Origin of the sequence: Streptomyces sp. 3330, assembly GCF_031456635.1 — a bacterium.
Lineage (GTDB): Bacteria > Actinomycetota > Actinomycetes > Streptomycetales > Streptomycetaceae > Streptomyces.
This window is the reverse complement of sequence record NZ_JAVDVA010000033.1, coordinates 1-55,215: the sequence shown is the minus strand read 5'-3', so window position 1 is coordinate 55,215 and position 55,215 is coordinate 1. Positions and strand designations below refer to the sequence as shown.

At 72.1% G+C, this 55,215-nt stretch carries 56 protein-coding genes (1 of these 56 only partly in view); 19 read left to right on the top strand and 37 right to left on the bottom strand.

The features are described from left to right. From J2X68_RS35580 to J2X68_RS35545, 8 genes are all read right to left on the bottom strand, one after another. A protein-coding gene (locus J2X68_RS35580; RefSeq protein ID WP_310436739.1) for a Gfo/Idh/MocA family oxidoreductase crosses the window boundary here: on the bottom strand, positions 1-1,051 show its 5' portion. It extends 128 nt beyond the left edge of the window; only the first 1,051 of its 1,179 coding nucleotides appear in the window; the start codon lies at positions 1,049-1,051; the stop codon falls past the left edge of the window. 109 nt (positions 1,052-1,160) lie between these two features. Continuing rightward, positions 1,161-2,060 (bottom strand): carbohydrate ABC transporter permease, encoded by a 900-nt coding sequence (locus J2X68_RS35575; protein ID WP_399041620.1) that lies wholly within the window; start codon positions 2,058-2,060, stop codon positions 1,161-1,163. Further along, positions 2,057-2,992 carry a sugar ABC transporter permease gene (locus tag J2X68_RS35570; RefSeq protein ID WP_310436738.1) on the bottom strand — a complete coding sequence of 312 codons (936 nt, stop codon included), beginning with the start codon at positions 2,990-2,992 and terminating at the stop codon, positions 2,057-2,059. Before J2X68_RS35570 ends, J2X68_RS35575 begins: the two co-directional genes overlap by 4 nt. A 150-nt stretch (positions 2,993-3,142) precedes the next feature. After that, positions 3,143-4,888, bottom strand: a complete 1,746-nt coding sequence (gene araD, locus J2X68_RS35565; RefSeq protein ID WP_310436751.1) for an L-arabinonate dehydratase — start codon at positions 4,886-4,888, stop codon at positions 3,143-3,145. Continuing rightward, positions 4,885-5,796 (bottom strand): dihydrodipicolinate synthase family protein, encoded by a 912-nt coding sequence (locus J2X68_RS35560; protein ID WP_310436737.1) that lies wholly within the window; start codon positions 5,794-5,796, stop codon positions 4,885-4,887. The genes araD and J2X68_RS35560 overlap by 4 nt, the downstream gene beginning before the upstream one ends. Further along, entirely contained in the window at positions 5,793-6,473 is a 681-nt protein-coding gene (locus tag J2X68_RS35555; RefSeq protein ID WP_310436736.1) for a GntR family transcriptional regulator, read from the bottom strand. Before J2X68_RS35555 ends, J2X68_RS35560 begins: the two co-directional genes overlap by 4 nt. A gap of 164 nt (positions 6,474-6,637) precedes the next feature. Then, positions 6,638-7,399, bottom strand: coding sequence for an MBL fold metallo-hydrolase (locus J2X68_RS35550; protein ID WP_310436735.1), 762 nt, complete (start codon positions 7,397-7,399; stop codon positions 6,638-6,640). A 105-nt stretch (positions 7,400-7,504) separates the two neighbouring features. Next, entirely contained in the window at positions 7,505-8,101 is a 597-nt protein-coding gene (locus J2X68_RS35545; protein WP_310436734.1) for a TIGR03086 family metal-binding protein, read from the bottom strand. Between the two features lie 335 nt (positions 8,102-8,436). Here J2X68_RS35545 and J2X68_RS35540 point away from each other — a divergent pair, with 335 nt between their 5' ends. Beyond that, positions 8,437-9,711 carry an MFS transporter gene (locus J2X68_RS35540; RefSeq protein WP_310436733.1) on the top strand — a complete coding sequence of 425 codons (1,275 nt, stop codon included), beginning with the start codon at positions 8,437-8,439 and terminating at the stop codon, positions 9,709-9,711. On the opposite strand, the gene J2X68_RS35535 is transcribed toward J2X68_RS35540, so the two are convergent. Together J2X68_RS35535 and J2X68_RS35530 are read right to left on the bottom strand one after the other, a co-directional pair. Beyond that, a complete protein-coding gene (locus tag J2X68_RS35535) occupies positions 9,648-10,823 on the bottom strand; it encodes a hypothetical protein (protein ID WP_310436732.1) in 1,176 nt (391 codons plus the stop codon). The genes J2X68_RS35540 and J2X68_RS35535 overlap by 64 nt on opposite strands. Then, positions 10,824-11,783 (bottom strand): 5-dehydro-4-deoxyglucarate dehydratase, encoded by a 960-nt coding sequence (locus J2X68_RS35530; RefSeq protein ID WP_310436731.1) that lies wholly within the window; start codon positions 11,781-11,783, stop codon positions 10,824-10,826. A 219-nt stretch (positions 11,784-12,002) separates the two neighbouring features. Between J2X68_RS35530 and J2X68_RS35525 the strand changes: the two genes are divergently transcribed. The 3 genes from J2X68_RS35525 to J2X68_RS35515 all read left to right on the top strand — a co-directional run bounded on the left by J2X68_RS35525 (position 12,003) and on the right by J2X68_RS35515 (position 15,200). Beyond that, positions 12,003-12,827, top strand: a complete 825-nt coding sequence (locus tag J2X68_RS35525; protein ID WP_310436730.1) for an NAD(P)-dependent oxidoreductase — start codon at positions 12,003-12,005, stop codon at positions 12,825-12,827. 342 nt (positions 12,828-13,169) lie between these two features. Beyond that, positions 13,170-13,940: a DeoR/GlpR family DNA-binding transcription regulator gene (locus J2X68_RS35520; protein ID WP_310436729.1), complete on the top strand. Its 771-nt coding sequence runs from the start codon at positions 13,170-13,172 to the stop codon at positions 13,938-13,940. A gap of 72 nt (positions 13,941-14,012) precedes the next feature. Continuing rightward, complete coding sequence (locus J2X68_RS35515; RefSeq protein ID WP_310436750.1) at positions 14,013-15,200, top strand: TerD family protein; 1,188 nt, start codon at positions 14,013-14,015, stop codon at positions 15,198-15,200. 132 nt (positions 15,201-15,332) lie between these two features. Here the strand turns inward: J2X68_RS35515 and J2X68_RS35510 are convergent, their stop codons facing one another. The 4 genes from J2X68_RS35510 to J2X68_RS35495 all read right to left on the bottom strand — a co-directional run bounded on the left by J2X68_RS35510 (position 15,333) and on the right by J2X68_RS35495 (position 18,549). Continuing rightward, a complete protein-coding gene (locus J2X68_RS35510) occupies positions 15,333-15,905 on the bottom strand; it encodes a helix-turn-helix domain-containing protein (protein ID WP_310436728.1) in 573 nt (190 codons plus the stop codon). A 241-nt stretch (positions 15,906-16,146) separates the two neighbouring features. Continuing rightward, positions 16,147-16,545 (bottom strand): hypothetical protein, encoded by a 399-nt coding sequence (locus tag J2X68_RS35505; RefSeq protein ID WP_310436727.1) that lies wholly within the window; start codon positions 16,543-16,545, stop codon positions 16,147-16,149. A gap of 234 nt (positions 16,546-16,779) precedes the next feature. Then, complete coding sequence (locus tag J2X68_RS35500) at positions 16,780-17,796, bottom strand: 1-aminocyclopropane-1-carboxylate deaminase (protein ID WP_310436726.1); 1,017 nt, start codon at positions 17,794-17,796, stop codon at positions 16,780-16,782. Between the two features lie 78 nt (positions 17,797-17,874). Beyond that, positions 17,875-18,549 (bottom strand): GntR family transcriptional regulator, encoded by a 675-nt coding sequence (locus J2X68_RS35495; protein WP_310436725.1) that lies wholly within the window; start codon positions 18,547-18,549, stop codon positions 17,875-17,877. 87 nt (positions 18,550-18,636) lie between these two features. Here J2X68_RS35495 and J2X68_RS35490 point away from each other — a divergent pair, with 87 nt between their 5' ends. After that, positions 18,637-19,257, top strand: coding sequence for a TetR/AcrR family transcriptional regulator (locus J2X68_RS35490; protein ID WP_310436724.1), 621 nt, complete (start codon positions 18,637-18,639; stop codon positions 19,255-19,257). A 27-nt stretch (positions 19,258-19,284) separates the two neighbouring features. Here the strand turns inward: J2X68_RS35490 and J2X68_RS35485 are convergent, their stop codons facing one another. Further along, positions 19,285-19,593 carry a muconolactone Delta-isomerase family protein gene (locus J2X68_RS35485; protein WP_310436723.1) on the bottom strand — a complete coding sequence of 103 codons (309 nt, stop codon included), beginning with the start codon at positions 19,591-19,593 and terminating at the stop codon, positions 19,285-19,287. Between the two features lie 161 nt (positions 19,594-19,754). On the opposite strand from J2X68_RS35485, the gene J2X68_RS35480 reads away from it, so the two are divergent. The 3 genes from J2X68_RS35480 to J2X68_RS35470 all read left to right on the top strand — a co-directional run bounded on the left by J2X68_RS35480 (position 19,755) and on the right by J2X68_RS35470 (position 21,977). Beyond that, positions 19,755-20,708, top strand: a complete 954-nt coding sequence (locus J2X68_RS35480; RefSeq protein WP_310436722.1) for a LysR family transcriptional regulator — start codon at positions 19,755-19,757, stop codon at positions 20,706-20,708. A gap of 153 nt (positions 20,709-20,861) precedes the next feature. Beyond that, on the top strand, positions 20,862-21,575 hold the full coding sequence (locus J2X68_RS35475) for an SDR family oxidoreductase (protein ID WP_310436721.1): 714 nt from the start codon (positions 20,862-20,864) through the stop codon (positions 21,573-21,575). Positions 21,576-21,596: 21 nt separating this feature from the next. Further along, complete coding sequence (locus tag J2X68_RS35470) at positions 21,597-21,977, top strand: SgcJ/EcaC family oxidoreductase (protein ID WP_310436720.1); 381 nt, start codon at positions 21,597-21,599, stop codon at positions 21,975-21,977. 18 nt (positions 21,978-21,995) lie between these two features. Here J2X68_RS35470 and J2X68_RS35465 read toward each other — a convergent pair whose 3' ends face one another. From J2X68_RS35465 to J2X68_RS35455, 3 genes are all read right to left on the bottom strand, one after another. Continuing rightward, positions 21,996-23,579, bottom strand: a complete 1,584-nt coding sequence (locus J2X68_RS35465; RefSeq protein ID WP_310436719.1) for a TROVE domain-containing protein — start codon at positions 23,577-23,579, stop codon at positions 21,996-21,998. Between the two features lie 504 nt (positions 23,580-24,083). Then, entirely contained in the window at positions 24,084-25,547 is a 1,464-nt protein-coding gene (locus tag J2X68_RS35460) for an alkaline phosphatase PhoX (RefSeq protein WP_310436718.1), read from the bottom strand. A gap of 175 nt (positions 25,548-25,722) precedes the next feature. Continuing rightward, positions 25,723-27,150: a hypothetical protein gene (locus J2X68_RS35455; RefSeq protein WP_310436717.1), complete on the bottom strand. Its 1,428-nt coding sequence runs from the start codon at positions 27,148-27,150 to the stop codon at positions 25,723-25,725. Between the two features lie 345 nt (positions 27,151-27,495). Here J2X68_RS35455 and J2X68_RS35450 point away from each other — a divergent pair, with 345 nt between their 5' ends. After that, positions 27,496-29,322 (top strand): endonuclease/exonuclease/phosphatase family protein, encoded by a 1,827-nt coding sequence (locus J2X68_RS35450; protein ID WP_310436716.1) that lies wholly within the window; start codon positions 27,496-27,498, stop codon positions 29,320-29,322. A gap of 15 nt (positions 29,323-29,337) precedes the next feature. Here the strand turns inward: J2X68_RS35450 and J2X68_RS35445 are convergent, their stop codons facing one another. From J2X68_RS35445 to J2X68_RS35430, 4 genes are all read right to left on the bottom strand, one after another. After that, complete coding sequence (locus J2X68_RS35445) at positions 29,338-30,081, bottom strand: SRPBCC domain-containing protein (protein WP_310436715.1); 744 nt, start codon at positions 30,079-30,081, stop codon at positions 29,338-29,340. 13 nt (positions 30,082-30,094) lie between these two features. After that, on the bottom strand, positions 30,095-30,751 hold the full coding sequence (locus J2X68_RS35440; protein ID WP_310436714.1) for a helix-turn-helix domain-containing protein: 657 nt from the start codon (positions 30,749-30,751) through the stop codon (positions 30,095-30,097). Between the two features lie 354 nt (positions 30,752-31,105). After that, positions 31,106-31,729: a DUF3618 domain-containing protein gene (locus tag J2X68_RS35435; protein ID WP_310436713.1), complete on the bottom strand. Its 624-nt coding sequence runs from the start codon at positions 31,727-31,729 to the stop codon at positions 31,106-31,108. Continuing rightward, a complete protein-coding gene (locus J2X68_RS35430; protein ID WP_310436712.1) occupies positions 31,726-32,190 on the bottom strand; it encodes a phage holin family protein in 465 nt (154 codons plus the stop codon). Before J2X68_RS35430 ends, J2X68_RS35435 begins: the two co-directional genes overlap by 4 nt. 164 nt (positions 32,191-32,354) lie before the next feature. Here J2X68_RS35430 and dapA point away from each other — a divergent pair, with 164 nt between their 5' ends. Both dapA and J2X68_RS35420 read left to right on the top strand, forming a co-directional pair. Continuing rightward, entirely contained in the window at positions 32,355-33,320 is a 966-nt protein-coding gene (gene dapA, locus J2X68_RS35425) for a 4-hydroxy-tetrahydrodipicolinate synthase (RefSeq protein WP_310436711.1), read from the top strand. Positions 33,321-33,582: 262 nt separating this feature from the next. Further along, positions 33,583-34,089 carry a hypothetical protein gene (locus tag J2X68_RS35420; RefSeq protein WP_310436710.1) on the top strand — a complete coding sequence of 169 codons (507 nt, stop codon included), beginning with the start codon at positions 33,583-33,585 and terminating at the stop codon, positions 34,087-34,089. 327 nt (positions 34,090-34,416) lie between these two features. Here J2X68_RS35420 and dapD read toward each other — a convergent pair whose 3' ends face one another. Continuing rightward, positions 34,417-35,406 carry a 2,3,4,5-tetrahydropyridine-2,6-dicarboxylate N-succinyltransferase gene (gene dapD / locus J2X68_RS35415; RefSeq protein WP_310436709.1) on the bottom strand — a complete coding sequence of 330 codons (990 nt, stop codon included), beginning with the start codon at positions 35,404-35,406 and terminating at the stop codon, positions 34,417-34,419. A 145-nt stretch (positions 35,407-35,551) separates the two neighbouring features. On the opposite strand from dapD, the gene J2X68_RS35410 reads away from it, so the two are divergent. After that, complete coding sequence (locus J2X68_RS35410) at positions 35,552-36,460, top strand: winged helix-turn-helix transcriptional regulator (protein WP_310436708.1); 909 nt, start codon at positions 35,552-35,554, stop codon at positions 36,458-36,460. On the opposite strand, the gene J2X68_RS35405 is transcribed toward J2X68_RS35410, so the two are convergent. Both J2X68_RS35405 and J2X68_RS35400 read right to left on the bottom strand, forming a co-directional pair. Beyond that, entirely contained in the window at positions 36,405-37,052 is a 648-nt protein-coding gene (locus J2X68_RS35405; RefSeq protein WP_310436707.1) for a TetR family transcriptional regulator, read from the bottom strand. The genes J2X68_RS35410 and J2X68_RS35405 overlap by 56 nt on opposite strands. Beyond that, positions 37,052-37,372 carry a multidrug efflux SMR transporter gene (locus J2X68_RS35400; RefSeq protein ID WP_310436706.1) on the bottom strand — a complete coding sequence of 107 codons (321 nt, stop codon included), beginning with the start codon at positions 37,370-37,372 and terminating at the stop codon, positions 37,052-37,054. The genes J2X68_RS35405 and J2X68_RS35400 overlap by 1 nt, the downstream gene beginning before the upstream one ends. A gap of 372 nt (positions 37,373-37,744) precedes the next feature. Between J2X68_RS35400 and J2X68_RS35395 the strand changes: the two genes are divergently transcribed. After that, entirely contained in the window at positions 37,745-38,584 is an 840-nt protein-coding gene (locus J2X68_RS35395) for an AbfB domain-containing protein (protein WP_310436705.1), read from the top strand. 72 nt (positions 38,585-38,656) lie between these two features. On the opposite strand, the gene J2X68_RS35390 is transcribed toward J2X68_RS35395, so the two are convergent. From J2X68_RS35390 to J2X68_RS35355, 8 genes are read right to left on the bottom strand one after another with little or no spacing between them, the layout of a single operon-like run. Further along, positions 38,657-38,989: a metal-sulfur cluster assembly factor gene (locus tag J2X68_RS35390; RefSeq protein ID WP_062649699.1), complete on the bottom strand. Its 333-nt coding sequence runs from the start codon at positions 38,987-38,989 to the stop codon at positions 38,657-38,659. Further along, on the bottom strand, positions 38,986-39,453 hold the full coding sequence (gene sufU / locus J2X68_RS35385; RefSeq protein WP_310436704.1) for a Fe-S cluster assembly sulfur transfer protein SufU: 468 nt from the start codon (positions 39,451-39,453) through the stop codon (positions 38,986-38,988). Before sufU ends, J2X68_RS35390 begins: the two co-directional genes overlap by 4 nt. Positions 39,454-39,471: 18 nt before the next feature. After that, positions 39,472-40,728, bottom strand: a complete 1,257-nt coding sequence (locus J2X68_RS35380) for a cysteine desulfurase (protein WP_310436703.1) — start codon at positions 40,726-40,728, stop codon at positions 39,472-39,474. After that, positions 40,725-41,489 (bottom strand): Fe-S cluster assembly ATPase SufC, encoded by a 765-nt coding sequence (gene sufC / locus J2X68_RS35375; RefSeq protein WP_062649693.1) that lies wholly within the window; start codon positions 41,487-41,489, stop codon positions 40,725-40,727. Before sufC ends, J2X68_RS35380 begins: the two co-directional genes overlap by 4 nt. 7 nt (positions 41,490-41,496) lie before the next feature. After that, positions 41,497-41,814 (bottom strand): non-heme iron oxygenase ferredoxin subunit, encoded by a 318-nt coding sequence (locus tag J2X68_RS35370; protein WP_020130534.1) that lies wholly within the window; start codon positions 41,812-41,814, stop codon positions 41,497-41,499. Beyond that, positions 41,814-43,031 (bottom strand): Fe-S cluster assembly protein SufD, encoded by a 1,218-nt coding sequence (gene sufD, locus J2X68_RS35365; RefSeq protein ID WP_310436702.1) that lies wholly within the window; start codon positions 43,029-43,031, stop codon positions 41,814-41,816. The genes J2X68_RS35370 and sufD overlap by 1 nt, the downstream gene beginning before the upstream one ends. A gap of 55 nt (positions 43,032-43,086) precedes the next feature. Beyond that, positions 43,087-44,508: a Fe-S cluster assembly protein SufB gene (gene sufB, locus J2X68_RS35360; protein WP_031057584.1), complete on the bottom strand. Its 1,422-nt coding sequence runs from the start codon at positions 44,506-44,508 to the stop codon at positions 43,087-43,089. Beyond that, entirely contained in the window at positions 44,505-45,248 is a 744-nt protein-coding gene (locus J2X68_RS35355) for a metalloregulator ArsR/SmtB family transcription factor (protein WP_310436701.1), read from the bottom strand. Before J2X68_RS35355 ends, sufB begins: the two co-directional genes overlap by 4 nt. A 183-nt stretch (positions 45,249-45,431) precedes the next feature. Between J2X68_RS35355 and J2X68_RS35350 the strand changes: the two genes are divergently transcribed. From J2X68_RS35350 to J2X68_RS35335, 4 genes are all read left to right on the top strand, one after another. Beyond that, positions 45,432-46,232, top strand: coding sequence for an AAC(3) family N-acetyltransferase (locus J2X68_RS35350; protein WP_310436700.1), 801 nt, complete (start codon positions 45,432-45,434; stop codon positions 46,230-46,232). A gap of 87 nt (positions 46,233-46,319) precedes the next feature. Then, positions 46,320-47,240, top strand: a complete 921-nt coding sequence (locus J2X68_RS35345; protein WP_310436699.1) for an ABC transporter ATP-binding protein — start codon at positions 46,320-46,322, stop codon at positions 47,238-47,240. Beyond that, positions 47,240-48,010, top strand: a complete 771-nt coding sequence (locus J2X68_RS35340) for an ABC transporter permease (protein WP_310436698.1) — start codon at positions 47,240-47,242, stop codon at positions 48,008-48,010. The genes J2X68_RS35345 and J2X68_RS35340 overlap by 1 nt, the downstream gene beginning before the upstream one ends. Positions 48,011-48,063: 53 nt before the next feature. Then, on the top strand, positions 48,064-49,074 hold the full coding sequence (locus J2X68_RS35335; RefSeq protein ID WP_310436697.1) for a COX15/CtaA family protein: 1,011 nt from the start codon (positions 48,064-48,066) through the stop codon (positions 49,072-49,074). Between the two features lie 12 nt (positions 49,075-49,086). Here J2X68_RS35335 and J2X68_RS35330 read toward each other — a convergent pair whose 3' ends face one another. The 4 genes from J2X68_RS35330 to J2X68_RS35315 all read right to left on the bottom strand — a co-directional run bounded on the left by J2X68_RS35330 (position 49,087) and on the right by J2X68_RS35315 (position 52,395). Then, entirely contained in the window at positions 49,087-49,833 is a 747-nt protein-coding gene (locus tag J2X68_RS35330; RefSeq protein WP_310436696.1) for a nucleotidyltransferase, read from the bottom strand. Positions 49,834-49,851: 18 nt separating this feature from the next. Continuing rightward, on the bottom strand, positions 49,852-50,958 hold the full coding sequence (locus J2X68_RS35325) for an amidohydrolase family protein (RefSeq protein ID WP_310436695.1): 1,107 nt from the start codon (positions 50,956-50,958) through the stop codon (positions 49,852-49,854). 75 nt (positions 50,959-51,033) lie between these two features. Then, positions 51,034-51,390 (bottom strand): hypothetical protein, encoded by a 357-nt coding sequence (locus J2X68_RS35320; protein ID WP_310436694.1) that lies wholly within the window; start codon positions 51,388-51,390, stop codon positions 51,034-51,036. An 87-nt stretch (positions 51,391-51,477) separates the two neighbouring features. Continuing rightward, entirely contained in the window at positions 51,478-52,395 is a 918-nt protein-coding gene (locus tag J2X68_RS35315) for a heme o synthase (RefSeq protein ID WP_310436693.1), read from the bottom strand. Positions 52,396-52,786: 391 nt separating this feature from the next. Between J2X68_RS35315 and tkt the strand changes: the two genes are divergently transcribed. Both tkt and J2X68_RS35305 read left to right on the top strand, forming a co-directional pair. After that, positions 52,787-54,874, top strand: coding sequence for a transketolase (tkt, locus tag J2X68_RS35310; RefSeq protein WP_310436692.1), 2,088 nt, complete (start codon positions 52,787-52,789; stop codon positions 54,872-54,874). Between the two features lie 33 nt (positions 54,875-54,907). Further along, a partial coding sequence (locus J2X68_RS35305) for a transaldolase family protein (protein ID WP_310436691.1) occupies positions 54,908-55,215 on the top strand: 308 nt, incomplete at its 3' end.

Here is a 55,215-nt window from a genome sequence, read left to right as displayed (position 1 = left end):
CGCCGGGCAGCAGGCGCCAGGCGTCGTCCGGCACCGGCACCGGGTCCGGGGCGACCCGGATCGCCTCGACGACCCGCATGAACGACTCGGTCGCGGCGGGCGGGACCAGCAGTTCCGTCCCGTCGGTGAGGTGCTCGACGAGGTTCTCCAGCAGGTCGGTGCGGCCGTACTCGAACTCCTCCGGGCCGTGCCCGGCCCGCTGGAGCAGCACGCGGTCCTGCTTGTACCAGTACGTGATCCGGCCGCGGTCGCCGTGCACGACGACGTACGGGTCGTCCGGGTCCTCGGCGCACAGCGTGGCCGCGACGACGATCTCGCGGCCGTCGGCCGTGCGGACGCGGACGCAGGAGGTGTCGTCGGACTCGATGGCGTTGGCGTGCGCCAGCTCGGTCTCGATGCCGGTCACGTCGGTGGCGCGGGTGGCGCCGGCGAGCGCGAGGGCGGTGGCGACGGCGTGCGCGAGCGGGTTGGTGAGCGCCCCGTCGATCACGTCGACGCCGTGCAGCCGTCGCCTGCCCGCCCAGGGAGCGCGCCGGTAGTACGACTCGGGCCGGGCCCAGGCGCCGGCGCCGCCGACCCCGGCGATCTCGCCGATCACCCCGTCGTCGATCATGCCGCGGATCGCGGGCACGGCGTGCGAGCCCAGCGACTGGAAGCCGATCTGGCAGACCACGCCCGCCTCGGCGACCCCGTCCGCCATCCGGCGGAACTCGGCGTAGGAGGGCGCGGGCGGCTTCTCCAGGAGCAGGTGCACCCCCTTGCGCGCCGCGATCAGGGCCAGGTCGGTGTGGGTGGGGATCGGGGTGCAGACGACGGCGATCCGGGCGCCGGTCGTGTCCAGCAGCGCGCCGAAGTCGGCGGACTGCTCGGGCGTGCCGAGGCCCTCGGGGATCTCCGCCGGAGTCAGCGGGGTCAGTTCGCAGACGCCGGCCAGGCGGACGATGCCCTTGTCCTGGAGCCGGCGGATGTTGTCCAGGTGCCAGCGTCCGTGGCCGCGCGCGCCCGCGAGGACGATCGGGACCGGGCTGCTCATCGGTTCGGCGGTGCTCATGGGATCCTCCCTGCGCCCGCGCCGCGTGCCGCCTCGCGGTCGGCCCCCGCGGCACTGTCGATCTTTCCGTGCAGGGTAGGCGTCCGGCCGACGGCCGCCTGGCGGGTCCTCATCCCTTCACCGCCCCCGCGCTGAAGCCGGTGATCAGCCACTTCTGGATGAAGGCGAAGACGAGCACCACGGGGACGGCGGCGATGATGCCACCCGCGGCCAGTGCGCCCAGGTCGACGCTGTCCGCGCTCATCAGGGTGTTGAGGCCGACGGGGATCGTCTGCTTGGTCTGGTCGGACAGGAACATCAGGGCGAACAGGAAGTGGTTCCAGGCGTGCACGAAGGCGAAGGAGCCGACGGCGATCAGCCCGGGCCGCAGCAGGGGGAGGACGACGATCCGGAAGGCGGTGAGCCGGTTGCACCCGTCGACCCAGGCGGCCTCCTCCAGGGAGTACGGCACGTTCCGGATGAAGCCGCTGATCAGGATCATCGACAGGGGCAGCTGGAAGACCGTCTCGGCGATGATGACGCTGCCGAGCGAGTTGATCATCTGCAGCTCGGCGAAGATCTGGAAGAGCGGCACGAGGAGCAGCGCGCCCGGCACGAACTGGGTGCACAGCAGGGCGAGCATGAAGCCGCGCTTGATCCTGAAGTCGAAGCGGGCGAGGGCGTAGCCGCCGGCCAGGGCGACGCCGGTGGTGAGCAGCAGGGTCGCCACGCCGGTGAGCACGCTGTTCTGGAAGTAGACGGCGAAGTCCCGCTCGTTCCAGACCTTCTCGAAGTGGTCGAAGGTCATCGGCCAGGGCACGAGCGAGGTCGAGCCGGCCGGGCGCAGCGCGAACAGGAGGATCCAGTAGAAGGGGACCAGGGTGAAGACCAGGTAGATCGACAGCGGGAGGTAGATCTGCCAGCGGGGGGCCTCGTCCCAGGCGCGCTTCTGCCGGGACGGGCGCCGGTCGGGCGCGTCGGTCACGCGCACGGGGACGGGTGTGACCTCGGTGGCCTCCTTGGTGATCACTTGTCGCCTCCTCCGAACTTGCTCAGCCGCAGATAGACCATCGAGCAGAAGAGCAGGATCACGAACGCGACCGTGGTGAGGGCGGACGCGTAGCCGAAGTTGTGTGCGTCGACGCTGGTGTTGGCGATGTAGAGCGGGAGGGTGGTGGTCTCCCCTGCCGGGCCGCCGCCGGTGAGCGTGTAGAGCAGGTCGACGTTGTTGAACTCCCACACCGCGCGCAGCAGCGTGGACAGGACGATGGCGTCCTTCAGATGGGGCAGGGTGATGTGCCAGAACTGCTTGATCCGGCTCGCCCCGTCGACCTCGGCGGCCTCGTACAGGTCCTTGGAGACGGACTGGAGGTCGGCGAGGATGAGGATCGCGAAGAACGGGACGCCCCGCCACAGGTCGGCGACGATCGCCGCCGGGAAGACGGTGGAGGTGTCCGAGAGCCAGCTGGTGCCGTACTCGCCGAACCCCATGTCCGCGAGGTAACGGGTGATGCCGGTCTGGGAGTTGTAGAGCAGCACCCAGATCGCGGAGGTCAGCACCCCGGAGACGGCCCACGGCGAGAAGACCAGCGCCCGGCCGAGCGAGCGCCCCACGAAGGTCTGGTTGACGATCAGCGCGAGCGCCAGGCCGAACAGCAGCTGGAGTCCCACCTCGACGAGGACCCACTGGGCGCTGAAGGTCAGCGTGTCCCAGAACTGCGGGTCTTCGGTGAAGGCGTGGACGAAGTTGTCGAGGCCCGCGAAGCCGTTGCGCCACGGTTTGGTGGGGTTGTAGTTCTGGAGGCTGTAGTAGAAGACGCTGATGACCGGGTAGGCGATGAAGCCCAGCATCAGCAGGGCCGCCGGCGCGATCAGCAGGTACGGCAGTCTGCGGGGCGTGGCGGAGGCACGGCGCCGCCGGGGTGGCGCGGGCGGTTTCGCCACGGCTGCGGCTTGGGCCATGACTGTTCTCCGTTCTCAGTACGTCTCTCGGTGCGGCGTGCTTTCGGGTGCGGCGTGCTGTCGGGTGCGACGGGGGTTCGTGTGCGGTGCGTCGTGCGGGTGAAGCGCTTTCTCCGTGCACAGGGGTGAGCCCGGTCGTGCGGGTGCGGTTCAGCCCGCGTACGGGTCCGCGACCTTGCCCGGACGGGCCAGGAACTCGAAGTCGCAGCCGGTGTCGGCCTGGGTGATCTGCTCGTTGTAGAGCGCGCCGTAGCCGCGCTCGTACCGGACGGGCGGCGGCGTCCACTCCGCCCGGCGCCGCTCCAGCTCCTCGTCGTCCACGTCGAGCCGCAGGGAGCGGGCCTCGACGTCGAGGGTGATCGAGTCCCCGGTGCGCACCAGCGCGAGCGGCCCGCCGACGTGCGACTCGGGCGCCACGTGCAGGACGCACGCGCCGTAACTCGTGCCGCTCATCCGGGCGTCGGAGATCCGCACCATGTCCCGCACCCCCTGCTTGAGCAGATGGTCGGGGATGGGCAGCATGCCGTACTCGGGCATGCCCGGGCCGCCCTTGGGACCGGAGCCCCGCAGCACCAGGACGGTGTCGGCGGTGATCCCCAGTCCGGGGTCGTTGATGGTGCGCTGCATGGTCCGGTAGTCGTCGAAGACGACGGCGGGACCGGTGTGCTTGAGCAGGTGGCGCTCGGCGGAGATGTGCTTGATGACGGCGCCGTCCGGGCAGAGGTTGCCGCGCAGGACGGCGACCCCGCCCTCGCTCGCGACCGGGTCGTCCCGGCGGCGGATGACGTCGTCGTCGTGCACCCGGGCGCCGGCCAGCTGCTCGCGCAGCGTGTCGTGCGAGACGGTCGGGCGGTCGAGGTGGAGCAGGTCGGTGATCCGGGAGAGGAATCCGGGGAGCCCGCCCGCGAAGTGGAAGTCCTCCATGAGGTACTTCCGGCCGCCGGGCCGCACGTTGGCGAGCACGGGCACGGTCCGGGCGACACGGTCGAAGTCGTCGAGGGTGAGCGTGACGCCCGCGCGGCCCGCCATGGCGATGAGGTGGATCACGGCGTTCGTCGAACCGCCCAGCCCGAGCACGGTCGTCACCGCGTCCTCGAACGCGTCCCGGGTCAGGATCTCGCTCAACCTGCGGTCCCGGTGGACCAGTTCGACGATGCGCAGGCCCGCGGCGGCCGCCATCCGGTCGTGCCCGGAGTCGACGGCCGGGATGCTCGACGCGCCCGGAACCGTCACGCCCAGCGCCTCCGCGGCGGCCGTCAGCGTGGACGCGGTGCCCATCGTCATGCAGTGGCCCGGCGAGCGCGCGAGGCCGCTCTCCAGCTCGGCCAGCTCGCAGTCGCCGATGAGGCCGGCCCGCTTGTCGTCCCAGTACTTCCACATGTCGGTGCCCGAGCCGAGGACCTCGTTGCGCCAGTGCCCCGGCAGCATGGGCCCGGCCGGGACGAAGACCGTCGGCAGGTCGACGCTGGCCGCGCCCATGAGCAGCGCGGGCGTCGTCTTGTCGCAGCCGCCCATCAGCACGGCCCCGTCGACGGGATAGGAGCGCAGCAGCTCCTCGGTCTCCATCGCGAGCAGGTTGCGGTAGAGCATCGGGGTCGGCTTCTGGAAGGTCTCACTGAGCGTGGAGACCGGGAACTCCAGCGGGAAGCCGCCCGCCTGCCACACGCCCCGCTTCACGGCCTGCGCGCGGTCGCGCAGGTGGACGTGGCAGGGGTTGATGTCCGACCAGGTGTTGAGGACGGCGATGACCGGCTTGCCGAGGTGCTCCTCGGGGAGGTAGCCGAGCTGGCGGGTGCGGGCGCGATGGCTGAAGGAGCGCAGGCCATCGGCGCCGTACCACTGGTGGCTTCTGAGGTCCTCCGGGCGTTTGCGAGCTTGATCGTCGAAGCGCTTCATATGGACCATCCGGCGGCTATGGCGGCGACCTCGGCCCGCTCGTCCTCGGGCAGCGTCCGGCTCGGCGGACGGACCTCACGGCGGCACAGGCCAAGGGAGAAAAGGGCTTCCTTGACGACGGTGACATTGTTGGCGGAACCGTTGGCGGCGCGGAGTTCCTCGAAGCGTCTGATCTGTTCCCACACCTTCATCGCGGCCGGATAGTCACCTGATCGAAGCGCTTCGATCATGTTCAGCGAAACGGCCGGGGCGACGTTCACCAACCCCGAGGTGAAGCCGGTGGCCCCCGCGGAGAAGTAGGAGGGGGCGTACGGCTCGGCGAGGCCGGCCACCCAGACGAAGCGCTCCAGGCCCGCGTCCCGCGCGAAGGCGGCGAAGCGCGAGGCGTCCGGGACGGCGTACTTGACGCCGATGACGTTCGGACAGGCGTCGGCGAGTTCGGCGAGCCGGTCGCCGCGCAGCTGCGCGTTGCGGATGTACGGGACGACGCCCAGCTCGGGCACCGCCGCCGCGATCTCCCGGTGGTAGTCGACCCAGCCGCGCTGCGACACATAGGGGTGGACGGGCTGATGGACCATCACCATCTGCGCGCCCAGCTCACGGGCGTGCCGGGCGGAGGCGACCGCGGTCGGCACGTCGTGTCCGACGCCGACCAGGATCGCCGCCCGTCCGCCCGCCACCTCGACGGTCGCCTCCGTGACCAGACGGCGCTCCTCGGGGGTCAGGGCGTAGAACTCTCCGGTGTTGCCGTTCGGGGTGAGGGTGGTGATCCCGCCGTCGAGGAGCCGGCGCAGCAGGGCCCGGTGGGCTTCGTCGTCGACGGAGCCGTCCTCGGCGAACGGGGTCACCGGGATGGCCACCACGTCGGCCAGGGCCGCACGCTGGGTCTCGAACGCCACGCTGCTCATTCCTGACCTTTCTCTGCCCGGGGCCCGTCCGGGGCCTCCTGGGCGGTCTCGGGGAACGCCCGGTGCACGAACGACGCGATATGGGCGTGCAGGGCGCGGGCCGCTCCGTCGGAGTCGCCGTCCAGGGCGAGCCGCAGGATCTCGCGGTGCTCGCCGGCCTCCCGTTCCCAGGAGGGCGAGGCGGCCCAGGCGACGGCCGACACCAGGGCGGCCTGGTCGCGCACCTCGTCGAGCATCCGGCCGAGCAGCGGGTTGCCGCACGGCAGGTACAGGGCGCGGTGGAACTCGCGGTTGGCGAGCGACCGTTCGGCCGTGTCGGCCGCCTGGTCGGCCCTGGTCAGCGCCTCGCGGGCGGCCTCCAGGGAGGCGCCCCGCCGTACGGCCCGCCGGAGCGCCTCGGGTTCGAGGAGCAGGCGGACGTCGTAGACCTCGCGCGCCATGTCCGCGTCCACCATGCGCACCGTGACGCCCTTGTACTGGCTCATGACGACCAGTCCGGTGCCGGCCAGGGTCTTGAGCGCCTCGCGCACCGGGGTCTTGGAGACCCCGAACTGTGCGGCGAGCTCCGTCTCGACCAGGGCTTGGCCGGGCGTCAGCCGTCCGGTGAGGATGCGGCGTTTGATCTCCTCCAGCACGTACTGCGTGCGGGACGGGATCGGCGTGGGCACAGAGGTCATGCGCGCCTCTCGGATGTCGCGTGTCTGATCTCGGATCTCGCGTATCGCGTCTCATATATGACGTACGAAGTACGACGCGTTGAAGGTAGGAGCGGCCCTGTGTTTCGTCAATGCTTCTGACAGAGGAAGTTGAGGTTGCCGAGGTGGGAGCGCCCCGAGCGGCGTCAGAAGGGGAGGGTCTCGCCCTCGCGGGCGGTCCGGGCGGGTCCCCCGAAGGCGACGGCGGCCCGGGCGGTCGCCGCCTCCCGGGTCAGCGTGGGCCCCACGTGGGTGATGTAGAGCTCGCGCACCCCGGCCCTGCGGGCGGCGTCACCGGCGTCCTCGGGCGTGAGATGCACCTGCGGCTCCCGTTCGCCTTCGCGATGCCGGTCGATGTCCGCCTCGCACAGGAACAGATCGGCGCCGGAGGCGAGTTCGGTCAGGGCGTCGCACGGCCCGGTGTCGCCCGAGTACGCGAGGACGCTCCCCTGGCACTCGGCCCGCAGCCCGTACGCCTCGGTGTCGTGCGCCATCGCGCGCGAGCCGAGGCGCAGGTTCCAGTGCCGCACGGTGTGCCCGTCGAACAGCGCCCTGAAGTCGAAGACCCCGCTCAGGAACCGCACGTCCGGCCGGCCGAAGAAGCCCGCGAGGCGGCGCGCGCAGTCGAGCGGCGCGTAGACCGGGATGGGGGCCGGCGGGGTCATCCCTCCGTGGGCGAGGGCGTAGGCGGCGGCGAGGAGGTCGGCGCTGTGGTCGGCGTGCAGGTGCGAGATCCAGATCGCCGTGAGCCGCTCCGGATCCGTGTGCCGCTGCAACTCGGCGAACGTCCCGGGTCCCGCGTCCACCCACACCTCCGCCCCCGCTCCGCGCAGCAGATAGCCGGAGCAGGGGCGGCCCGGCCCCGGGTGCGGGGAGGCGGTACCGAGGACGGTGAGGCTGAGGGGCATGGTGGGGAGCGTACGTTTCGGGACCGCGGGACGTGCCGTGATTGCGTGGGTCCACGGCGGCCGCGGGGGCGCTGTGCCCGCCCGGATCGCCGGGCCGGCCGGGGCTCAGCCGCGGGTCCACCCCGGGTCGCGGCCGCTCAGTCCGACCGCACGGTCGAGCAGGGGGGCGTCCGCCGGCACGGGCACGACGGGGCCGAAGATGCCGTCCCCGCGGTCCGACTCCTCGGCGGCCGCCCGCAGGAAGTCGTGCGAGACCCGCAGCGCGGCCGGGTCGGGTGTGTACTCCTGGCCCGTGGCCCGGGCCAGGTCCCAGCCGTGGATCACCAGTTCGTCGGCGACGACGGCGCCCGCGACCGCGCCGGGCAGGTCCACGCCGCCCGCGCGGGTCATGCCGGTCCAGGCGGCCGGGTCGCGCCAGGCGTCGGCGAGCGCGTCGAGGGCCTTGGCGAGGTCCTCGCGCCAGCCGGGGCCGATCTCCGGCGCGGCGGCGTCCGGAGGGGTGTCGGTCGTGGCGCCCAGGTCCTTGCGGGCGGCGTCCCGGAAGGCGACGGCGAGGCCGGTCAGGTGCCCGAGCATGTTGCGTACGGCGCAGCCCGGGCAGGGCGTCCCGTCCGCGAGCTGCTCTTCGCGGACGCCCTCCGCGAGGCGCGCCACGATCAGGGTCTGCGGGCCGAGGTCGAGTGTGCTGGTCGTGTCGGTCATGAAGGGTGGACCGGCCGCACCGCGCGAACTCATCGGTGGCCCGGCCCGAGAACCCCGCACCACGCGAACGCATGAGGATTCCGCCCTCCGGAGCCCGCCCCCGGTGACGGTGACGGCCTCGCGCGACGGCCTCGCCCGAGGGCCCGGGCCGGGTCCCCGACCGGCACGACGGGTGCCCGGGGGACAGGGCGGGTGCCTCAGGTGATCCCCGGGTCTCCCCTACGGGCGCACCGCATCTCCCCTAGGTCCGCACCGCATTCCCGCCGGGCCGTCGGTCGCGCACCGGGCGGTTGCCCGATGCCCGGGAGGCCGCCTCAGAACCACGATGACCGGGTATGACGAAGAACTGGTCCGTGGCACGCGTCCTGCGGGACCGCGACACGGCGCTCTATCTGGCCGCGTCGTCGGTCTCCGGTTTCGGCACCTCGGCGCTGTGGCTGGCGTCCGGGGTGTGGGTCAAGGACCTCACCGGCTCGAACGGGCTCGCGGCGCTGTGCATGCTCGCCCTGTGGGCCCCCACCCTGCTCGGCCCGCTCCTCGGCACCGTCGCCGACCTCCCCCTGACCCGGCTCCGCCCGACCGGGCGCCCCCGAAGCCGCAAGTCCCTGCTGATCGCGCTCGATCTGCTCGCGGCGGCCCTGCTGCCCGTCCTGCTCGCCGTGGACTCCCCCGGCGGGGTGTGGCTCCTGCTCGCGGTGCTGTTCGGGTACGGGACGGTCGCGGTCGTGCAGGACGCGGCCGAGTCCGCGCTCGTCGCCGCCGCCGTCGCGCCCGGCCTGCTCGGCGACTTCAACGGGCTGCGCATCACCACGGCCGAGGGCATGAAGCTGGTGGCCCCCCTGGCGGGCGCCGGCCTGTACGCCGCCTACGGGGGACCCGCCGTGGCGCTCCTGGACGCGGCCACCTTCCTGTGCTCGGCGGGGCTGTACGCGTGCGTGCGGGTCCGCGAGGAGCGACCGCCGCCGACCGCCTCCCCCTGGCGGGCGCAGACCGCCGAGGGCGCCCGCTTCCTGTGGGGCCACCCCGGGCTGCGCCCGCTGGTCCTGGCGGGCGGTGCGGCGATGCTCTGCTCGGGCCTCGGCGGCCCGCTGGTCTACGCCGTCGTCGAGGGCCTCGGCCGCTCCCCCGCGTACGCGGGCACGTTCTACGCCGCCCAGGGCGTCGGTTCGATCGTGGTGGGGCTGCTGTCGGGGCCCGCGCTGCGGCGGCTGGGGGAACGCCGGTTCGCCGCGTCCGGGATCGCGCTCACCGCCGTCGCGGTCGCCGCGCAGGCCGTCGCCCCGGACCCGCTGATCCTGCTGTGCGGCGCGGCGGTCGGGGCGGGGCTGCCCTGTGTGCTGATCGCCGCGCTGACCGCCGTGCAGCGGGAGACGCCGGACGCGCTGCTCGGCCGGGTCACCGCGACGGCCGGCACCCTGATGTACGCGCCGACCGCCGTCGGCCTCGCGGCGGGCGCGGCCCTGGTCGAACTCGTGCCGTACCGGCCGCTGCTGGTGCTGCTGGCCCTGGCCCGGCTGACGGTCCTGCCGCTGCTGCTGTGCGGCGCTCAGCGGGCGGCCAGCGCCTCCCGTACCGCCGCCAGGTCCCCGTCCGACGCCAATCCCGCGTGATACAGCCGCAGTTCGGTCGCGCCGAGTGCGCGCGCCCGCGCCAGGTCGGCGGTGAGCGTCCCCGGGCTGCCGCCCATGCCGGAGACGACGCCGAAGTTGGCGGCGAGGACCGCGCCCGCCCGGCCCTGCGCGGCGAAGGGGGCCAGCAGGCCGGGCCCGCCCGCGCAGGGCACGACGACCCCGTCCGCGACGGACAGGATGTGCGCGGGGTCGACGCCCGGGTTCGCGCCCACGTGGTACGACACGGGATCGGCGTGCAGCAGGACCTGGAAGCCGTCGGGCGCGGCGTCCCGCACCGCCCGCACGGCCGTCTCCTGGAGCGTGCGGGCGCTCTCGTCGCGCCACGCGCGCGTGGCCGCCGCCGTCTCCTCCCCGAGCAGCTTCTCGACGCCGGTCCAGCCTCCCTCGTCGTCCGGCGCCCCCTGCCAGAGCGGTTCCAGGGCCTGCCGTACGGCGGCGGCGAGCGCGTCGGCGTCCAGGCCCCGCCCGTCGTAGCCGGCCCGGCAGGCGGGGCAGAAGCAGAGCGCCATCAGGTAGTGGCCGGCCTCCCCGAGGCCGACGCCGGCGGTCTTGTCGTGGGCGTGCAGGTGCTGGAGCCCGTACCAGCCGAGGGACTCCAGTTCGGCGCCGCCCGCGCCGGGGCGCACGGCGGCCTCGGCGGCGAGGTCGACGAGGTACGCGCGTGTGGCGGGCTGGGCGATGCAGGGGGCCCACGGGTAGCGGTCGCCGTAGGCGTTGACGACCGAGGTGTCCGGATGCTCGGCGCCCAGCCGGGAGTTGTGCGCCAGGACCACCCAGGAGTGCACGTCCAGGCCGGCCCGCGCGAGGGCTTCGGCGGCCTCGCCGTAGGCGTCGCCCGGGGCCCAGTCGCCGGCCGGGTACGGGCGCAGGGCGCGGCCCTTCCAGCGGTCGCCGGCCGGATCCGTCGGGTACAGCACGGCCGCGTGCTCGGCGGTGACGATGCGGTGCCCCGGGTGGCGGGGGGTGAGGGCGCGGGTGGAGTGGTAGGCGGCCGCGAGGGTCACCTGTTCCACGCCGAGCGCGGCGATCCGGTCCGGCGCCGCGGGATCGCCGATGACGTCCCAGGGATAGACGAATGTCGACGCCTTCACTTACCTGTCCTCCTCCAGCAGCGCGTAGCCGCGCTCGATCACCTGGGCGAGCTGCTTGACATGATCCTCGCTCGGTTCGTGCAGCGGCGGGCGCACTTCGCCCACGTCGAGGCCGCGCAGCCGGACCCCGGCCTTGACGAGGGAGACGGCGTAACCGCGGCCCTGGGACCGCAGTTCGACGAACGGCCGGTAGAAGCCGTCGAGCAGGCGGTGGACGGTGGTGTCGTCGCCCTCGCCGAGGGCCCGGTGGAAGGCGAGGGCGATCTCGGGGGCGAAGCAGAACACGGCCGAGGAGTAGAGGGTGACGCCGAGCGCCCGGTAGGCGAGCTGGGTCTGTTCGGCGGTGGGCAGGCCGTTGAAGTAGAGGAAGTCGCCGGGGACCTCGGTGCGCACGGCGCTGACGGTCCGCTGCATCAGGTCGAGGTCGCCGAGGCCGTCCTTGAGGCCGATGATCCCCTCGGTACGGGCGAGCCCGACGACGGTCGCGGGGGTGAAGACGGCGTTGTCGCGCTGGTAGACGACGACCGGAAGGGCGGTCGCGGCGGCCACCTCCCGATAGTGGCGCAGCAGGCCCTCCTGCGCGGCGACGACGAGGTAGGGCGGCATGGCGAGCAGGCCGTCCGCCCCGGCCGACTCGGCGAACCCCGCGTAGCGCACGGCGAGCGCGGTCCCGTAGCCGGCGCCCGCGACGACCGGCACCCGTCCGGCCGTCTCGGTCACGGCCGCGCGCACGCAGGCCTCGAACTCCTCCGGGGCGAGCGCGTGGAACTCCCCGGTCCCGCAGGCCGCGAAGACGGCGGCGGCGCCCGCCTCGACGCCGCGGCGCACATGCGCGCGGTAGGTGTCGAGGTCGAGGGAGCCGTCGGGGCCGTAGGCGGTGACGGGGAAGAACAGCGGTCCGCTGGGGACGCGGAGGCGATCGGCGAGCGGGGCTGACGTCACGGGCTCTCCCGGGTCCATAACGGGTCCATATGCATGAGCGGCGTCCATATTCCTGAACAAGCTCACGCTAGGGTGCCCGATCGAGCCGGGTCAAGCGCGCCATCCCAGGAGACACCAGCAGTTTTGCCACTGCTGCAGGACACTTGACGGGCACCGCCACCGCTCCTTAGCGTGTCCATGCATGTGAACTGTGGCCACACATGCGTCCACCCCTCCCGTGATCCAAGGAGACCGAGGATGCCCGCTCCGCGCACCGTCCTGCTCACCGGCGCCGCCGGCGGCCTCGGCACCCTGATGCGGGGCCTGCTGCCCGCCCACGGCTACGAGCTGCGCCTGCTCGATGCGCGCCCGATCGAGGACGAGCCGGACGCGATCGTCGCGGACCTGGCCGACAAGGACGCGGTGCGGGAGGCCGTGCGGGGCGTCGACGCGATCATCCACCTCGCCGGCATCTCGCTGGAAGCCCCCTTCGAGAAGATCCTCGCCGCGAACATCGCGGGCACGTACCACCTGTACGAGGCGGCCCGCGAGGAGGGCGTGCAGCGCGTCGTCTTCGCCTCCTCCAACCACGCGGTCGGTTTCACCCCCCGGCCCCGGGACGGCGCGTCGCCCGACGAGGGCGAGCTGATCCCGATCGACACCCCGCGCCGACCGGACACCTTCTACGGCCTGTCCAAGTCCTTCGGCGAGGACCTCGCCCAGCTCTACTGGGACAAGCACGGCCTGGAGAGCGTGTCGGTGCGGATCGGCTCCTGCTTCGCCGAACCCACCAGCGTGCGCATGCTGTCGCTGTGGATGAGCCCGGCCGACGGCGCCCGCCTCCTCCACGCGGCCCTGACCGCCGAGAACGTCGGCCACACCGTCGTCTACGGCTCCTCCGCCAACACCCGGCTGTGGTGGGACCTCGGCACCGCGCGGGCGCTCGGATACGAGCCGCAGGACGACTCCGAGCCGTGGGCCGAGAAGCTGATCGCCGAGCAGGGCGAGCTGGACCCGGAGAACATCGCCCACGCCTACCTGGGCGGCCACTTCGTCAGCGACCCGCCGATCTGGCCGTACTGACCGGCCGTACTGACCGGCCGTACTGGGCGGCCGTACTGGGCGGACGTACTGACCGGCCGTACTGACCGGCCGTACTGGGCGGACGACATACCTCACGAACGGCGGGCGGGCACCGAACGGGCCCGCCCGCCGCCGTATGCGGGCACGCGCCCTGCCCGATCCCGCCCGTCGCCGGACTGCCCCGCAGGTCCGAGCCCGCAGGCCACGACGCGGAACGGACCCGCCCGGGCGGCATTCGGACCCGCAACAGGCCTGGTCAGTGCCGCGCACCCGCTGTAGAACTTCCCCCATGGGCCGCACCGGGCCCGAACGGGCAGGACAGCGGGACAGCGAGGTGACGACATGGCCCTGAGAACGGCGGAGGAACGCCAACGCGAGATCGTGCGCGCCGCGCGCGCCACCGGAGCGGTCGACGTCGCCACGCTCGCCACCGAGCTGGGCGTCGCCAGGGAGACCGTACGGCGCGACCTGCGCGCCCTGGAGGACCACGGCCTGGTGCGCCGTACGCACGGGGGCGCCTATCCCGTGGAGAGCGCCGGCTTCGAGACGACGCTGGCCTTCCGCGCCACCAGCCATGTGCCCGAGAAGCGCCGGATCGCCGCCGCGGCGGCCGGGCTGCTCGGGGACGCCGAGACCGTCTTCGTCGACGAGGGGTTCACCCCGCAGCTCATCGCCGAGGCGCTGCCCAGGGACCGGCCGCTGACCGTGGTCACCGCCTCCCTGCCGGTCGCGGGCGCGCTCGCCGAGACCGAGAACATGTCCGTGCTGCTGCTCGGCGGCCGGGTCCGCTCCGGCACCCTGGCCACCGTCGACCACTGGACGACGAGGATGCTGGCCGGCTTCGTCGTCGACCTCGCCTACATCGGCGCCAACGGCATCTCCCGCGAGCACGGTCTGACCACCCCGGACCCGGCCGTCGGCGAGGTCAAGGCGCAGGCCGTGCGGGCGGCCCGGCGGGTGGTCTTCACCGGCGTGCACTCCAAGTTCGGGGCGGCCGGCTTCTGCCGGTTCGCCGAGGTGGGCGCGCTGGAGGCGATCGTGACGAGCACCCTCCTGCCGACGGCCGAGGCGCACCGGTACGCACTGCTGGGGCCTCAAGTGATCCGGGTCTGAACCCCCGGGGCCGTTCGGGTCCGGGTAAGGGAACGGCAAAGTGGTCTCGCTCGTTCACCCGGCATGACAGCTATGACCCCCGGCTCGAACATCCCTCTCCCCACCGCCCGCGTGACGGTGGACGTCGCCGCCCCGGTGCGGCTCGACGTTTCGGGCCTGCTGCTCACCGCCGACGGCAAGGTGCGCTCCGACGACGACTTCATCTTCTACAACCAGCCGAGCGGCCCCGGCGTGACCTACCGCTCCGGGGGCGGCGCCGCCCCCGACGCGATCATCGTCGACACGGCCGCCGTCCCGCCCGGCATCGAGAAGATCGTCGTCACCGCCAGCCCGGACGCCGCGGGGCAGACGTTCCAGGGCGTCGAACCGACGGCGACGATCCGCAGCGCGGACGACAACGCCGTGCTGGCCACGTTCACTCCCCCGCAGCTCGGTGCGGAGACGGCCCTGGTCGTCGTGGAGATCTATCTCCGCAACGGCGCCTGGAAGGCCCGCGCGGTCGGCCAGGGGTACGCCAACGGCCTGGCCGGCATCGCCACCGACTTCGGGGTGACGGTCGAGGAACCGGCGCCGGCCGCCCCGCCGCGGCAGGTCGCCGCGCCGCCCGTGCCGCAGTCCCCGGTGACCCCCGCCGCCCCGCCGATGCCCCCGGCGCCGCCCGCCGCGCCGCCCGCCGCCCCGGGGAAGATCAACCTGGACAAGGGCCGGGTCAGCCTCCAGAAGAACCAGACCGTCTCCCTCGTCAAGGGCGGCCGCCCGCTCCTCTCGCAGGTCAAGATGGGCCTGGGCTGGGAGCCCGCGTTCCGCGGCAAGGACATCGACCTGGACGCCTCGGTCATCGCCTACGGCCCCCAGCGCAACCACATCGACAGCTGCTACTTCGGCAAGCTCTCCATCGTGAACGGCGCGATCAAGCACTCCGGCGACAACCTCACCGGCGAGGGCGGCGGGGACGACGAGGTGATCGTCGTCGACCTCGGCCGTCTCCCGCAGGAGGTCACCGGACTGGTCTTCACGGTGAACTCCTTCTCGGGCCAGAAGTTCACGGAGGTCGCCAAGGCCTACTGCCGTCTGCTGGACGCCTCCACCGGCGAGGAGCTCGTGCGCTTCGACCTCACCGGCGCCGAAGCGCAGACGGGCGTGCTGATGGCCAAGTTGATCAAGCAGTTCTCCGGCGAGTGGGAGATGACCGCCATGGGCGACTTCGTGAAGGCCCGCACCGTACGGAACATGGTGAAGCCGGGCGCCCAGGCCCTGTAACCGGGCCCGGCCGGACCGGTCGGAACCGGCCCGGCCCACAGTCACCAGGTCACGGGCGCCCGCCACCCCGGGGGCGCCCGCCGCCATCACCGAGGCCGTCATCACTGGGGCCGTCCTCACCGACGCCCGTCGTCACCGCGCGGGCCGCAGCCCCTCCGTCAGCAGCGACACATAGCGGCGGATGGCCGTGCGGTCCCCCCGCGCCAGCTCCGACGCCGTCGCCACCCCGTGCGCGAGGCGCAGTACGTCGATCGGCTCGACGTCCGCCCGCAGGGTGCCCTCCCGCTGCGCCGCCCCCACCAGCCGGGCCGCCGCCTCCTTCATGTTCGTGCCGCAGGGGGTGACCGCGGCCGCGCTGCCGTCCGCGACGGCGGAGCCCAGCAGGGACTTCATGCCGCGGACCTGGATCGTGCCGACGCACAGCTCGTTGAGCCACTCCACCAGCGCCTCGCCCGGCGGCAGTTCGGCGCCGAGTTCGTCGGCCCGCGCGGCGAGCGCCTCGATCCGGTCGACGTAGGCCGCCTCCAGCAGCGCCCTGCGGGTCGGGAAGTGCCGGTACAGGGTGCCGGATCCGACGCCCGCCCGCTTGGCGATGTCGTCGAGGGAGGCGCCCTCCCCATGCTCGGCGAAGGCCTCCGCCGCCACCTTCAGCAAGCGCTCGTAGTTGCGGCGAGCGTCCGCGCGCATGGGCCTGACCTGCGTCATCCAGTTACTCCTTGCAAACCGGGGACTCTCTCCATATTTTGCCGGAAACCGAACGGAGACGGCCCCCGCCTCCTGCGCTCGTCCTGCGGGTCCACGACCTGGGTCTTTTCGTGCTGCCCGCATGTTCCATCACTTCACGCGGGGACACCAGAAGCACTTCCCGCGGGACACCGGACAGGGAGCACCCTGTGTCCCCGCCGTCCCCGCCGTCCCCATCCCGGGCCGGGGCGGCTGACGTGGCTCACCTGAGGTGGTGCAGCCAGCGCTGGAGCGCGGCGTTGACGCTGCCGGACAGGGCGCTGAGCTGGTCGATGGCGTCTCGGTCCTCGGGGTAGGGCGGGATCCCGGCGGCGGTGAGCGCCGCGTGCAGGTCGATGCGTCGCCGGTCACGCGGGGCGACGGAGAGGCTGAGGCGCTCGGCGGGATTCGGCGGCGGCAGGTGGTCGACGCCCTGGTGCTGGTGCTGGTGCTGGTCCGTGCCCCAGCCCGTGCCCCCGTGCCGGTCCATGGCCATGGGCCGGTCGATGTCCTGGTCCTGGTCCCAGCCGGCCGGGGACGGCCAGCGGACTTCGGCCGCATCGACGGCATAGGGGTCGACGAAGGCGCGGGGGTCGCTGTGTTCGGGGGCGGTGGTCGTCACGTTGCTCTCCTCACCGGCTTCCTACGGTTCTGCCGGACAGGAAGCGTGCCGAGCCCTCGCCGGTTGCGGTATCCGCCGCACATCACGCTGACGGCGTCATCGGCGGCTCATCGTCTGGTCCGACCGACGCCACTCCCCGCGGGGAACCGAGAGGGGCCCAGGCTACCGACGGGGCGCCCGACGACACCTCGCCGCCGTCGGACGCCTGCCCACCGCCGGGCGTCTCCTCCGTCCTCAGAACAGCGCGCTGTACGCGTTCAGCGCCGGCTGCCCGCCCAGGTGCGCGTACAGCACGGTGGAGTCGCGGCCGATCTCGCCGCGCGCGACCAGGTCGACGAGCCCGGCCATCGACTTCCCCTCGTAGACGGGATCGGTGACCATGCCCTCGGTGCGCGCGGCGAGCCGCATCGCCTCCAGGGTCGCCTCGTCCGGGACGCCGTAGACACCGGCGTGGTACCGCTCGTCCAACTCGACGTCCTCGACGGTCATCTCGCGCCCGAGTCCGATGAGCTGCCCGGTGCGGTGGGCGATGCGGGCGATCTGCTCGCGGGTCTCGGCGGGCCTGGCCGAGGCGTCGATCCCGATGACGCGCCGGGACCGCCCGCCCGCCTCCTCCAGCGCGGCGAACCCGGCGACCATGCCCGCCTGGGTCGACCCGGTCACCGAACAGACGATCACGGTGTCGAAGAAGACGCCCGACTCCCGCTCCTGTGCGGCCACTTCGTACGCCCACCCGGCGAAGCCCAGGCCGCCGAGCGGATGGTCGGAGGCCCCGGCGGGGATGGCGTACGGCTTCCCGCCCGACTCCACGACCTCCCTGAGCGCCAGTTCCCAGCTCTCCTTGAAGCCGATCCCGAACCCGGCCCGCACCAGGCGCACATCGGCCCCGGCCAGCCGGCTGATCAGGATGTTGCCGACCTTGTCGTACACGGAGTCGGGCCAGTCCACCCAGCTCTCCTGCACCAGCACGCACTTCAGTCCCGCGCGGGCGGCGACGGCCGCGACCTGGCGGGTGTGGTTGGACTGCACCCCGCCGATCGACACGAGCGTGTCGCAGCCCTGCGCGAGGGCGTCGGCGACGAGGTACTCCAGCTTGCGGGTCTTGTTCCCGCCGTACGCGATGCCGGAGTTGCAGTCCTCCCGCTTCGCCCAGAGGGCGGCTCCGCCGAGGTGGGCGGTGAGCCGTTCCATCGGATGCACGGGGGACGGGCCGAAGAGGAGGGGGTAACGCGCGTACGAGGAGAGGGACATGGGGCCTCCTGGAGCAGTGGGTCACCTGGAGCAGTGGGTCACCTGGAGCGGCGGGTCACGCGGTCACCTGGCCGTCGGTCACCCGGGGGCGCGGTCACGTCGGTCGGCCGCCCGGTCGTCGGGGTCGGCGAGGTCCGCGAGGGTGTGCCAGATCTCCGCCGTGACGCGGACCGCCTCGGCCGCGTCGCCGTCGGCGCAGGCCTCGATCAGACGGCCGTGGAGTCCGGCCGAACGGCAGGTGCCGCCCTCGCCGAAGCGCCGTCGCTCCAGCCGCCGGATGAGGGGGGTGTAGCGGGCGATGGTGGCGGCCGCCGCGCGGTTGGCCGCCACCCGGACCAGGACGTCGTGCAACGCGTCGTCGGCGCGCAGGGCGGCGTCCACGTCCCCGGCCCGTACGGCGGTGGCGAACCGCTCGTTGGCCGCGCGCATCCCCTCGACGTCCGCCGGGGACAGCCGGGGCACCGCCACCCGGGTGGCCAGTTCGTGCATCGCGCCGACCACGGCCGCCGCGTCCCGTACGTCGGCCGCCACCACCGGGGTCACCCGGGTGTAGCTCTGCGGCTTGCTCTCCAGCAGCCCCTCGTCGACGAGCCGGGCGAACGCCTCCCGCACCGGCGCCCGCGACAGCCCGAGCCGCCCGGCGAGATCGGCGTCGCGCACGACCGCGCCGGGGGCGATGTCCCCGGCCACGATGGCGTCCCGGATCGCCGCGCAGGCGCGGTCCCTGAGCAGAGTGCGCGGCACGGTCTCCATGAACTGAAATGTTAGATATCAGTTGCCCGGGCACGCAAGGCTCCGGTGCGGCCAGGCGAGTAGACGACCGGTCGTACACTCGGCCTCATGGGACGGACCAGCGATGCCCGCGAGAAGATCCTCAGCTCCGCGCGGTCACTGATCGAGCTGCGCGGCTACTCGGCGCTGGGCGTGGCCGAGATCTGCAAGGCGGCCGGGGTGCCCAAGGGCAGCTTCTACTACTTCTTCGAGTCCAAGGAAACTCTCGCGCTGACCGTCGTCGACGAGCAGTGGGCCGAGCAGCGGCGCGCGTGGGAGCGGGTGCTGCGCGGCGAGGCGGCGCCGCTGGCCCGGCTGCGTCTGCTGTTCGAGGAGACCGAGGCCGGGCAGCGCGCGGGACAGCGGAACTGCGGCACCGTGGCGGGGTGCCTGTTCGGGAACCTCACCCTGGAGCTGAGCAACCGGACCGAGGCCGTCCGCGACCGCCTCCAGGAGATCTTCGAGGCGCAGGTCGAGATGGTCGAGTCGGTCGTCGCCGAGGCCCTCGGGCGCGGCGAGGTCGCGGTGACCGACACCCGGGCGGCCGCGCGGGCCGTCGTCGCGCAGCTCGAGGGGCAGGTCATGTTCGCCAAGCTCTACAACGACACCGACCGGCTCGGCCTCCTGTGGACGAACTGCCTGGCCCTGCTGGGAGCCCCCGCGCCGCGGGTCGGCACGGCCGGCGCCTGACCCGACCGGCCCCGGCCGCGCGAGCCGTCAGGGCGTGTCGGCGGCGTGGTGCGGGCCGGGGTCGTTGGGGTGGGGCTGGAGGGCGGTGACGGTGAGGGTCATCCACGGGCGCAGGGGCAGCGTCCCGAGCACCTTCTCGTGCAGCTCCGCCTCGTCGGCGGCGCGCCAGACGCCGATGCTGCGCAGTTCGCCGACCGGCCGCCACAGCCGGGCCAGGTGACCGGAGGCCGCCAGTTCGCGGGCCCGGACGGCTTCGGCGGCGCGCCGTGCGTCGACCACGTCCTGCCCGGTGCCCTCGGGGACGGTGGTGGTGATCTCGACGAGGAACTCTCGCATGGTCCTTCTCCGCTCGACGGGGACGACGGCGGCGGATCGCGGCGGCCGGACGCCGTCGCGCTCGCCCACCCCCATCGTCCGCCCGCCGCCGCGCGGGCGACCACGTCCGCCTTCCTCCCTGCTGGGAGGAGCAGCCTCCTACCGGCCCGCCCCGACGTAGCATGGCGGGCGTGGAGCTGCGCCAGCTGCGGTATTTCGTCGCGGTCGCCGAGGAACTGAACTTCGGACGGGCCGCCGCGCGGCTCCTGATCGCCGGTCCGTCCCTGTCCCAGCAGATCAAGGCGCTGGAACGCGACCTCGGCGTACGCCTCTTCGACCGCGACCGCCGGTCGGTCTCGCTCACCCCGGCCGGCGCCGACCTGCTGCCGCACACGCGCGCCCTGCTGGAGCGGGCCGACGACCTGCGCGGCCGCGCCCGTCGGCTGTCCGGCTCGCAGGCGGTACGCCTCGGGTACGTCAACTGGCTCCCGGCGGACCTGGCCCGGCGCACCGCCCCCGTGGCGCGGGTCCACGTCGACGCGTGGGTCGCGCCCTCGCACACGCAGGCCGCCCGGGTGGCCGACGGCAGCCTCGACCTCGCCGTGTGCTGGGTACGCGACGACGACCTGAAGCGGCTCGGGCTGCGGGCCCGGCTCCTGGGCGCCGACCGGCTGTACGCCGTCGCCAGGAGCACCGACGCCGGCGGATCGTCCGCCGCGCCCCCCGTGGCCGCCGGGGACACCGACGTCCTGATCGACGACGACGTCACCTCCTGGGCGTCCTGGAACGAGTACGCCGAGGAGCTGACCCGGGCCACCGGGGCCCGGGCGGTGCGCATCTCCGACGGGGCCGTGACCGGTCCCGCCTTCTTCGACCACGTACGGCGCTGCCGCCGTCCCGTCCTCAACTCGCCCAAGGGGCAGACGACCCCGCTGCCGTCCGACCTGGTGCGCCGCGAGGTGGTCACGCCGGCGGTGTACTGGACCTGGTCCCTGGTGCGGCGGGAGAGCGAGGAGCGGGCCGGGGTCCTGGGCGTCGTCGACGCGCTCTGCGACGGCGTCGGCGCGGACGACCTCGGCATCCATGCCCCGGACGCCTGGCTGCCCGCCGACGATCCGTACACGCTCCCCTGCTGACCTGCGCTGGGAGCCTGCTCCTCCCAGGCCGGAGGAAACAGGTCCCGGGCAGGGCCCTCCCGGGCTTTGACGCCGCCCGGCGACCGGCCTACGTTCAAATAGTCGACCGGTCGGCTAGTGACCGGTCATCGCGTTCCCTCGGAGGAGATCACCATGAGCGTTCAGCAGCAGAAGGTCGCCGTCGTCACCGGCGCGTCGCAGGGCATCGGCGCCGCGCTGGTCGACGCCTACCGCAAGCTCGGCTACGCCGTCGTCGCCACCTCACGCACCATCGCGCCCGCCGACGACGTCGACCTCGTCACCGTCCGGGGCGACATCGCCGACCCGGCCACCGCCGTGCGCGTCGTCGCGACGGCCGTGGAACGGTTCGGCCGGATCGACACGCTGGTCAACAACGCGGGCGTGTTCGTCGCGAAGCCCTTCACCGACTACACCGCGGACGACTACGCCACCGTGACCGGCGTGAACCTGACCGGGTTCTTCCACCTCACCCGGCTCGCCGTCGAACGGATGCTGGCCCAGGGCGGCGGGCACATCGTCACCGTCACCACCAGCCTGGTCGACAACGCCGACGCCAGGGTCCCCTCCGTCCTGGCCTCGCTGACCAAGGGCGGTCTCCAGTCCGCCACCAAGTCCCTCGCCGTCGAGTACGCCACCCGGGGCATCCGGGCCAACGCCGTCTCGCCGGGCACCATCAAGACGCCGATGCACGCCGAGGAGACGCACGACTTCCTCGCCGCCCTGCACCCGGTCGGCCGGATGGGCGAGCAGAGCGACATCGTCGACGCGGTCGTCTACTTGGAGAACGCCCCGTTCGTCACCGGCGAGATCCTCCACGTCGACGGCGGCATGAGCGCCGGCCACTGACCGGCGGACAGGAGCACAGCGATGAGCAGCGGTACGACGGACGGCGCAGCGGTCCTGCGCGACGTCCTGGACCGGTGGAAGGCCGCGGTGGACGCGCACGAACCCGGGCGGGTCGCCGACCTCTTCACCGAGGACGCGATCTTCCAGGGCCTGCGCCCCTACAGCACGGGAAGGCCGGGAGTCGCGGCCTACTACGACTCCCAGCCCCTCGGCATGACGGCCGACCACCGGCTCGTCGAGACCCGGCGCCTCGCCGACGACGTGGTCCTCGGCTACGCGCACGTGGAGTTCTCGTTCACCGACCGGCCCGCGATCGCCGTGCACCTCGGCGTTCTGCTGAGGCGCGAGGACGGCGACTGGCGCATCGCCCATTACCAGGTCTCGCGGCTCGGCCCGGGCTGAGCCGGACCCGGCCGCCGCTCAGGCCGCCCACGGCCACCGGGTGTCGTCGGCGGCCTCGAGCAGCGGCACCATCCGGAAGGCGGCGTCCGACAGTCCGCCGAAGGTGTGGCGGTTCCCCTTGCCGGACGGGCCGTGGCCCGCCCGGTGGCCGGCCAGGTTCCAGGTGTAGACCGGCACGTGCGCCGGGACCTGGTCGGTCGGCTCGCCGTGACGGCTCGCCGCGTACTGCTCGTCGGTGACGATCAGCACCCGGTCGTGGCCGCGGTAGTGCCGGCGCACGGCCTCGGTGGTGTCCGTGCCACCGAGGTCTCCGAAGCGCTCCAGAATCTTCAGCATCGACTCCTCCTCACGGAACGTGATCTTGTTGCTGGTGGTGCCGAACTCGACGAGGTCGGCGTCGGCCGCCCGCAGCGCGAGCGCCGTGCCGAAGATCGCCGCCGCGTCGGCCCGGTTGAGCTCGGAACGGTCCGACAGCCGCGCGTAGAACATCGACCCGGACCGGTCGACGAGCACCAGCGTCCGGCCGGGCAGCGCGGGCACATTGGCCAGCGAGTGGCCGAGCGCCCGCTCCAGCGGGTAGGCCCAGCGCAGCGACGGCGCGTGCTGGTACGCGGCGAGGTACCGGAAGGGGAACTGCCGCGAGCGCGCGACCTCCGCCGGGTCGCTGATCTTCGCCGCCACCCGCGCCGCGACCTCGTCGGAGACTCCCGCCTCGTCGAAGTTGCGCAGGTTCCGCGTCAGGGCCATCGCCCCCATCGTCGGAATGACCGCCTCCCAGGCCGCCTTGTCCATCGGCCCCTGGAGCCAGCCCGCCAGCGCCTCCCAGGTCATGCCCGCCTCGGCCAGGCGCCGCGCGCCGCCCGCTCCGGTCACGACCCTGCGCCGCTTGGCGGGCCGCAGCGCCATCAGGTCGCGGTGCGCCGCGAGCGCGGGCAGCGACCTGGGCACCACGGCCGTGTCGGGGTGGTGCCGGCGGTCGAGGGCGTACCGGAACAGATCGCCCTGCCACGGCTTGGCCGGGTCCGGCGCGGCGTGCACCAGGTTGAGGATGTCGCCGAAGCGGTAGCCCTTCGAGGCCGTGTCGTACTTCAGCAGCGACTTGCCGTGGTAGAGCCGCCGCACGGCGTCGGCGACACCGCGCTTGACGGGCTTGGGGAGGGCGCGGCCGTACGTCGCCGTCCAGTACGCCAGCAGCTCGCCGGGCTCGTCCGGACGCTGGAGCACGGAGTCCACGACCCGCCGGTTCGAGGGTCCGTCGGTGACGCCCGCCGCCAGCCGCGCGTGCACGTACTCGGCGGCGCCCACGATCGCGGCGGTGCGGAGGTTGCCCTCGCCACGCAGCCAGCCGAGCAGGCCGGCCGTCCAGGACGGGTCGTCGACGGCGAGCTCGCGCACCAGCTTCGTGAAGCGGTCGTCGCGGGCCACGCCGGTCTCGTAGAAGGTCTGCTGGGAGACGAAGTGGGCGACGGCCAGCAGGAAAAGCTCGGAGCGGGCGTCCCGCTCGTGGCCCCGGCCGCCCTGATGGGTGCGGAGCATCCGGCCCGTGGTGGTCACGGGCGATACGGGCTGCGGCTTACGGGCACGGACATTGAAGCGCGCCATGGTGAATTCCCCCGAATTCATTGTTCATTCAGTCGTGCATCGGGAGAGGCGCAGCAAAAGGAAGGTGCCCGAGATCAGGGGTCGGCGACGGACTTAGCCAGATGCTCTGCCGACTGAGCTACACCGACCTGAAGCCGATGACGGGACTCGAACCCGCGACCGTCCGATCCAATGAAGTAACCGTTGCCTGCGCACCGGGCACCCACCACATGCTGCGCCTCCCGAGATAAATTCGGCGGCGGCCTGGATTTCTATGGCAAAGAAGGAGCCGCAGCCCGCGCACCGGGAGGTGCTGTGAAATTGTGGTGTCCAGAGATCGAAGCCGGCGGAACCGACAAGGTGCTCTAACCCCTGAGCTACACCGGCGCGTTGTACCGGTGGCGGGACTCGAACCCGCGGCCGCCCCATTATCAGTGGAAGTAGGTCCTGCCTTCGCACCTGGACGTGCACCACTTTAGGAGGGCGGCCGCGGATCGAGCGAGTGAATTAACTACCGTGCGGTGTTCAGCGCTTCTGGCGCTTCCACGGCCCCGTGATCGCGAGCATGATGCCCGGGGTCTGGATGTTGGCGAACAGGGTGTGGCCGTCGGGCGAGAAGGTGACTCCGGTGAACTCGCTGTATTCCGGCTCCTCCGCGGTGCCGATGTTCAGTTCGTTGCGGGCGATGGGGTAGGTGCGGCCGCTGTCGGTGGCGCCGAACAGGTGCTGGACGCCCTCGCCGTCCTCGGCGATGACGAGACCGCCGTACGGGGAGACGGTGATGTTGTCGGGGCCGTCGAAGGCGCCGTCCACGGACGGGTCGGGGTTCACGCCGAGCAGCACCTTCAGGGTCAGGGTGCGGCGCTTGGGGTCGTAGAACCAGACGGCGCCGTCGTGCTGGACGGGGCTCTCGTCACGGGCGTAGGACGAGACGATGTAGGCGCCGCCGTCGCCCCACCACATGCCCTCCAGCTTGCGGGCGCGGGTGACCTGGCCGTCGGTGAACTGCTTGCGGACGGACACCGACCGGGCGTCGCGGTCGGGGACGTCGATCCAGTCGACGCCGTAGACCGTGCCGATCTTCGTGGCGCGGGAGAGGTCGTCGACGAACTTGCCGCCCGAGTCGAAGCACTTGAAGGCCTGCAGGACGCCGGCGTCGTCGGCGAGGGTGCGCAGCTTGCCCCGGCCGTGCCGGAAGCCAGCCGGCGGCGTCCAGCGGAAGAGCAGGCCGTTCGGGCCGGAGGCGTCCTCGGTGAGGTACGCGTGGCCGCGCCGGGGGTCGATGACGACCGCCTCGTGGGCGTACCGGCCGAACGCCTTGATCGGCTTGGGGTCGCGGTTGGCGCGGCGGTCCTCGGGGTCGACCTCGAAGATGTAGCCGTGGTCCTTGGTCATGCCGTTCTGGCCGGCCTTGTCCTCGGTCTCCTCGCCGCTGAGCCAGGTGCCCCAGGGGGTGCTGCCGCCCGCGCAGTTGGTGGAGGTGCCGGCGATGCCGACCCACTCGGCGACATGGCCGCCGGGGCGCACCTCGACGACCGTGCAGCCGCCGGCCGCCGCCGGGTCGTAGACCAGGCCCTCGGTGAGCGGGACCGGGTACGGCCAGCTCGCGCGCGGGCCCTTCAGCTCGTGGTTGTTGACGAGCAGGGTCGCGCCGCGCGGGCCGCGGAAGGTGGCGGTGCCGTCGTGGTTGGACGGCGTGATCTCGCCGGACTCCAGCTTGGTCCTGCCGCTGTACGTGATGACGCGGTACTCGAATCCGGCGGGCAGCGCGAGGATGCCGTCGGGGTCGGGCAGCAGCGGTCCGTAGCCGACCCCGTGGTGCCCGGCGGCCGACGCCCCCTCCGCGTCCGCGGTGTCCGCCGCGGACGCGGTCTCCGTGGACGCGAGGGCGTTCGGCGCGGTGGCGAGGGCGCCTACGCTGCCCGCCAGCGCGACCCCGGCACCGGTGATCGCGGATTTTCTGGCGAAGTCCCTGCGGGTGAGCGACATGGTGTCTCCTGAGACGCGGTGGAAGGCCGTGGAGGGTGGCGGACCTCGGTTCGGCGTCACCGTCCCGCCCATGCCTGAACGGGAGTTGAACGGAGGGCGACTTCAGGGGACCCCCTTCCGTGAATCCGTCCTGATCAGGCCACAGGGACCCCCGGGCGACCGCGTCGCGGGAGACTCATCCGCCCTGTTGCGACCGCGCCTTGAACGCCGCCTTGCGTGCTTCCTTCGCGATGCGCTTGTCCGGATGCAGCCGTCCCATCGCCTCCAGGACGTCCGGGGTCGCCGGGTGGTCGACCCGCCAGGCCGCCGAGAAGAACCCGCTGTGCTGCTGGGCCAGCCCCTCGACGAGGGCCTGCAGCTCCTCGGAGTTGCCCTCGGCGGCGAGCTGCGCCGCCACCGTGTCGATGGTGAGCCAGAAGACCAGGTCCTCGGAGGGCGCCGGCACGTCCGTCGCGCCGAGCTCGCTGAGCCAGACGCGGGCGAGGCCGCCGAGTTCGGGGTCGTCGAGGACCTCGCGGACGGCGGGTTCGGCCTGGCCGCCGACGAGCGAGAGGGCCTGCTGGCAACGCAGTCGGCGCAGCGGGGCGCCGGGGTCCGAGCCGCGGGCGGCGGCCAGCAACTCCCTTGCGGCGTCCACGGGTTCACGGCGGACCAGCCACTGCTCGGTCTCGGCGAGGGCGGCGCGGGAGCCGTAGCCGGAGCTGCCGTCGAGGAGGACGTCGGCGCCCTTGTCGGCGAGGTCGCCGACGGCCGGGGCGTCGAAACCGGCCTCCAGCAGCCGGGCCCGCATCCCGTACACGCCGAGGGGGGTGAGGCGGACCATCCCGTAGCGGGAGACGTCGGCCTCGTCGAAGGAGGCGGAGGGCTCCTCCTCCGGGTCCGCCATCAGGTCCTCGTCGACGGGCCGGTAGGCGACGATCCCGATCGGCTCCAGGAGGCGGAACTGGTCGTCCAGCCGCATCATCGCGTCGGAGACCTGCTCCAGGACGTCGTTGGTGGGCTCGTCCATGTCGCCGGGGATGATCATCGACGCGGCGAGGGCGGGCAGCGGGACCGGGGCGTCGCCGGGGCCGTCCTCGCTGGCGGTGAGCAGGTAGAGGTTGCCGAGGACGCCGTCGAGGAACTCGGCCTCGGCCTCGGGGTTCCAGTCGAGCTGCGACAAATCGACCTCGCCGCCCTCGTCCATCGCCTCCATCAGCTCGTCGAGGTCGGGGACGGACGCGTCGGCGAGCACGGTCTCCAGGGCGCCGAGCCAGACGGCGAGGATGTCGTGCGGGGAACCGCCGGTCAGCAGGGCCAGGTCCTCGCCGGCCGTGACGGTGCCGGCCTCCTCGTCGACGACCTCCACGAGCCCGGCGTCCACGGCGACCCGCCAGGCCTCGCTCGCGTAGGCGGCGGCGTCGTCCCCGGTCAGCCCGAGCACCTCGGCGGCCGGCGCCAGCTGGTCCTCGACGAGTCCGCCCCCGGCGTCGACCCGGGTGCCGGGACCGGCCCAGCGGGCGAGCAGGGCGGCCCGGGACAGCAACGGCGTGGACAGCGCGTCGCGCGCCAGCTCCGCTTCGGGGTGCAGCCGCACCGGCGGGAGGGGGGAGCTGTCTGACATCTGCTGGTTCTCCTAGGGCGCGTGGTGCCACCGGCCCGCCGGGGGCACTGGGCCACTCAGCCTAGACGGGTATGGACCCATGCCGCCCGGTTCATCTCCCCGCCGGGCGGCGTACATGGCCGAAACCTTGACAAGTGGCGTGACCAGGCAGGAGATTGACGCGCGTAGAAATCCGATGGACATCTGTTCACCGTATTTTCTACGCGCGTCGCGTCCGCCTCGCGGATTGCGGCCCCGCTCCACGTCCGACCCTCGTTCCACGCTCCGCCCTCGTCCCGCGTTCCACTCTCGTCCCGCGTTCCACTCTCGTCCCGGCGCTCATGTACGTCCCCGGAGGGATTTCCGTTGCCGAGCAAGAAGTCCGCGCGTCTCGCCGCGCTCACCGTCGCCGCCGTCTGTTCCGCGGCCTCCACCGTCGCGCTCTCCGCGCCCGCGCACGCGGACACGGTGGCCGTCCATGACATCCAGGGCACGACCCGGCTGTCGCCGTACGCCGGCCAGGCGGTCACGGGTGTGGCCGGAATCGTCACCGGTGTGCGCACCTACGGCTCGTCCAAGGGCTTCTGGATCCAGGATCCGAACCCGGACGCGGACCCGGCCACCAGCGAGGGCGTCTTCGTCTTCACCAGTTCCACCCCGAAGGTCGCCGTCGGCGACTCGGTCACGGTCGGCGGCACGGTCTCGGAGTTCGTCCCGGGCGGCGCCTCGACCGGCAACCAGACGGTCACCGAGATCACCAAGCCGACGGTGACGGTCGTCTCGAGCGGGAACGCGGTCCCGGACCCGACGGTCGTGAACGCGACGTCGGTCCCGGCCGCCTACGCCCCCACCGGCGACGCCGCCGCGAGCAACTCGATCAACGGCCTCACCCTGCGGCCGGGCACGTACGCCCTGGACCACTACGAGTCCCTCGAGGGCATGAACGTCCAGATCGCCGACGCGCGCGTGGTCACCGCCACCGACCCGTACTCCGAGCTGTGGGTCACGGTGAAGCCGCGGGAGAACGCGAGCCGCCGCGGGGGCACGCTGTACGGCTCCTACACCTCGCAGAACACCGGCCGGCTGCAGATCCAGTCGCTCGGCGCGACGGCGGACTTCCCCGTCGCGAACGTCGGCGACTCGCTCACCGGCGTCACCGCGGGCCCGCTGGACTACAACCAGTACGGCGGCTACACCCTCGTCGCGAACCGGCTCGGCACGCTGAAGAGCGGCGGCCTGGAGCGGGAGACGACGCAGAAGCAGAAGAGGGGCGAGCTGGCGGTCGCGACGTACAACGTCGAGAACCTGGACCCCTCCGACGCCACCTTCGAGGAGCACGCCTCCGCGATCGTGAACAACCTGAAGTCGCCCGACATCGTGTCCCTGGAGGAGATCCAGGACAACAACGGCGCGACCAACGACGGCACGGTCGCCGCCGATGCGACGGTCGGCAAGCTGATCGACGCGATCGTGGCCGCGGGCGGCCCGGCGTACGACTGGCGCTCGATCGACCCGGCGAACAACACCGACGGCGGCGAGCCGGGCGGGAACATCCGTCAGGTGTTCCTGTTCAACCCGGAGCGGGTCTCCTTCACCGACCGCGCGGGCGGCGACGCGAGCACGGCCGTCGGGGTCACCAAGGTGCGCGGCAAGGCGCAGCTGACCGCCTCCCCCGGCCGCGTCGAGCCGGCCGACGCGGCCTGGGCGAGCAGCCGCAAGCCGCTGGTCGGCGAGTTCGTCTTCCGCGGCCGCACGGTCTTCGTGATCGCCAACCACTTCAACTCCAAGGGCGGCGACCAGGGCCTGACCGCGCAGTACCAGCCGGTGGTGCGCAGCTCGGAGACCCAGCGCCACCAGCAGGCGACGCTCGTCAACGCGTTCGTCAAGGACATCCTTGACACGCAGAAGAACGCGGACGTCATCGCGCTGGGCGACATCAACGACTTCGAGTTCTCCGGCACCGCCCAGCTCCTCGAGGGCGACGGCGAGCTGTGGTCGGCCATCAAGTCGCTGCCGAAGAGCGAGCGTTACACCTACGACTACCAGGGCAACCAGCAGGTCCTGGACCAGATCCTGGTGAGCCCGTCGATCCGGCGCGGCTGCGGCCTCGAGTACGACAGCGTGCACATCAACTCGGAGTTCCACGACCAGATCAGCGACCACGACCCGCAGGTGCTGCGCTTCGAGCCGTGACCCGTCCGGCCGCGGTCACCGGGGCCGGCTGAACACCTCGTCCAGCCAGCCCCGCCAGGCGGTCCCGTTCGCCTCGGCGTCGGCGTCCGGCGCGAAGTCGTGGACGCTGACGCCGACCGGGTAGCCCCAGTGGTTGCGGCCGAAGAAGCGGACGAGGGCGCTGTCGCCGCGCAGCCCGATGAAGTACGGGTCGCCGAAGTCGACCACGGCCTCGAGGAGTCGCCCCTCGGGGCCGTCGACCCGGACGCGCGCGCCCTCGGCCGCGCCGTCCGCGAGGCCCAGCGCCCGCGCCACGGCGGTGAGGGCGTCCGGCGCCTTGGACGCCTCCGGCCCGTCGAAGGTGACGAAGGCGACCGGACGGCCGTCGAAGTGCGTCAGGTACTCGCGCAGGGTGTGCAGGTAGAAGTCGGTGTGCCGGCCCGCCGCGTCGTACTGGTTGTCCCAGTCGTCGACGAAGATGCCGCTGTGCACATAGCGCACCCACGCGCGCTTGCCCTCGTCGCGCGGCTCGACGGTGTAGTCGAGCTGGTTGACGGTCTGCTCGGCGATGCCGTCGACGTTCTCGACCCGGTTGGTGTAGCGGTGCGGCGGGTCCCAGACGGTGACCGTGGACCCGAAGGGGCCCTTGCCGCCCTCGCGGGGCTCCGGCTCCTCCATCGGCCACAGCCAGCCGCCGGTCCCCGCGGTGAAGGCGTCCCACACCTGCTGTGGCGTGGCGTCGACCTCGAACTCGCGGGCGATCTCGAATTCCTTGGACATGGTGGGCTCCTGATCACTCACTGTCTGCTTCCGGGGTCGGAAGCGGGCGCCGCTCCGGAGACGGGAGCGGGGCAGGGGACGGGGACGGGGACGTGACGGTGGGATGGACGGCGACGACGATCCGGTGGTCGCGGCCGCTCTCGGCGTCGGGGGCGTCGTACTTGCGGATGAGCGCGCCGACGCCCGCCGTCAGCTCCTGGATGAACGCGGCCCGGTCCGCGGCCGAGGCGAAACGCACCTCGCCGTCCAGCGCGTAGGTCGCCAGGCCCTTGCGGGCCTTCGCGGCGCCGGTGATCAGCGAGCCGACGTCGCGCACCAGCCGGGCGCCGAGCGCGAGCAGCCAGCGCGCGGACAGCTGGTCCCGGAAGCGGTCCGGGTCCGGCTGCACCGGGGCGAGCGCGAGCGGCGAGATCACGTACGACGCCGCGGTCGCCCGCATCAGCCGCTCGGTGACGTTGCCCTTGCGGCGCTCACCGGCCAGTTCGACCAGGCCGTGCCGCTCCAGCGCCTTGAGGTGGTAGTTCACCTTCTGTCTCGGCAGCCCGACCTTGCCGGCCAGCATCGCCGCCGAGGCGGGTCCGGCCGCCAGTTCGGCGAGCAGCCTGGCCCGTACGGGGTCCAGGGAGACGGCGGCGGCCTCGGGGTCCTCGATCACGGTCACGTCCAGCATGCGTCCAGCGTCTCACCGAACACTTTTTTTGTCCAGGACAATCCAGTGTTCGGTGAGACCCCGGAACGGGACCGGCCACCCGCGTCCGCCCACGCGACCACGCGACCACGCGACCACGCGACCACGCGACCACGCGCGAGCAGACCGGACGCCGGGCGCCCGCGGTCCGTCAGCGGCGCCCCGCCCCGATAACGAAAGAGCCGGTCACGAGCGCGTTCGACGCTCGTGACCGGCACATCTGCCGCTTCGACCCAACGGGGCTTCGCCCGGGTGGTCGCCCGGACGGCCGTCGTCATGACCGTCCGGGCCGCGCCCCCTCGTGGCCGTCCTCCTGCTTCGCCCTGCCGCCTCGCTCTACTGCTTCGCCCTGCGTCGGCCGATCACCCCGGCCGCGACCAGCGCCACCGCCGCGGCGCCCACGATCACCACCGGCCCGGGGTGCCGGAGGGCGAAGCGCAGGGGTACGCGGACCGGGGCGGGCGCGGAGCGCTCCGCGGTGCGGCCCGTGCGGGCCGCTTTGTCCTGGAGGTCGTGACGGGCGTGCAGCGCGTGGTCCTGGGCGGTGCGGCCGACGCGGGCGGCGGCGTCCTGCACCGCGTGCTTCGCACGGACCCCTCGCCCGTGGGCCGTACGCCCCGCCCTCGTCCGAGCCGTGTGCCCCGCACGCCCGGCGCGTTCCTGGACGACGTGCCCCGCCCGTCCCGCCCGTTCCTGGACGACATGCCCCGCACGCCCGGCGCGTTCCTGGACGACATGCCCCGCCCGTCCCGCCCGTTCCTGCAGGTGGTAGCTCGCCTGGGACGCCGTGCTGCGCAACTGCACGGTCATCGCCCCGGCGCGGTCCATGAGGTCCGCGGCGCGGGCCCGGGTGCGGCCGCGGACGTCCGCCTTGGCCGCCAACTCCTCGACCGTGGCTCCCAGCCGGTGCCGGGTGCGCTCGATCTGCCGACGCAGGTCGGCCGCTGTCCTGTCCGTCATCGGTGTGCCCTTTCCCTGATCTCCTCGACATCGGCCCGGACGCTGCCGAGGGTCTCCTCGGGAGTGGGCGGTGCGGCGCGGCGCAGTTGGCCACGGCCGACCACGGCCAGCACGCCGGCGATCGCGAAGAGCACCGCCATCACGATGAGCGCCGCCGCCCAGACCGGCAGCGTCAGCGCGAGGGCGGCGACGGCCGCGCCCGCGAGGACGAGCAGACCGGCGTAGGCGAACGCGCCCGCGGCGCCGAGCAGGCCTCCGCCGCGCCCGGCGCGCCGCCCCTTCTCGGTGAACTCGTGCTTGGCGAGGGCCAGTTCCTGCCGTACGAGCCGGGAGAGCTGTTCGGTGGCCCGGCCGACGAGTTCGCCGACGCCCTGGTGCCCGTCGCCGTGCCGCCCGTCGCCCTGCTCCGCGTCGCCGTGCCGCCCGTCGCGGACGGGCCGGATGTCCGTGGTCCCGGTCACGGGGTTCCGCCTCCTCTGGTTCCGGAACCGTCCGAGTACCCCGGCCGCCCGTGGCTACCCCCGTGGCGAGGCGCGACCGGCACCATATCCGTACAGGAACACTTATCCATATAGCGTAGAAGAATTAAGTAGAGCTTCACCGTGGCGCGCCCGAGACTACCCGTATGACGACAGCCCGCACCACGCCACCGAGTCCGGCCGCCACCCCGACCGCCACGCCGTCCACCGCCCCCCGACCCGCCCCCGCCTTCGGCCGTGCGCTCTGCGCGATGGTCACGCCGTTCACCGGCGCCGGCGCGCTGGACCTCGACGGCGCGCGGCTGCTCGCCGAGCGGCTGGTGGCCGCGGGCTGCGACGGACTGGTGCTCTCCGGCACGACCGGTGAGTCACCGACCACGTCGGACGCCGAGAAGGCGGAACTGGTGGCCGCGGTCCGGGAGGCGGTGGGCGACGGGACGTCGATCGTGGCCGGGGTGGGCACCGCCGACACCCGCCACACCGTCGCACTCGCCCGGGCCGCCGAGAAGGCCGGAGCGGACGGGGTGCTCGTCGTCAGCCCTTACTGCAGCAGGCCTCCGCAGGACGCCCTGGAGGCGCACTTCCGGGAGGTCGCGGACCACTGCGGGCTGCCGGTGATGCTGTACGACATCCCCGGCCGCACGGGCACCCGGATCGAGCCGGACACCATGCTCCGGCTCGCCGAGCACCCCCGGATCGTCGCGGTCAAGGACTGTTCCTACGACTTCCTCGGCGCCCAGAAGGTGCTCTCCCGGACCGGGTTGGCGTATTACGCGGGCTGCGAGGAGCACCACCTCGCGCTGTACGCGGTGGGCGGGTCCGGCTACGTGAGCACGGTCGCGAACGTGGTGCCGGACCGGCTCCGGTCCGTCCTGGACGCGTTCGACGCGGGCGACACCTCCCGGGCCGCGCGGCTCCAGCAACAGGCCACGGAACTGATCGAGTCGATGATGGCCTCGGGTCTGCCCGGAACCGTCACGGCCAAGGGGCTCCTGGGCGACCTGGGCCTGCCCGCCGGTCCGGTCAGGGCTCCGCTGCGGCCCGCCGACCGGGGGACGGTCGACGCGCTGCGCGCGGCCTACGAGCGACTCGTCGCCCGACCGGCAGCCTGAGCGCCGGGCGAGGGCCGGTCGGCGGTCGGCGGTCGGTCAGCGGTCCCCAGAGCCCGGCGTCCGGCGTCCGGCGTCCGAGGGTGTCGTCGTGGGTCGTCCGGAAGTCGCCGAGCGGGACGACCTTGCCGTTGCCGGGGACCCGGGGACCGGACTCCGCGCCCGCCCCTGTCCTCCGGAGACGCGGACCGCCCGCCCCGCCCGCTGCGGTGCCCCCGCACGAAATTCCACCGGCCTCCCGGACGGGCTCGCGTACGGTGAGCCCATGAGCCGGCCGCTGCTCTACCTCGACGTCGACGGACCCCTCAACCCGTACGCCGCCAAGCCCTCGAAGCGTCCCGCGGGCTATACGACCGTCCGGGCGTCCGTGGGCCGTGAGCGGCCGCTGCGCGTCTGGCTGCACCCGGGCCACGGAGCCGCCCTGCTCCGCCTGCCGTACGAACTGTGCTGGGCGACCACCTGGATGGCCCAGGCCAACCGCTGGATCGCGCCGGTGGTGGGGCTGCCCGAGCTTCCGTACGTCGATTTCGGCGAGGCGCTGTTCGCCCACCGGCCCGACGGGGTCCACTGGAAGACGGAGGCGATCGTCGCCCACGCGGCGGGCCGCCCCTTCGCCTGGGTGGACGACGAACAGTCCCCCGCCGACACGGCCTACGTCACCGCCCACCACCCGGCCCCGGCCCTCCTGCACCACGTGAGTCCCCGACTCGGCCTGCGCGAGGAGGACTTCACGGCCCTCACGGAATGGGCGGCGGGCCTGCCCGTGAGGTGACGCGCGGTCGGCGCTGGCAGGTCACCGCTTGGCCATCGACGAATCCCGACCGTCGGTCGGGCCCCGGAGGTGATTCCGGGCCGCCCGCGACAGGTCGGGGAGGCGGCCATTCCCTTCGGAGCTGGAACCCCCGGAAGCCGACCGCGCGTTCGCGACCCCGGCCGCAGGCACTGACAACGGACCTGCGGGGCCCGCGCGGGAGGCCGAAGGTGCCACCGCCACACGCGAACGCCCTCCCGGACCGCGCCGGGGCGGTCCGGGAGGGCGTTCGAGGATGATCGGCTGTGGCGATGGCCAGTCAACGCCGACGATCAGTCATGGCAATGATCAGTTGTGGCTGTGCAGGATCTCGTTCAAACCGCCCCATACCGCGTTGTTCGGGCGGGCCTCGACCGCGCCGGTGACCGAGTTGCGGCGGAAGAGGATGTTCGAGGCGCCCGAGAGGTCGCGGGCCTTGACGATCTGGCCGTCAGGCATGGTGACCCGGGTGCCCGCGGTGACGTAGAGACCGGCCTCGACCACGCACTCGTCGCCGAGGGCGATGCCGACGCCCGCCTCGGCGCCGATGAGGCAGCGCTCGCCGATGGAGATGATGACGTTGCCGCCGCCGGACAGCGTGCCCATGGTGGAGGCGCCGCCGCCGATGTCCGAGCCGTCGCCGACGACGACGCCCGCGGAGATGCGGCCCTCGACCATCGAGGTGCCGAGCGTGCCCGCGTTGAAGTTGACGAAGCCCTCGTGCATGACGGTCGTGCCCTCGGCGAGGTGGGCGCCGAGGCGGACCCGGTCGGCGTCGGCGATCCGGACGCCCTTCGGCGCGACGTAGTCCGTCATGCGCGGGAACTTGTCGATGGACGTGACCTGGAGGTGCAGGCCCTCCGCGCGGGCGTTCAGGCGGACCTTCTCGACGTCGTCCACGGCGACCGGGCCGAGCGAGGTCCAGGCGACGTTGGCGAGGTGGCCGAACATGCCGTCCAGGCTCTGCCCGTGCGGCTTCACGAGCCGGTGGGACAGCAGGTGCAGGCGCAGGTAGACGTCGTGCGCGTCGAGCGGCTTGTCGTCGAGCGAGGCGATGACCGTGCGGACCGCGACCACCTCGACGCCCCGGCGGGCGTCCGGACCGACCGCCTTCGCCGCGCCCTCGCCGAGCAGCTCCACGGCCTTCTCGGCGGACAGCCGCTCGGTGCCGGACGGGCCGGGCTCGGCGACGAGCGCGGGCGCGGGGAACCAGGTGTCGAGAACAGTGCCGTCGGCGGCGATCGTGGCGAGGCCGGCGGCCGCGGCGCCGGTGGTGCGGGGAACAGTCGTGTCGGTCATGAGGGCAACCTAACCGGCGGGGGGCCGCGGAGGCCAACCCGCACAGCGGTGTCTCAGGACGCGGGCCGCGCACCCCTGCGGACCTGGTGAGTTTCTCTTGGGAACCAACTGTGCCAGCATGGCCGTCAGCGACGGGAGGAGGCCCATGGCCCGCAGGACGAGCCTGGAGGATTCCGGCTGCGCCATCGCGCAGGCGCTGGACGTCGTCGGGGACTGGTGGACCCTGCTGATCGTCCGCGACGCCGCGCGCGGCGTGCACCGCTTCGACGAGTTCCAGCGTGAACTCGGTCTGTCCCGGAAGGTGTTGACCGAGCGGCTGCGGCTGCTCGTCGAGGCGGAGGTGCTCGCGCGGGTGCCGTACCAGGAGCGCCCGGTGCGCCACGAGTACCGTCTCACCCCGCGCGGCCGGGCCCTGCTGCCCGTCCTGGTCGCCCTCCAGGACTGGGGCGACGCCTGGGTCCTGGGCGACGGCGGCACCACGGCCACGACCGAGCAGGCGTCCGCTGAGGCCCGGCGCGTGCACGCGCTGACCGGCACCCGGCTGCCCGGTGTCCGGCTGGTCGACGACCACGGAACGCCGCGCGACCCGGTCGCCGACGACGCGCTCCACACCGTCCTCTACTGCTTCCCCGGCGCCTACGCCCGCCCCGACGCCTACCCGCCGGGCTGGACGGACATCCCGGGCACCCCGGGCTGCACGCTGGAGTCCCGCACCTACCGCGACCGGTTCGCCGCGTTCCGCGGGGCGGGCGCGGCGGTGCACGGGGTGTCCACCCAACGCCCGGACGAGCAGCGCGCGTTCGCACGGGAGGAGCGACTGGGCTTTCCGCTGCTGTCCGACGCCGAGTTGACGTTGATCACCGCGCTGCGGCTGCCGACGTTCCGGGCGGCGGGGGCGAGCCGGCTGAAACGGCTGACCCTGGTCGTGGACCGGGAACGGGTCGTGCGGCACGTGCAGTATCCGGTGACGGACGTGGCGGGAAGCGTCGAGGAGGCGCTCAGCGTCGTCCGGCGCCTGGCCGAGGACGCCGACCCGGAGGGGAATCGGGGGTAGGAGCGGCCGAGGAGCCTGGCGAGGCGGTGGGGCCGGACGCGGTGGGGCCGGACGCGGTGGGGATGAGCCGGGTCAGCGCTTCTCGCGCGTACTCCTCGTCGTAGGGCGTGTCCGTCAGCAGCACCTGGAGACAGATCCCGTCCATCAGCGCGACCAGCGCGCGTGCGGTGAGCGGGTCGACGTGTCCGGCGAGGAGGGCGGCGAGGTCCTCGGCCCACTCGGCGGCCACCGGGCGCAGCGCGGGCCGCCGCAGCGCGGCCAGGTACAGCTCGTACTCCAGCTCGACGCCGGTGCGCTCGCCGGCCAGCCATTCGCCGAGCATTCCGGCCAGTTCGGCCGGCAGGTCGAGGCGGGTGTCCGTCAGCCCGCCGTGCGCCGCGACCGCTTTGGCGAAGCCCTCGTTGGCCTGGCGCAGGGCGGCGATCATCAGTTCGTCGAGCGTGGCGAAGTGGTAGGTGGTGGAACCGAGGGGTACGTCCGCCTCGGCGGCGACCGAGCGGTGGGTCAGCCCGGCCAGCCCCTTCTCCCCGACGACCCGGATCGCCGCGTCGATGATCCGCTGCCGCCGCTCGGGGTCGTGGCGCCGGGGCATCAGTGCGCACCTCCCAGGTTCAGGACGACCACTCCCCCGACGATCAGCAGGATCCCGAGGACCTTGGTGAGCGTCAGGGACTCCCCGAACAGGGCCAGCCCTATGACGGCGATGGCCGCGGTGCCGACGCCGGCCCAGATCGCGTACGCCGTGCCGATGCCGACGGTCTTGAGGGTCTGGGCGAGGAGCAGGAAGGAGACGACGTAGCCGCAGGCCGTCAGCAGCGACGGCCAGAGCCTGCTGAAGCCGTCGCTGTACTTCATGGCCGTCGTCGCGGCCACCTCGGCGGCGATGGCGCCGGCGAGCGTCAGGTATCCCATGTGTACGAGCGTACACAGCGATACGTACACCTGTACACATCGAGGCCTGCCGTTGCCGCGCCCGACTCCCCGCACGCTGCTCCCCCGCCCGCGTCCCCATCCGCCCCCGACCCGCATCCCCGGCCGCTCCCGACCCGCGTCCCCTGCCCGGCTCCCCTCCCCCGTCGCCCGCGCCCCGTCGCCCCCTCACCCCAAGTCCCCCCAAGTCGCCGCGAAGCCGGAGGGGTTGGCGCCGGGAAGTCGAAAGCGTTATGGAAAGCGCTCGCCCAAACGGATGAACGTGAGCCACAGGTTCCACTACTGTTTCACCGTTCACACACCGGGTCATCGCAGCCGCGGCCGCCGTCAGGGACGCCGCTGGAGGAACAGCGCATGCCAGACAACAAGTCCCGGCCCCCTCAGGAACAGCCCTGGGAGAGCGGCTGGGCCCCGGACACCTCCCGGGCACCCGGAACACGGCGCCTCTGGCTGGCCGGCGGTCTCGCCGTGGCCACCATCGTCGCGTGCGTGACCGCGATCGCCATGAACGACAAGCCTGTTGACGACACGTCGGACGCGCGTGGGGGACAGACGATGTCGGACGAGGAGACGGGGGGCGGCCTGATCTCCTTCGCCACCCCCTCCGCGAGCGCGTCGGCGACACCGACGGGGAAGAAGAGCACACCCGCGTCCGCGTCCGCGTCGCCGAAGGCCTCCGCCTCCCCCGGTACCCAGGGCAGTGCGACGCCCCACGCCCCGGCCGGGCCGTCCGCCTCGTCGACGACGACGCAGCCGGCTCCGGAGCCGGCCTCGGTCCGGCGCTCGGTCCGCTCGGTCAACTACCCCGACCGCTACTGGCACGTGAGCGGCGGCCTGGTGAAACTCGACCAGGTCGGCGGCTCGGAGTCCCGCGCGGACTCCACCTTCACCGTCGTGCAGGGTCTGGCCGACCGCTCCTGCTCCACCTTCGTCACGGCCGACGGGACGTACCTGCGCCACCGCGACTTCGTCCTGCGCGCCGAGCGCGACGACGGCTCGGCCCTGTTCGAGCAGGACGCCACCTTCTGCGCCGTCCCGTCCTCCCGGTCCTCCGGCGCGGTCATGCTGGAGTCGGTGAACTACCCCGGGCGCTTCCTGCGGCACAAGAACTTCGTGCTGCGCCTGGACGCGTACGGCCACGGCTCCGCGTCGCGCGAGGACTTCTCCTTCACCCTGGTGGACGGCCTGGCCTGAGCGCATGCGAAAGCGGCGGCACCCGGTGGGGGTGCCGCCGCTTTCACGTGCGGGGAAAGGCTCGGGCGGATCTCAGACGTTGAACCCGAGCGCGCGCAGCTGCTCGCGGCCGTCGTCCGTGATCTTGTCCGGGCCCCACGGCGGCATCCAGACCCAGTTGATGCGCAGTTCGTTGACCAGGCCGTCCGTGGCGGACTTCGCCTGGTCCTCGATCACGTCCGTCAGCGGACAGGCCGCCGAGGTCAGGGTCATGTCGATCGTCGCGATGTTCGCGTCGTCGATGTGGATGCCGTAGATCAGCCCGAGGTTGACGACGTCGATGCCCAGTTCGGGGTCGACGACGTCGTACAGCGCCTCGCGGACCTCCTCCTCGGAGGCCGGCTTCATCTCAACGGTCTCGGTCATGCCGTCTTCCTTTCGGCGTCGGCTCCGCCCAGGGCCTGGGCCGTCGCGTCCTTCCACGCCATCCAGCTGAGGAGGGCGCACTTCACCCGGGCCGGATACTTGGAGACGCCGGCGAACGCGATCGCGTCCTCCAGCACCTCCTCCATCGCGTCGTCGGGCTCGATCCTGCCCTTGGACTGCATCAGCTCCAGGAAGGTCTCCTGGATCTTCTGCGCCTCGGCCAGATCCTTGCCGACCAGCAGGTCGTTCAGGACGGAGGCGCTGGCCTGGCTGATGGAGCAGCCCTGGCCCTCGTAGCTGACGTCCTCGATCCTCGTGCCGTCGTACTTCACACGGAGGGTGATCTCGTCGCCGCAGGTGGGGTTCACATGGTGCACCTCGGCGTCGCCGTCGCGCAGACCACGCCCGTGCGGGTGCTTGTAGTGGTCCAGGATGACTTCCTGGTACATCGAGTCCAGCTTCACGGTCTCAGCTCACGCCCCTCAGCCGAAGAAGTTCCGTACGTGCTCCAGACCGTCGACCAGAGCGTCGATCTCGGCCGGCGTGGAGTACAGGTAGAACGACGCTCGTGTGGTCGCGGGAATTCCGTAGCGCAGGCAGACGGGCCGGGCGCAGTGGTGACCCACGCGGACCGCGATGCCCTGTTCGTCCAGCACCTGGCCCACGTCGTGCGGGTGGATGTCGCCGAGCGTGAAGGAGATCGCCGCGCCCCGGTCCTCGGCCGTCGCCGGACCGATGATCCGCAGGCCGGGAACCTCGCTGAGGCGCCGCACCGCGTACTCGGTGATGGCGTGCTCGTGGGCGAGGATCTTGTCCATGCCGATCGAGGACAGGTAGTCGATGGCCGCGCCCAGACCGACCGCCTGCGCGATCGGCGGGGTGCCCGCCTCGAACTTGTGGGGCGCCGGGGCATACGTCGACGAGTGCATCGACACCGTCTCGATCATCTCGCCGCCGCCGAGGAACGGGGGCAGGTCCTCGAGCAGCTCCTGGCGGCCCCAGAGGACGCCGATGCCGGTCGGGCCGCACATCTTGTGGCCGGTGAAGGCCACGAAGTCGGCCTGGAGCGCCTGTACGTCCATCGGCATGTGCGGCGCGGCCTGCGAGGCGTCGATCAGGACCAGGGCCCCGACCTCCTGCGCACGGCGCACTATCGCCTCGACCGGGTTCACGGTGCCGAGGATGTTCGACACCAGCACGAAGGAGACGATCTTCGTCTTCTCGGTGATGATCTCGTCGATGTTCGACAGGTCGAGCCGGCCGTCGTCGGTCAGGCCGAACCACTTCAGCTTCGCGCCGGTGCGCTGCGAGAGCAGCTGCCACGGCACGATGTTGGAGTGGTGCTCCATCTCCGTGATGACGATCTCGGTCTCGGAGTCGACCCGGTAGGGCTCGTCGGCCCAGCCGAGCATGTTCGCCACGAGGTTGAGCGACTCGGAGGCGTTCTTGGTGAAGATCACCTCGTCGCGGCTCGGCGCGTTGATGAACGCGGCGACCTTGTCGCGCGCGCCCTCGTACAGCGCCGTGGCCTCCTCGGCGAGCACATGCACACCGCGGTGGACGTTGGCGTTGTAGCGCTCGTAGTACTCGTTCAGGGCGTCCAGCACCTGGCGCGGCTTCTGCGAGGTCGCCGCGTTGTCCAGGTACACGAGCTTCCGCCCGTCGTGGACCTGCCGGTCCAGGATGGGGAAGTCCTTGCGGATCGCCTCGGTGTCGAGGAGGCCCGGCAGCTGTGTCACGCGGATACGCCACCCTTCGTGTATGCCTCGTAGCCCTCGTTCTCCAGCTTGTCGGCGAGCTCGGCGCCGCCGGACTCGACGATGCGGCCGGCCGAGAAGACGTGGACGAAGTCGGGCTTGATGTAGCGCAGGATGCGCGTGTAGTGCGTGATCAGCAGCGTGCCGACCTCACCGGTCTCGCGGACGCGGTTGACGCCCTCGGAGACGATGCGCAGGGCGTCGACGTCCAGACCGGAGTCCGTCTCGTCGAGGATCGCGACCTTCGGGCGGAGCAGCTCCAGCTGGAGGATCTCGTGGCGCTTCTTCTCACCGCCGGAGAAGCCCTCGTTGACGTTGCGCTCGGCGAAGGAGGTGTCCATGTTGAGGCGCTCCATGGCCTCCTTGACCTCCTTCACCCAGGTGCGCAGCTTGGGGGCCTCGCCGCGGATGGCGGTGGCGGAGGTGCGCAGGAAGTTCGACACGGAGACGCCGGGGACCTCGACCGGGTACTGCATGGCGAGGAACAGGCCCGCGCGGGCGCGCTCGTCGACGGACATCTCCAGGACGTCCTCGCCGTCGAGCAGCACGGTGCCGCCGGTGATCGTGTACTTCGGGTGGCCCGCGAGGGAGTAGGCGAGCGTCGACTTGCCGGAGCCGTTCGGGCCCATGATGGCGTGCGTCTCGCCCTGCTTCACGGTGAGGTCGACGCCCTTGAGGATCTCCTTCGTGGCGTTGTCGGCCTCGACGGTGACGTGCAGGTCTCGGATTTCAAGCGTTGCCATGGGTGCCTCAGGACTCCTGGGTGAGGGAGACGAGCACGTCGTCCCCTTCGATCTTTACGGGGTATACGGGGACGGGGCGCGTCGCGGGAAGGCCGGACGGCTTGCCGGTGCGGAGGTCGAAGCTGGAGCCGTGCAGCCAGCACTCGATCTGACAGTCCTCCACCTCGCCCTCGGAGAGCGAGACGTTCGCGTGGGAGCAGATGTCGTGGATGGCGAACACCTCCCCCTCGGTACGGACGACCGAGACCGGCGTGCCGTCGAGTTCCACCCGCGTCGGAGTGTCCTCCTCGAGCTCGCTCAGCCCGCAGGCGCGTACGTAGGCCATCAGACGGTGGCCTCCAGCTCGGTCTCGATCCTGGCGAGCAGGCGCTCCTCGATGTCGTCGACACCGATCTGCTGGACCAGCTCGGCGAAGAAGCCGCGGACCACCAGGCGACGGGCCTCGTCGGCCGGGATGCCGCGGGCCATCAGGTAGAACAGCTGCTCGTCGTCGAAGCGGCCGGTCGCGGAGGCGTGCCCGGCGCCGACGATCTCGCCGGTCTCGATCTCCAGGTTCGGCACCGAGTCGACGCGCGCGCCGTCCGTGAGGACGAGGTTGCGGTTCATCTCGTAGGTGTCGGTGCCCTCGGCCTTGGCCTCGATGAGCACGTCACCGATCCACACGGCGTGCGCGCCCTCGCCCTGCAGGGCGCCCTTGTAGACGACGTTGGACTTGCAGTGCGGGACGTTGTGGTCGACCAGGAGGCGGTGCTCCTGGTGCTGACCGGCGTCCGTGAAGTACAGACCGAACAGCTCGGCCTCGGCGCCGGGGCCTGCGTACGCCACGCGCGGGTGGAGGCGGACGAGATCGCCGCCGAAGGTCACCACGACCGACTTGAAGGTCGCGTCACGGCCGACGAGGGCGTTGTGCTGGGCCACGTGCACGGCCTTGTCGTCCCAGTCCTGGACGGAGACGACGGTCAGCTTCGCGCCGTCGCCGAGGACGTAGTCGACGTTGGCGGCGACGACGGCGTCACCGGTGTGGTCGATGACGACGACGGCCTCGGCGAAGGCGCCGAGCTCGACGACCTGGTGGCCGTAGGACACCCCGCCCTCGCCGTGCACCGAGATGCGGATCGGCTCGGTGAGCACCGTCTCCTTGGGGACGGTGACCACGCCGGCCTTCTCGAACGCGGAGTACGCCTGGGCGGCGATCCGGTCCACCGGGGTGCCGGCCCGGCCGAGGCGCGGGTCGTCACGGTCCACGAGTTCGACGGTGACGCCCTCGGGCGCCTCGACGGCGACCTTCACGCCCTCGCCGGTCGCGACGGCGGTGCCGTCGTGCAGCCCGCGCAGCCGCTCGAGCGGCGTGAACCGCCACTCCTCCTCGCGACCGTGCGGAACCGGGAAGTCCGCGACGTCGAAGGACGCGGGCGCGCTCATGCGCGTGGCGACGGTCGACTCGGCGGCCACCGCGATCTGGCCCGCGGTGGTGGAGCCGACGGGCAGGGGTCCCCCCGCCCGTGCGGATTCGAGGGTGGGGGAGTTCTGAGCCTCAGCCATGGCTGTCGGTCTGCTCGCTTTCTTGCGTGAGTGGCTTGACGGGGACGGCGGTCGGTCAGCCGACCGCGCCCTCCATCTGGAGCTCGATCAGCCGGTTGAGCTCGAGGGCGTACTCCATCGGCAGTTCCTTCGCGATGGGCTCGACGAAGCCGCGCACGATCATCGCCATCGCCTCGAACTCGCTCAGACCACGGCTCATCAGGTAGAAGAGCTGGTCCTCGGAGACCTTGGAGACGGTCGCCTCGTGGCCCATGGACACGTCGTCCTCGCGGACGTCCACGTAGGGGTACGTGTCGGAGCGGGAGATGGTGTCGACGAGCAGCGCGTCGCACAGCACGTTGGACTTGGAGCCGTGGGCGCCCTCGCCGATCTCGACGAGACCGCGGTAGGACGTCCGGCCGCCGCCGCGCGCGACGGACTTCGACACGATGTTGGACGACGTGTTCGGCGCCATGTGGACCATCTTGGAGCCGGCGTCCTGGTGCTGGCCCTCGCCCGCGAAGGCGATGGAGAGGGTCTCGCCCTTGGCGTGCTCGCCCATCAGGTAGACGGCCGGGTACTTCATCGTCACCTTGGAGCCGATGTTGCCGTCGATCCACTCCATGGTCGCGCCCTCGTACGCCACGGCGCGCTTGGTGACCAGGTTGTAGACGTTGTTCGACCAGTTCTGGATGGTCGTGTAACGGCAGCGGGCGTTCTTCTTGACGATGATCTCGACCACGGCGCTGTGCAGCGAGTCCGACTTGTAGATCGGGGCCGTACAACCCTCGACGTAGTGCACGTAGGCGCCCTCGTCGACGATGATCAGGGTCCGCTCGAACTGGCCCATGTTCTCCGTGTTGATGCGGAAGTAGGCCTGGAGCGGGATCTCCACGTGCACGCCCTTCGGCACGTAGATGAAGGACCCGCCGGACCACACCGCGGTGTTCAGCGACGCGAACTTGTTGTCGCCGACCGGGATGACGGTGCCGAAGTACTCCTTGAAGAGCTCCGGGTGCTCCTTGAGCGCGGTGTCCGTGTCGAGGAAGATGACGCCCTGCTCCTCCAGGTCCTCACGGATCTGGTGGTAGACGACCTCGGACTCGTACTGGGCCGCGACACCGGCGACGAGGCGCTGCTTCTCCGCCTCCGGGATGCCGAGCTTGTCGTACGTGTTCTTGATGTCCTCGGGCAGGTCCTCCCAGGACTCCGCCTGCTTCTCCGTGGAGCGCACGAAGTACTTGATGTTGTCGAAGTCGATGCCCGACAGGTCCGAGCCCCAGTTGGGCATCGGCTTCTTGTCGAAGAGCCGCAGGCCCTTGAGGCGCAGCTTCGTCATCCACTCCGGCTCGGACTTCTTGGCCGAGATGTCGCGGACGACGTCCTCGTTGATGCCGCGCTTCGCAGAGGCGCCGGCCGTGTCGGAGTCGGCCCAGCCGTATTCGTACTTACCCAGACCCTCGAGTTCGGGGTGGGCAGTCTCCGTGGGGAGAGTCATGCGGGGTTCCTCCCGGCCGTGCTTGCAGATGCGTTGTGGGTGGCTGTGGAAACTTTGGGGATGAACGTCGTGCAGACGCCGTCGCCGTGGGCGATGGTCGCCAGCCGCTGGACGTGCGTCCCGAGCAGCTGGGAGAAGAACTCGGTCTCCGCCTCGCAGAGCTGCGGGAACTTCTCGGCGACATGGGCGACGGGGCAGTGGTGCTGGCACAGCTGCTCGCCGACCGGTGCGCTGCGCGCCGTAGCAGCGTACCCGTCCGCGCTCAGGGCCTTGGCCAGGGCTTCGGTCCGCTCCTCGGGAGCGGCCGCCTCGATCGCCGCGCGGTATCCGGCGGCCTGCTCGGCGATCCGGGCGCGGGCGAAGGCCACGACGGCCTCGTCCCCGCCGAAGCGCTCCTGGATCCAGCTCAGGGCGTCCGCGGCGAGCTTGTCGTAGGACTGGTCGAAGGCGTCACGGCCGCAGTCGGTGAGGGCGAAGGCCTTGGCGGGGCGCCCGCGCGTCCGTGCTCCGTACACCCGCTGCTCGCGGGCCGCCACGATGTCGTCGGCGACCAGCGCGTCGAGGTGGCGGCGCACGGCGGCCTGGGTGAGGCCCAGCCGGCCGGCCAGCTCGGCGACGGTCGACGGCCCGTGGTCCAGGATGGACCGCGCGACCCGGTTGCGCGTGGAGCGCTCACCGGTCGCGATCTCCTCCTGGGGGTTCCCCGTGGGGGTCTCCCGAGCCTCGCCGACGTTTTTCACAACGCCATTGTTGCGTAATTCCTCAGAGGCAGGCAAGCCGCGTCCGGATCGGCCGGCGGTGCCCTGCGTCACTTAGGCATACCTAATCTGACCTGCGGAAACGATCTTTGATCGATCGGGCGAGGATCGCGGCGCGAGAAAAACGCTGGCCTCCGCGGCCCCCTTCCAGGACACTGCCGGACCATGCCCACACCCCCTCCCACCGGCCCACTTGTCACCCGCGACACCCTCGCCGCGGAGCTTCGCGCGCTGGGTGTCGAACCCGGAGAAATCCTCCTCGTGCACTCCTCGCTGAGTTCGCTCGGCTGGGTCTGCGGAGGCGCCGTCGCGGTCGTGCGGGGACTTCTCGACGCGATCGGCCCGGACGGCACTCTGGTGGTCCCGGCCCAGTCCGGCGACCTCTCCGACCCGGCGCTGTGGAGCAATCCGCCGGTCCCCGCCGACTGGTGGGCGCGGATCCGGGCGACCATGCCCGCCTACGACCCCCTCATCACCCCCGCGCTGGGCGTCGGAGTGATCCCGGAGACCGTCCGCACCTGGCCCGGCGCCCTGCGCAGCGCCCACCCGCAGACCTCGTTCGCGGCGCTCGGGGCGCGGGCCGCGGAGCTGGTCGAGGGGCACGCCCCCGACTGCCGGCTCGGCGAGCGCAGCCCGCTGGCCCGGCTGGAGAAGGCGGGGGCGCGGGTCCTGCTGCTGGGCGCCGGCTACGCCACCTGCACCAGCTTCCACCTGGCCGAGTACCGCATCCCGGCCCCGCTCGTCGAGGTGGGACGGCCGGGGCCCGACGGAACCTGGGAGGTGGTGACCGAGGTGTCGATCGACTCCCATCGCTTCGACGAGCTGGGCCATGACTTCGAACGCGACCGCGACGTCGTCCGGGGGACCGTCGGGGCGGCGGAGGCACGGCTGTTTCCGGTCGCGGACGCCGTGGCCTACGCGCAGCGCTGGCTGCCGCTGCACCGGTCCCGCGAGGAGGAATGCTGAATCCGCCCTCCCCGGCCGCCGTCGCACATGGCCGGTTGGCGCACCCCCCGGTCCGAGCCCCCACCCGCGAACCTAGACTCTTGAGCCATGCGAAGTGAGCCTGTCGTCCGGGTCGAGGCCCTGGTGAAGCGGTACGGCACGAAGACCGCGGTGAACGGCCTCGACCTGACGGCGCGGGCGGGCGTCACCGCCGTCCTCGGACCCAACGGCGCCGGCAAGACGACCACCGTCGAGACCTGCGAGGGATACCGCAGGCCGGACGGCGGCACGGTGCGCGTCCTCGGGCTCGACCCGCAGAGACAGGCCTCCGACCTGCGTCCCCGGATCGGCGTGATGCTCCAGTCGGGAGGCGTGTACTCCGGCGCCCGGGCCGGTGAGATGCTCCGGCACGTGGCCGGACTGCACGCCCATCCGCTGGACGTCGACGCCCTCGTCGAGCGTCTCGGCCTCGGCTCCTGCGGCCGGACGACGTACCGCCGGCTCTCCGGCGGCCAGCAGCAGCGGCTCGCGCTGGCGATGGCCGTCGTCGGACGCCCGGAGCTGGTGTTCCTGGACGAGCCGACGGCCGGTCTCGACCCGCAGGCCCGCCGCGCCACCTGGGAACTCGTCCGGGACCTGCGCGCCGACGGGGTCTCCGTCATCCTGACCACCCACTACATGGACGAGGCCGAGCAGCTCGCCGACGACGTCGCGATCATCGACGCGGGCCGGGTCATCGCCCAGGGCTCCCCCGAGGAGCTGTGCCGCGGCGGCGCCGAGAACACCCTGCGCTTCACCGGCCGGCCCGGCCTCGACGTGACCTCCCTGCTCAAGGCCCTGCCCGCCGACAGCTCGGCCGCCGAGCTCACCCCCGGCTCCTACCGGGTGCTGGGCAAGGTCGACCCGCAGCTGCTCGCGACGGTCACCTCGTGGTGCGCGCAGCACGGGGTGATGCCGGACCGGATCTCGGTCGAACGGCACACCCTGGAGGACGTCTTCCTCGAACTCACCGGCAAGGAGCTGCGCTGATGACCGCCACGGGCACCTACACCCCCCGGCCCGGCGCGGCTCCGCTGTCCCGCATGATCGCGGCGCAGGCGGTGCTGGAGACGAAGATGCTGCTGCGCAACGGTGAGCAGCTGCTGCTCACCGTCGTCATCCCCACCCTGCTGCTGGTGCTGTTCAGCAGCGTGGACATCATCGACACCGGCGCGGGCGAGGCGGTGGACTTCCTCGCGCCCGGCATCCTGGCGCTCGCCGTGGTGTCGACGGCCTTCACCGGCCAGGCCATCGCGACCGGCTTCGAGCGGCGTTACGGGGTGCTGAAGCGGCTCGCCTCCTCCCCCCTGCCCCGCTGGGGCCTGATGGCGGCGAAGACGCTGTCGGTGCTGGTCACGGAGATCCTCCAGGTGATCCTGCTGACGGCGATCGCCTTCGCCCTCGGCTGGAACCCGCACGGCAACCCGGTGGCCGTCCTGCTGCTCCTGCTGCTCGGCACGGCCGCGTTCTCGGGGCTCGGCCTGCTGATGGCGGGCACCCTGAAGGCGGAGGCGACGCTGGCCGCGGCCAACCTGGTCTTCCTGCTCCTGCTGGTGGGCGGCGGGGTCATCGTCCCGCTCGACAAGTTCCCGTCCGGCGCCCAGGACGTGCTCGGCCTGCTGCCCGTCACGGCCCTCTCCGACGGGCTGCGGGACGTCCTCCAGCACGGCGCGGGCATGCCCTGGGGCGACCTCGGGATCCTGGCGGTGTGGGCGGTCGTGGGCCTCGCGGCGGCCGGCCGGTTCTTCCGCTGGGAGTAGCCGGACGCGTGGACCGGGACCCTCGTGAACGCGTGCACAAGCGGACGCCTACGATGGGACGCGTGCCAAACGTGACCCGTGCCGACGCCGTAGCCGCCGTGCGCAACCCGCTCGCCTTCATCGCCGAACGCTGGACCCCCGCCCGCCGGACCGTTCAGCGGGCGGCGCTGTACCCCCTCGTGATGTCGGTGGTCATCGTGGTCACCGGCGGTGCCGTACGGCTCACGGGCTCCGGCCTGGGCTGCCCGACCTGGCCCAAGTGCACCGACGACTCGCTGACCGCGACCGGCGCGATGGGCGTCCACGGCGCCATCGAGTTCGGCAACCGCATGCTGACGTACGTGCTGTGCGCGGCCGTCGGCTGGGCGATCATCGCCGCGCGCTCCGAGAAGCCGCGCCGGCGGAGCCTGACCCGGCTGGGCTGGGCGCAGTTCTGGCTGGTGATGAGCAACGCCGTGCTCGGCGGGATCGTGGTGCTCGTCGGCCTCAACCCCTACACGGTCGCCGCGCACTTCCTGGCCGCCACGGCGCTCCTCTCGGTCGCCACGGTGATGTGGCAGCGCGCCCGGGAGGGCGACGGGGAGCCCCGGCCGCTGGTCGGCAAGCCGGTGCAGCAGCTGGTGTGGTTCCTGGTCGTCGCCTCGACGCTGCTCATCGCCGTCGGCACGGTGGTGACCGGCGCGGGCCCGCACGCCGGTGACTCCAGCGAGGTCGAGCGGATGCCGCTGGACTGGGAGACGGTCGCCAAGCTGCACGCCGTCCTCGCCTGGATCGTGGTGACGCTGACCTTCGCCCTGTGGTTCATCCTCAAGGCGGTGGACGCGCCGAAGAACCCGCTGGACCGCACCCGGGACCTGTTCCTGGTGCTGCTCGGGCAGGGCCTCATCGGGTACGTCCAGTACTTCACGGACCTTCCCGAGGCCCTGGTCGGGCTGCACATGCTGGGCTCGTGCCTGGTGTGGATCGCGGTGCTGCGCGTCCTGCTGACGCTGCGCGAGCGCCCGGAGGCGACGGTCGACCTGCCGGGCCCGGCGGCCGAGGCCACGGTCGGCACGCGCGCGTGAATCACCCGTCGCTCACGCGTACGAGGTGACCAGCCCGTCGATGGCGGGCCCGAGGTAGTCCCGGGTCAGCTCGGCGCGGCGGGCCGGCCACCCCGCGTCGGACGGCCCGTCCCCCTGGTCGTAGCGGCGCCGCGCGATGTCCGCCACGACCTCCGACGGCGCCCCCATGGCGGGCAGCTCGTCGAGGGCCTCCCGCTTGGACACGAGCCGTCCGTCCCGCACGGTCACCGTCGCCCGCGCGAAGGTCAGCAGCCCCAGATCGACCCAGACGTCCTGATGCCACAGGTGGCTCTTGTCGACGGCGGGCCGCCAGAAGTCCCGCTGGTCGCGCACGACGAAGTCGCGGAGCGCGCGGTCCGGTACGGGCGGCAGCAGCGCGCCGGGCGGCCTGCCGTACCGCACCTGGCCGAAGTCGTGCAGTTCACGCCGGGTGACCGGGGTGACCGTCCGCCGGAACAGCCGGCCGTGCGCCCAGGTGAGGTGCCGCCGCTGCGGGTCGGCCGTCCGGTCGGGGGTGAGGTACGTGCAGTGCAGCAGCGGGGCGAGCGGCCGGTGGCGCAGGCGGGCGTGCAGCAGACCCAGGTGCCACACCGCGCGCGGTGTGACGGGCCCCGTCAGGACCGCGATGAGGTCCAGATCGCTGCGGCCCTCCTGGTAGTCGCCCCCGGCCAGCGACCCGTGGGCCCATACGGCGACGGGGTCCAGCGCCTGGAGGCCGGCGAGGAAACGGTCCAGTAATGCTTCCGTGCGGCTCGTCATGCGCCCAGTCTGTCCATCTCAGCCGAGCCCGTACACCCGGCGCGCGTTGCCCGCCGCGATCAGCCCCGCCACCCGTTGCGCGTCCGTCGGCGACCACGCACCCTCCACGACCCAGCTGCCGAGCACCCGCGCCAGAGCCTCGCGGAACAGCCGCGCCCCGACCACGTGCAGCTCGGGCAGTCCCCCGGCCCCGCTGGAGAAGAGGATCTTGCCGAAGGGGGCCAGTTCCAGGATCTCGGCGAGGATCGTCGCGGCGCGCGCGCCGGTCCGCACCAGCGCGGCGCCGGAGTCGGCGTACACGTGCGGGAAGACGCCCGCGAGGTGGGCGGCGTGCCGGTGGTAGGGGTAGCCGTGCAGCAGGACGAGGTCGGTGCCGAGCCCGGCCGTGGCCCGCACGAAGTCCGTCAGCAGGACCGGGTCGGTGCGGTCGACGCGCGCCCCCGGCTCGCCGAGTCCGGCGTGCAGCTGGAGGGGCAGCCCCGAGGCGACGGCGATCCACAGCAGGTGGCGCAGCAGCACCGGGTCGCTCAGCTCGCCGCCGACCCTGCGGCCCGCCAGCCAGCGGCCCGCCGCGCCCCGCACCTCCCCCGGCCCGGGCGGCTCGGGCGCGAGGGCGAGGCCGTGTCTGACGCCCGCCACGGAGGCGAAGGCCACGGCGCCGGCGGCCGCCCCGTGGACCGACTCGGCGAGGTTGGCGAGGAAGGAGTCGACGGTGCCGGAGGTGTCGGCGACCTGTTCGGCGAGGGGCTCCAGCCGCACGATCTCGCGCGCCTCGGCGGCGCCCGCCGAGGCGAGCTCGCCCGGCCCGGTGAGATCGCCGGGCAGGCCGGTGTCGACCAGGTACGTCGTGATGCCGCTGCCGCGCAGCAGCCGGCGGCCCGCTTCCAGTACGCCGAGTTCACGACGCCGGGCGAGGTATTGGGCGGGCGGCGCGTGCGGTTCCAGACCGAGGAGCGGAGGGCACCAGCGGCGTACCGCGAAGCCGGTCTGGGTGTCGAACAGCGTCGTGCCCGGGGCCGGCGGGCCCTCGGTGCGCGCGAGCTGGGCCTCGAAGGTGCCGAGGCCCAGTTCCGTTCTCAGGACGCCATGGCAGTACTGGTCCACCAAGGACGGCGTTTCGATCATCCGGACTCCCCGGGAGACGGACCACGTGGTTCCTACGGGTCCTAACGGGTGACCGGGGTGTCAGGTTGTTGCTGTTCAGCCGTTCTTCGGTCCGCCGACCTGGATTCCGGCCATCCGCGTCCACTCGTACGGCCCGGTCTTCACCTTCGCCGCGAACTCGCCGTCGAAGGTCTCGTGCACGGTGATGCCGGCCTTCCCGACGGCCAGCTCGGCGACGGCGACCGAGGGGGCCACCAGGTCGCCCCAGCCGCCGTCCTCGCCGACCAGGACGATACGGGCGCCGCGCTCGCCGATGTACGCGATCTGGCCCTCGGCCCCGCCGTGCTGCCCGGCGAAGGCGCTGATCTGCTTGGCGAGCCGGGTGGCCCTGCGCTCGGCCTTCGCGGCCTGCTTGACGTCGGCGGTCTCGTCAACCTGCTGGGTGTCTGCCATGGCCAGGATGCTACCGACGGGTAGTTCGAACGGCGACGGCCGGGGTGCGTGGTGTTGACCACGCGCCCCGGCCGTCGGCCGTTCCGCTCAGCGCAGGAAGGGGTCCACCGCGACCGCCACGAACAGCAGCGACACATAGGTGATGGACCAGTGGAACAGCCGCATCTCCTTGAGCTTCCCGCCCGTGGCCTCCGCCTTCGCGCGGTTCTGGAGCGCGTGCGCCTCCCACAGCCACCAGCCGCCGGCCAGCAGCGCGACCGAGGTGTAGAACCACCCGGTGTAGCCCAGCGGGGTCAGCAGCAGCGAGACGGCGACCATCACCCAGCTGTAGAGGACGATCTGCTTGGCGACGGTCTTGTTGGAGGCGACGACCGGCAGCATCGGCACGCCCACGCGCGCGTAGTCGTCCTTGACCTTCATGGACAGCGGCCAGTAGTGCGGCGGCGTCCAGAAGAACATGACGAGGAAGAGGACGACCGGCGCCCAGGACACCGAGTTCGTCACGGCCGACCAGCCGATCAGCACCGGCATGCAGCCGGCGATGCCGCCCCACACGATGTTCTGCGAGGTACGCCGCTTGAGGATCATCGTGTAGACGACGACGTAGAAGAGGAGAGCGCCGAGGGCGAGCCAGGCCGACAGCCAGTTGACGGTCAGACCGAACAGCAGTGTGGAGACCACCGCGAGGGTGATGCCGAAGGCGAGACATTCACGCGGGCTGACCATGCCGGTCACCAGCGGGCGCTGCGAGGTGCGGTCCATCAGCGCGTCGATGTCGCGGTCGATGTACATGTTCAGCGCGTTGGCGCCGCCCGCGGACAGATAGCCACCGAGGCAGGTCAGGACCACCAGGCCGAGGTCCGGAACACCCTGCTGCGCCAGGAACATCACCGGGACGGTGGTGATCAGCAGCAGCTCGATGATCCGCGGCTTGGTCAGCGCCACGAACGCCTTGACCCGGGCCCCGAACGGCCGCCGGCTCGGGCTCTGGCTCGTCCCGATCATCCCCACTGGACGGGATTCAACGGCCGTCACGCACACCCCTGACAGAGACTCCCAGCAAGCCTCCCCGTGTGAATGCGGGGTAAAGGCTCGCGCGTACCACGCCACTGTAGACGTTGCCCAGACCCCGGCATTCGCGGGGGTGGGGTCGTGTTGGACCGCGCCTGCGGAAGAGCCGGTGGCCACTCTGTTGAGCACTCGTACGAGCGGCTCCGTATTCACTTGCCGAACAGGGAACACACCGGTCGGGAGGCGGATCACCAAGTCTCCCGGCAGTCTGGAATGACTCGAAAAAATGCGCGTTCTCACGGGGGTAGGCTCGACAACGGCCGGTGGGCGCCGCGTGCACCGGCATTCGACATGCGTGACATGTGGAGAGGAGCCCTGACCCAGGGTGAGCACCAAGCCGACCACCACAGACCTCGAGTGGACCGAGTTGGACCAGCGGGCGGTGGACACCGCCCGCGTCCTGGCCGCCGACGCCGTACAGAAGGTCGGCAACGGCCATCCCGGTACGGCGATGAGCCTGGCGCCTGCCGCCTACACCCTCTTCCAGAAGGTGATGCGGCACGACCCGGCGGACGCCGACTGGGTCGGCCGCGACCGCTTCGTGCTGTCCGCGGGCCACTCGTCCCTGACGCTCTACACCCAGCTGTACCTGGCCGGCTTCGGCCTGGAGCTGGACGACCTGAAGGCCTTCCGCACCTGGGGTTCGAAGACGCCGGGCCACCCGGAGTACGGCCACACCACGGGCGTCGAGACGACGACCGGCCCGCTGGGCCAGGGTGTCGCGAACGCCGTGGGCATGGCGATGGCCGCCCGCTACGAGCGCGGTCTGTTCGACCCGGAGACCCCGGACGGCGAGTCGCCGTTCGACCACTTCGTCTACGCGATCGCCGGTGACGGCTGCCTGCAGGAGGGCATCTCCGCCGAGGCGTCCTCGCTGGCCGGTCACCAGAAGCTCGGCAACCTGATCCTGCTGTGGGACGACAACCACATCTCGATCGAGGGCGACACCGAGACGGCCGTCTCCGAGGACACCGTCAAGCGCTACGAGGCGTACGGCTGGCACGTGCAGCGGGTCGCCCCCAAGCCGGACGGCGACCTGGACCCGCACGCCCTCTACGACGCGATCGAGGCCGCGAAGCAGGTGACGGACAAGCCGTCCTTCATCGCGATGCGCTCGATCATCGCCTGGCCCGCGCCGAACGCCCAGAACACCGAGGCCGCCCACGGGTCGGCGCTCGGCGACGACGAGGTCGCGGCCACCAAGCGCGTCCTCGGCTTCGACCCGGAGAAGTCCTTCGAGGTCGCGGACGAGGTCATCGCCCACACCCGCGGCGCCCTGGAGCGTGGGCAGGCGGCCCGCGCCGTCTGGGAGAAGTCGTTCCAGCAGTGGCGGGACAACAACCCCGACCGCGCCGCCGAGTTCGAGCGCGTCGCCGCGGGCGAGCTGCCCGCCGGCTGGGAGGAGAAGCTCCCGGTCTTCGAGCCCGGCAAGGGCGTCGCCACCCGTGCCGCGTCCGGCAAGGTCCTCCAGGCGCTCGGCGCGGTCATCCCCGAGCTGTGGGGCGGCTCCGCCGACCTCGCGGGCTCCAACAACACGACGATCGACAAGACGTCGTCGTTCCTGCCCGAGGGCAACCCGCTGCCCGAGGCGAGCCCGTACGGCCGCACCGTGCACTTCGGCATCCGCGAGCACTCCATGGCCGCGGAGATGAACGGCATCGCCCTGCACGGCAACACCCGCATCTACGGCGGCACGTTCCTCGTGTTCTCCGACTACATGCGCAACGCGGTGCGGCTGTCCGCGCTGATGCACGTGCCGGTCACCTACGTGTGGACGCACGACTCCATCGGCCTCGGCGAGGACGGCCCGACGCACCAGCCGGTCGAGCACCTGGCCTCGCTGCGCGCCATCCCGGGCCTGAACATCGTCCGCCCGGCCGACGCCAACGAGACGGCGATCGCCTGGCGCGAGATCCTCAAGCGCTGGACGAAGGTCTTCGGCAAGGGCGCCCCGCACGGTCTGGTCCTCACCCGCCAGGGCGTGCCGACCTACGAGCCCGACGAGAACGCGGCCAAGGGCGGCTACGTCCTGTTCGAGGCCTCCACGGGCACGCCCGAGGTGCTTCTCATCGCGACCGGCTCCGAGGTGCACGTCGCCGTCGAGGCGCGCGAGCTGCTGGAAGCCGACGGGGTGCCCACCCGCGTGGTGTCCATGCCGTCCGTGGAGTGGTTCGAGGAGCAGGACCAGGGGTACCGGGAGAGCGTCCTGCCTCCGTCCGTCCGGGCCCGCGTCTCGGTCGAGGCGGGTATCGGTCTCACCTGGCACAAGTACGTCGGGGACGCCGGCCGCATCGTTTCCCTGGAGCACTTCGGTGCTTCCGCCGATGGCAAGGTCCTCTTCCAGGAGTACGGCTTCACTGCGGAGAACGTGGCCGACAAGGCCCGGGAATCCCTCGCCGCCGCCCAGCGCTGACGCTCACATACGACACGTAGGAGATGTAATTCCATGACAGACGCACTCAAGCGCCTCTCCGAAGAAGGCGTCGCGATCTGGCTGGACGACCTGTCGCGCAAGCGGATCACGTCCGGCAACCTGGCCGAACTGATCGACCAGCAGCACGTCGTGGGCGTCACCACCAACCCGTCGATCTTCCAGAAGGCGATCTCGCAGGGCGACGGCTACGACCAGCAGCTGTCGGACCTCGCCGCCCGCAAGGTCACCGTCGAAGAGGCCATCCGCATGATCACGACGGCGGACGTCCGCGACGCCGCCGACATCCTGCGCCCGGTCTTCGACGCCACCGGCGGCCAGGA

Coding starts and splice junctions, on each gene's coding strand:
- J2X68_RS35475 (WP_310436721.1), top strand. CDS start 20,862: ATGAGCGTTCAGCAGCAGAAGGTCGCCGTCGTCACCGGCGCGTCGCAG.
- J2X68_RS35465 (WP_310436719.1), bottom strand. CDS start 23,579: ATGGCGCGCTTCAATGTCCGTGCCCGTAAGCCGCAGCCCGTATCGCCC.
- J2X68_RS35395 (WP_310436705.1), top strand. CDS start 37,745: ATGCCAGACAACAAGTCCCGGCCCCCTCAGGAACAGCCCTGGGAGAGC.
- J2X68_RS35340 (WP_310436698.1), top strand. CDS start 47,240: ATGACCGCCACGGGCACCTACACCCCCCGGCCCGGCGCGGCTCCGCTG.
- J2X68_RS35470 (WP_310436720.1), top strand. CDS start 21,597: ATGAGCAGCGGTACGACGGACGGCGCAGCGGTCCTGCGCGACGTCCTG.
- J2X68_RS35530 (WP_310436731.1), bottom strand. CDS start 11,783: ATGGACCCGGGAGAGCCCGTGACGTCAGCCCCGCTCGCCGATCGCCTC.
- J2X68_RS35555 (WP_310436736.1), bottom strand. CDS start 6,473: ATGACCTCTGTGCCCACGCCGATCCCGTCCCGCACGCAGTACGTGCTG.
- J2X68_RS35460 (WP_310436718.1), bottom strand. CDS start 25,547: ATGTCGCTCACCCGCAGGGACTTCGCCAGAAAATCCGCGATCACCGGT.
- J2X68_RS35520 (WP_310436729.1), top strand. CDS start 13,170: ATGGCCCTGAGAACGGCGGAGGAACGCCAACGCGAGATCGTGCGCGCC.
- J2X68_RS35445 (WP_310436715.1), bottom strand. CDS start 30,081: ATGTCCAAGGAATTCGAGATCGCCCGCGAGTTCGAGGTCGACGCCACG.
- J2X68_RS35330 (WP_310436696.1), bottom strand. CDS start 49,833: ATGACGAGCCGCACGGAAGCATTACTGGACCGTTTCCTCGCCGGCCTC.
- dapD (WP_310436709.1), bottom strand. CDS start 35,406: ATGACCGACACGACTGTTCCCCGCACCACCGGCGCCGCGGCCGCCGGC.
- J2X68_RS35540 (WP_310436733.1), top strand. CDS start 8,437: ATGACGAAGAACTGGTCCGTGGCACGCGTCCTGCGGGACCGCGACACG.
- J2X68_RS35570 (WP_310436738.1), bottom strand. CDS start 2,992: ATGGCCCAAGCCGCAGCCGTGGCGAAACCGCCCGCGCCACCCCGGCGG.
- J2X68_RS35325 (WP_310436695.1), bottom strand. CDS start 50,958: ATGATCGAAACGCCGTCCTTGGTGGACCAGTACTGCCATGGCGTCCTG.
- J2X68_RS35420 (WP_310436710.1), top strand. CDS start 33,583: ATGAGCCGGCCGCTGCTCTACCTCGACGTCGACGGACCCCTCAACCCG.
- sufC (WP_062649693.1), bottom strand. CDS start 41,489: ATGGCAACGCTTGAAATCCGAGACCTGCACGTCACCGTCGAGGCCGAC.
- J2X68_RS35315 (WP_310436693.1), bottom strand. CDS start 52,395: ATGATCGGGACGAGCCAGAGCCCGAGCCGGCGGCCGTTCGGGGCCCGG.
- J2X68_RS35440 (WP_310436714.1), bottom strand. CDS start 30,751: ATGCTGGACGTGACCGTGATCGAGGACCCCGAGGCCGCCGCCGTCTCC.
- dapA (WP_310436711.1), top strand. CDS start 32,355: ATGACGACAGCCCGCACCACGCCACCGAGTCCGGCCGCCACCCCGACC.
- sufD (WP_310436702.1), bottom strand. CDS start 43,031: ATGGCTGAGGCTCAGAACTCCCCCACCCTCGAATCCGCACGGGCGGGG.
- J2X68_RS35490 (WP_310436724.1), top strand. CDS start 18,637: ATGGGACGGACCAGCGATGCCCGCGAGAAGATCCTCAGCTCCGCGCGG.
- J2X68_RS35405 (WP_310436707.1), bottom strand. CDS start 37,052: ATGCCCCGGCGCCACGACCCCGAGCGGCGGCAGCGGATCATCGACGCG.
- J2X68_RS35435 (WP_310436713.1), bottom strand. CDS start 31,729: ATGACGGACAGGACAGCGGCCGACCTGCGTCGGCAGATCGAGCGCACC.
- J2X68_RS35350 (WP_310436700.1), top strand. CDS start 45,432: ATGCCCACACCCCCTCCCACCGGCCCACTTGTCACCCGCGACACCCTC.
- J2X68_RS35335 (WP_310436697.1), top strand. CDS start 48,064: ATGGGACGCGTGCCAAACGTGACCCGTGCCGACGCCGTAGCCGCCGTG.
- J2X68_RS35455 (WP_310436717.1), bottom strand. CDS start 27,150: ATGTCAGACAGCTCCCCCCTCCCGCCGGTGCGGCTGCACCCCGAAGCG.
- J2X68_RS35515 (WP_310436750.1), top strand. CDS start 14,013: ATGACCCCCGGCTCGAACATCCCTCTCCCCACCGCCCGCGTGACGGTG.
- J2X68_RS35495 (WP_310436725.1), bottom strand. CDS start 18,549: ATGGAGACCGTGCCGCGCACTCTGCTCAGGGACCGCGCCTGCGCGGCG.
- J2X68_RS35320 (WP_310436694.1), bottom strand. CDS start 51,390: ATGGCAGACACCCAGCAGGTTGACGAGACCGCCGACGTCAAGCAGGCC.
- J2X68_RS35410 (WP_310436708.1), top strand. CDS start 35,552: ATGGCCCGCAGGACGAGCCTGGAGGATTCCGGCTGCGCCATCGCGCAG.
- J2X68_RS35390 (WP_062649699.1), bottom strand. CDS start 38,989: ATGACCGAGACCGTTGAGATGAAGCCGGCCTCCGAGGAGGAGGTCCGC.
- J2X68_RS35480 (WP_310436722.1), top strand. CDS start 19,755: ATGGCGGGCGTGGAGCTGCGCCAGCTGCGGTATTTCGTCGCGGTCGCC.
- J2X68_RS35525 (WP_310436730.1), top strand. CDS start 12,003: ATGCCCGCTCCGCGCACCGTCCTGCTCACCGGCGCCGCCGGCGGCCTC.
- J2X68_RS35400 (WP_310436706.1), bottom strand. CDS start 37,372: ATGGGATACCTGACGCTCGCCGGCGCCATCGCCGCCGAGGTGGCCGCG.
- J2X68_RS35500 (WP_310436726.1), bottom strand. CDS start 17,796: ATGTCCCTCTCCTCGTACGCGCGTTACCCCCTCCTCTTCGGCCCGTCC.
- J2X68_RS35370 (WP_020130534.1), bottom strand. CDS start 41,814: ATGGCCTACGTACGCGCCTGCGGGCTGAGCGAGCTCGAGGAGGACACT.
- sufB (WP_031057584.1), bottom strand. CDS start 44,508: ATGACTCTCCCCACGGAGACTGCCCACCCCGAACTCGAGGGTCTGGGT.
- J2X68_RS35545 (WP_310436734.1), bottom strand. CDS start 8,101: ATGACCGACACGACCAGCACACTCGACCTCGGCCCGCAGACCCTGATC.
- J2X68_RS35560 (WP_310436737.1), bottom strand. CDS start 5,796: ATGAGCAGCGTGGCGTTCGAGACCCAGCGTGCGGCCCTGGCCGACGTG.
- J2X68_RS35345 (WP_310436699.1), top strand. CDS start 46,320: ATGCGAAGTGAGCCTGTCGTCCGGGTCGAGGCCCTGGTGAAGCGGTAC.
- araD (WP_310436751.1), bottom strand. CDS start 4,888: ATGAAGCGCTTCGACGATCAAGCTCGCAAACGCCCGGAGGACCTCAGA.
- J2X68_RS35485 (WP_310436723.1), bottom strand. CDS start 19,593: ATGCGAGAGTTCCTCGTCGAGATCACCACCACCGTCCCCGAGGGCACC.
- J2X68_RS35550 (WP_310436735.1), bottom strand. CDS start 7,399: ATGCCCCTCAGCCTCACCGTCCTCGGTACCGCCTCCCCGCACCCGGGG.
- J2X68_RS35510 (WP_310436728.1), bottom strand. CDS start 15,905: ATGACGCAGGTCAGGCCCATGCGCGCGGACGCTCGCCGCAACTACGAG.